Origin of the sequence: Halomarina ordinaria, from assembly GCF_030553305.1 — an archaeon.
GTDB lineage: Archaea > Halobacteriota > Halobacteria > Halobacteriales > Haloarculaceae > Halomarina > Halomarina ordinaria.
Window position 1 is genome coordinate 170,052 of record NZ_JARRAH010000002.1, and the last position, 57,671, is coordinate 227,722.

46 protein-coding genes and 2 pseudogenes (2 of these 48 cut by a window edge) are annotated in these 57,671 nt (G+C 64.7%); 30 read left to right on the forward strand and 18 right to left on the reverse strand.

Translation table 11 applies throughout. The features are described 5' to 3' along the window. The 3 genes from P1Y20_RS15705 to P1Y20_RS15715 form a co-directional block, all read left to right on the forward strand. A protein-coding gene (locus P1Y20_RS15705; RefSeq protein WP_304449650.1) for an aldehyde ferredoxin oxidoreductase family protein crosses the window boundary here: on the forward strand, positions 1-535 show its end. It extends 1,139 nt beyond the left edge of the window; the window shows 535 of its 1,674 coding nt (coding positions 1,140-1,674); the start codon falls outside the window, past its left edge; it ends in the stop codon at positions 533-535. 184 nt (positions 536-719) lie between these two features. After that, a complete protein-coding gene (locus P1Y20_RS15710) occupies positions 720-1,574 on the forward strand; it encodes a beta-keto acid cleavage family enzyme (protein WP_304449651.1) in 855 nt (284 codons plus the stop codon). An 86-nt stretch (positions 1,575-1,660) separates the two neighbouring features. Next, positions 1,661-2,059, forward strand: a complete 399-nt coding sequence (locus P1Y20_RS15715) for an IclR family transcriptional regulator domain-containing protein (RefSeq protein WP_465261622.1) — start codon at positions 1,661-1,663, stop codon at positions 2,057-2,059. 661 nt (positions 2,060-2,720) lie between these two features. Here P1Y20_RS15715 and P1Y20_RS15720 read toward each other — a convergent pair. Then, complete coding sequence (locus P1Y20_RS15720) at positions 2,721-3,512, reverse strand: IclR family transcriptional regulator (protein ID WP_304449653.1); 792 nt, start codon at positions 3,510-3,512, stop codon at positions 2,721-2,723. Between the two features lie 251 nt (positions 3,513-3,763). On the opposite strand from P1Y20_RS15720, the gene P1Y20_RS15725 reads away from it, so the two are divergent. After that, the gene (locus P1Y20_RS15725) at positions 3,764-4,987 is read left to right on the forward strand and encodes an MFS transporter (RefSeq protein ID WP_304449654.1); all 1,224 of its coding nucleotides are present in this window, start codon (positions 3,764-3,766) and stop codon (positions 4,985-4,987) included. Here P1Y20_RS15725 and P1Y20_RS15730 read toward each other — a convergent pair. Beyond that, positions 4,971-6,158 carry a CaiB/BaiF CoA transferase family protein gene (locus P1Y20_RS15730; RefSeq protein WP_304449655.1) on the reverse strand — a complete coding sequence of 396 codons (1,188 nt, stop codon included), beginning with the start codon at positions 6,156-6,158 and terminating at the stop codon, positions 4,971-4,973. The genes P1Y20_RS15725 and P1Y20_RS15730 overlap by 17 nt on opposite strands. A gap of 27 nt (positions 6,159-6,185) precedes the next feature. On the opposite strand from P1Y20_RS15730, the gene P1Y20_RS15735 reads away from it, so the two are divergent. Beyond that, positions 6,186-7,220 (forward strand): HpcH/HpaI aldolase family protein, encoded by a 1,035-nt coding sequence (locus P1Y20_RS15735; RefSeq protein ID WP_304449656.1) that lies wholly within the window; start codon positions 6,186-6,188, stop codon positions 7,218-7,220. A 70-nt stretch (positions 7,221-7,290) separates the two neighbouring features. On the opposite strand, the gene P1Y20_RS15740 is transcribed toward P1Y20_RS15735, so the two are convergent. The 4 genes from P1Y20_RS15740 to P1Y20_RS15755 all read right to left on the reverse strand — a co-directional run bounded on the left by P1Y20_RS15740 (position 7,291) and on the right by P1Y20_RS15755 (position 12,090). Continuing rightward, positions 7,291-8,934: a thiamine pyrophosphate-binding protein gene (locus P1Y20_RS15740; protein WP_304449657.1), complete on the reverse strand. Its 1,644-nt coding sequence runs from the start codon at positions 8,932-8,934 to the stop codon at positions 7,291-7,293. A 131-nt stretch (positions 8,935-9,065) separates the two neighbouring features. Further along, the gene (locus P1Y20_RS15745; protein ID WP_304449658.1) at positions 9,066-9,827 is read right to left on the reverse strand and encodes a CoA-transferase subunit beta; all 762 of its coding nucleotides are present in this window, start codon (positions 9,825-9,827) and stop codon (positions 9,066-9,068) included. Between the two features lie 70 nt (positions 9,828-9,897). Next, positions 9,898-10,794, reverse strand: coding sequence for a CoA transferase subunit A (locus tag P1Y20_RS15750; RefSeq protein ID WP_304449659.1), 897 nt, complete (start codon positions 10,792-10,794; stop codon positions 9,898-9,900). A 129-nt stretch (positions 10,795-10,923) separates the two neighbouring features. Next, positions 10,924-12,090, reverse strand: a complete 1,167-nt coding sequence (locus P1Y20_RS15755) for an enolase C-terminal domain-like protein (RefSeq protein WP_304449712.1) — start codon at positions 12,088-12,090, stop codon at positions 10,924-10,926. A gap of 326 nt (positions 12,091-12,416) precedes the next feature. On the opposite strand from P1Y20_RS15755, the gene P1Y20_RS15760 reads away from it, so the two are divergent. The 3 genes from P1Y20_RS15760 to P1Y20_RS15770 all read left to right on the forward strand — a co-directional run bounded on the left by P1Y20_RS15760 (position 12,417) and on the right by P1Y20_RS15770 (position 15,343). Beyond that, positions 12,417-13,613: a 3-hydroxyacyl-CoA dehydrogenase gene (locus tag P1Y20_RS15760; RefSeq protein WP_304449660.1), complete on the forward strand. Its 1,197-nt coding sequence runs from the start codon at positions 12,417-12,419 to the stop codon at positions 13,611-13,613. 147 nt (positions 13,614-13,760) lie between these two features. Beyond that, positions 13,761-14,936, forward strand: a complete 1,176-nt coding sequence (locus tag P1Y20_RS15765; RefSeq protein WP_304449661.1) for a thiolase domain-containing protein — start codon at positions 13,761-13,763, stop codon at positions 14,934-14,936. Further along, on the forward strand, positions 14,933-15,343 hold the full coding sequence (locus P1Y20_RS15770) for a Zn-ribbon domain-containing OB-fold protein (protein ID WP_304449662.1): 411 nt from the start codon (positions 14,933-14,935) through the stop codon (positions 15,341-15,343). Before P1Y20_RS15765 ends, P1Y20_RS15770 begins: the two co-directional genes overlap by 4 nt. 203 nt (positions 15,344-15,546) lie before the next feature. Here the strand turns inward: P1Y20_RS15770 and P1Y20_RS18800 are convergent. From P1Y20_RS18800 to P1Y20_RS15790, 4 genes and pseudogenes are all read right to left on the reverse strand, one after another. Further along, positions 15,547-15,684: pseudogene (locus P1Y20_RS18800) on the reverse strand (hypothetical protein); the annotation flags it as partial. A gap of 31 nt (positions 15,685-15,715) precedes the next feature. Further along, complete coding sequence (locus P1Y20_RS15780; RefSeq protein ID WP_304449664.1) at positions 15,716-17,041, reverse strand: aminotransferase family protein; 1,326 nt, start codon at positions 17,039-17,041, stop codon at positions 15,716-15,718. A gap of 631 nt (positions 17,042-17,672) precedes the next feature. Next, the gene (locus P1Y20_RS15785; RefSeq protein WP_304449665.1) at positions 17,673-18,905 is read right to left on the reverse strand and encodes a mandelate racemase/muconate lactonizing enzyme family protein; all 1,233 of its coding nucleotides are present in this window, start codon (positions 18,903-18,905) and stop codon (positions 17,673-17,675) included. A gap of 83 nt (positions 18,906-18,988) precedes the next feature. Then, a complete protein-coding gene (locus P1Y20_RS15790) occupies positions 18,989-20,371 on the reverse strand; it encodes an FAD-binding oxidoreductase (RefSeq protein ID WP_304449666.1) in 1,383 nt (460 codons plus the stop codon). A 161-nt stretch (positions 20,372-20,532) separates the two neighbouring features. Between P1Y20_RS15790 and P1Y20_RS15795 the strand changes: the two genes are divergently transcribed. Beyond that, on the forward strand, positions 20,533-20,970 hold the full coding sequence (locus P1Y20_RS15795; protein ID WP_304449667.1) for a universal stress protein: 438 nt from the start codon (positions 20,533-20,535) through the stop codon (positions 20,968-20,970). Positions 20,971-21,150: 180 nt separating this feature from the next. Here the strand turns inward: P1Y20_RS15795 and P1Y20_RS15800 are convergent, their stop codons facing one another. Further along, entirely contained in the window at positions 21,151-22,776 is a 1,626-nt protein-coding gene (locus P1Y20_RS15800; protein WP_304449668.1) for a gamma-glutamyltransferase family protein, read from the reverse strand. A gap of 591 nt (positions 22,777-23,367) precedes the next feature. On the opposite strand from P1Y20_RS15800, the gene P1Y20_RS15805 reads away from it, so the two are divergent. Continuing rightward, the gene (locus P1Y20_RS15805; RefSeq protein WP_304449669.1) at positions 23,368-24,303 is read left to right on the forward strand and encodes a TAXI family TRAP transporter solute-binding subunit; all 936 of its coding nucleotides are present in this window, start codon (positions 23,368-23,370) and stop codon (positions 24,301-24,303) included. A 32-nt stretch (positions 24,304-24,335) separates the two neighbouring features. Further along, on the forward strand, positions 24,336-26,342 hold the full coding sequence (locus tag P1Y20_RS15810) for a TRAP transporter permease (protein ID WP_304449670.1): 2,007 nt from the start codon (positions 24,336-24,338) through the stop codon (positions 26,340-26,342). A gap of 43 nt (positions 26,343-26,385) precedes the next feature. Here P1Y20_RS15810 and P1Y20_RS15815 read toward each other — a convergent pair whose 3' ends face one another. The 3 genes from P1Y20_RS15815 to P1Y20_RS15825 all read right to left on the reverse strand — a co-directional run bounded on the left by P1Y20_RS15815 (position 26,386) and on the right by P1Y20_RS15825 (position 30,640). Beyond that, complete coding sequence (locus tag P1Y20_RS15815) at positions 26,386-26,781, reverse strand: Zn-ribbon domain-containing OB-fold protein (RefSeq protein WP_304449671.1); 396 nt, start codon at positions 26,779-26,781, stop codon at positions 26,386-26,388. Between the two features lie 2 nt (positions 26,782-26,783). Continuing rightward, entirely contained in the window at positions 26,784-27,944 is a 1,161-nt protein-coding gene (locus P1Y20_RS15820) for a thiolase family protein (RefSeq protein ID WP_304449672.1), read from the reverse strand. 1,940 nt (positions 27,945-29,884) lie between these two features. Next, positions 29,885-30,640: an IclR family transcriptional regulator gene (locus tag P1Y20_RS15825; RefSeq protein ID WP_304449673.1), complete on the reverse strand. Its 756-nt coding sequence runs from the start codon at positions 30,638-30,640 to the stop codon at positions 29,885-29,887. A gap of 379 nt (positions 30,641-31,019) precedes the next feature. On the opposite strand from P1Y20_RS15825, the gene ilvA reads away from it, so the two are divergent. The 11 genes and pseudogenes from ilvA to P1Y20_RS15880 all read left to right on the forward strand — a co-directional run bounded on the left by ilvA (position 31,020) and on the right by P1Y20_RS15880 (position 43,868). Next, positions 31,020-32,240 (forward strand): threonine ammonia-lyase, encoded by a 1,221-nt coding sequence (ilvA, locus tag P1Y20_RS15830; RefSeq protein WP_304449674.1) that lies wholly within the window; start codon positions 31,020-31,022, stop codon positions 32,238-32,240. Between the two features lie 121 nt (positions 32,241-32,361). Then, positions 32,362-33,453 (forward strand): glycine cleavage system aminomethyltransferase GcvT, encoded by a 1,092-nt coding sequence (gene gcvT / locus P1Y20_RS15835; RefSeq protein WP_304449713.1) that lies wholly within the window; start codon positions 32,362-32,364, stop codon positions 33,451-33,453. A 27-nt stretch (positions 33,454-33,480) separates the two neighbouring features. Further along, positions 33,481-33,864 carry a glycine cleavage system protein GcvH gene (gene gcvH / locus P1Y20_RS15840; RefSeq protein ID WP_304449675.1) on the forward strand — a complete coding sequence of 128 codons (384 nt, stop codon included), beginning with the start codon at positions 33,481-33,483 and terminating at the stop codon, positions 33,862-33,864. An 18-nt stretch (positions 33,865-33,882) separates the two neighbouring features. Beyond that, entirely contained in the window at positions 33,883-35,244 is a 1,362-nt protein-coding gene (gcvPA, locus tag P1Y20_RS15845) for an aminomethyl-transferring glycine dehydrogenase subunit GcvPA (protein ID WP_304449676.1), read from the forward strand. Then, positions 35,244-36,668: an aminomethyl-transferring glycine dehydrogenase subunit GcvPB gene (gcvPB, locus tag P1Y20_RS15850; RefSeq protein WP_304449677.1), complete on the forward strand. Its 1,425-nt coding sequence runs from the start codon at positions 35,244-35,246 to the stop codon at positions 36,666-36,668. The genes gcvPA and gcvPB overlap by 1 nt, the downstream gene beginning before the upstream one ends. 145 nt (positions 36,669-36,813) lie before the next feature. After that, complete coding sequence (lpdA, locus tag P1Y20_RS15855; protein ID WP_304449678.1) at positions 36,814-38,232, forward strand: dihydrolipoyl dehydrogenase; 1,419 nt, start codon at positions 36,814-36,816, stop codon at positions 38,230-38,232. A gap of 253 nt (positions 38,233-38,485) precedes the next feature. After that, positions 38,486-39,735: pseudogene (glyA, locus tag P1Y20_RS15860) on the forward strand (serine hydroxymethyltransferase). A 24-nt stretch (positions 39,736-39,759) separates the two neighbouring features. Beyond that, a complete protein-coding gene (lipA, locus tag P1Y20_RS15865; RefSeq protein WP_304449679.1) occupies positions 39,760-40,686 on the forward strand; it encodes a lipoyl synthase in 927 nt (308 codons plus the stop codon). A gap of 383 nt (positions 40,687-41,069) precedes the next feature. Beyond that, on the forward strand, positions 41,070-41,780 hold the full coding sequence (locus tag P1Y20_RS15870; protein ID WP_304449680.1) for a DUF5058 family protein: 711 nt from the start codon (positions 41,070-41,072) through the stop codon (positions 41,778-41,780). Position 41,781: 1 nt separating this feature from the next. Then, positions 41,782-42,540: a hypothetical protein gene (locus P1Y20_RS15875; RefSeq protein ID WP_304449681.1), complete on the forward strand. Its 759-nt coding sequence runs from the start codon at positions 41,782-41,784 to the stop codon at positions 42,538-42,540. A gap of 44 nt (positions 42,541-42,584) precedes the next feature. After that, entirely contained in the window at positions 42,585-43,868 is a 1,284-nt protein-coding gene (locus P1Y20_RS15880; RefSeq protein ID WP_304449682.1) for an amidohydrolase, read from the forward strand. A 147-nt stretch (positions 43,869-44,015) separates the two neighbouring features. Here P1Y20_RS15880 and P1Y20_RS15885 read toward each other — a convergent pair whose 3' ends face one another. The 3 genes from P1Y20_RS15885 to P1Y20_RS15895 form a co-directional block, all read right to left on the reverse strand. After that, the gene (locus P1Y20_RS15885; RefSeq protein ID WP_368662185.1) at positions 44,016-44,468 is read right to left on the reverse strand and encodes a DUF7970 domain-containing protein; all 453 of its coding nucleotides are present in this window, start codon (positions 44,466-44,468) and stop codon (positions 44,016-44,018) included. Then, a complete protein-coding gene (locus P1Y20_RS15890) occupies positions 44,465-45,340 on the reverse strand; it encodes a ParA family protein (protein ID WP_304449683.1) in 876 nt (291 codons plus the stop codon). Before P1Y20_RS15890 ends, P1Y20_RS15885 begins: the two co-directional genes overlap by 4 nt. 309 nt (positions 45,341-45,649) lie before the next feature. Further along, complete coding sequence (locus P1Y20_RS15895; protein WP_304449684.1) at positions 45,650-46,990, reverse strand: tyrosine-type recombinase/integrase; 1,341 nt, start codon at positions 46,988-46,990, stop codon at positions 45,650-45,652. Between the two features lie 279 nt (positions 46,991-47,269). On the opposite strand from P1Y20_RS15895, the gene P1Y20_RS15900 reads away from it, so the two are divergent. After that, complete coding sequence (locus P1Y20_RS15900) at positions 47,270-47,401, forward strand: hypothetical protein (RefSeq protein WP_304449685.1); 132 nt, start codon at positions 47,270-47,272, stop codon at positions 47,399-47,401. A 204-nt stretch (positions 47,402-47,605) separates the two neighbouring features. On the opposite strand, the gene P1Y20_RS15905 is transcribed toward P1Y20_RS15900, so the two are convergent. After that, the gene (locus tag P1Y20_RS15905; RefSeq protein WP_304449686.1) at positions 47,606-51,496 is read right to left on the reverse strand and encodes a glycoside hydrolase family 97 N-terminal domain-containing protein; all 3,891 of its coding nucleotides are present in this window, start codon (positions 51,494-51,496) and stop codon (positions 47,606-47,608) included. Between the two features lie 129 nt (positions 51,497-51,625). Here P1Y20_RS15905 and P1Y20_RS15910 point away from each other — a divergent pair, with 129 nt between their 5' ends. The 7 genes from P1Y20_RS15910 to P1Y20_RS15940 form a co-directional block, all read left to right on the forward strand. Continuing rightward, positions 51,626-51,865 carry a hypothetical protein gene (locus tag P1Y20_RS15910; protein ID WP_304449687.1) on the forward strand — a complete coding sequence of 80 codons (240 nt, stop codon included), beginning with the start codon at positions 51,626-51,628 and terminating at the stop codon, positions 51,863-51,865. A 212-nt stretch (positions 51,866-52,077) separates the two neighbouring features. After that, complete coding sequence (locus P1Y20_RS15915; protein WP_304449688.1) at positions 52,078-53,088, forward strand: HEAT repeat domain-containing protein; 1,011 nt, start codon at positions 52,078-52,080, stop codon at positions 53,086-53,088. A gap of 60 nt (positions 53,089-53,148) precedes the next feature. Continuing rightward, complete coding sequence (locus P1Y20_RS15920; protein WP_304449689.1) at positions 53,149-54,384, forward strand: ABC transporter substrate-binding protein; 1,236 nt, start codon at positions 53,149-53,151, stop codon at positions 54,382-54,384. A 3-nt stretch (positions 54,385-54,387) separates the two neighbouring features. After that, a complete protein-coding gene (locus P1Y20_RS15925; RefSeq protein ID WP_304449690.1) occupies positions 54,388-55,557 on the forward strand; it encodes an ABC transporter substrate-binding protein in 1,170 nt (389 codons plus the stop codon). A gap of 2 nt (positions 55,558-55,559) precedes the next feature. Beyond that, entirely contained in the window at positions 55,560-56,492 is a 933-nt protein-coding gene (locus P1Y20_RS15930) for an NAD(P)/FAD-dependent oxidoreductase (RefSeq protein WP_304449691.1), read from the forward strand. 2 nt (positions 56,493-56,494) lie between these two features. Next, positions 56,495-57,625: a FecCD family ABC transporter permease gene (locus P1Y20_RS15935; protein ID WP_304449692.1), complete on the forward strand. Its 1,131-nt coding sequence runs from the start codon at positions 56,495-56,497 to the stop codon at positions 57,623-57,625. After that, positions 57,625-57,671, forward strand: the 5' end (the start) of a protein-coding gene (locus tag P1Y20_RS15940; RefSeq protein ID WP_304449693.1) for an ABC transporter ATP-binding protein. The gene runs 883 nt beyond the window's last position; 47 of the gene's 930 nt are visible here — the first part of the coding sequence; it begins with the start codon at positions 57,625-57,627; its stop codon lies beyond the right edge, outside the window. Before P1Y20_RS15935 ends, P1Y20_RS15940 begins: the two co-directional genes overlap by 1 nt.

A 57,671-nucleotide genomic window follows, 5' to 3' on the forward strand; every position in this document is an offset into this window, starting at 1 on the left:
CGACCGGTTCCACGAGGAACTCGGTGTCGAGAACTGGACGGTCAAGGGCCTCGACTTCGCGGCGCACGATGGCCGCACGTTGAACGGCCAGGGTCTCTCGTACGCGACGGCCAACCGCGGGGCCGACCACATGTTCACGACGATGTACGCGTGGGAGTACCCGCTCGTCCCGCAGGACGATGCGCTCGAACCGACAGGACTCGATGGCAAGGCACCGCACGTCGTACGACAGGAGAACGCGCGGGCGCTCGAGGACTGCGGCATCGTCTGTCGGTTCTCGCGGAGTTTCATGACGCCCGAACGCTTCGAGGGTCTGTTCGACGCCGACTACGACGACCTGCTCGCAGTCGGGTCACGGACCGTCGAACTCGAACGCCACTTCAACAACCAGCGGGGGTTCGACCGCGCCGACGATACGCTCCCGTACGACCTGCCGGACTTCGAAGCGGCACTCGACGACTACTACGAGCAGCGAGGGTGGAACGCCGACGGGACGGTGCCCGACGACAGCGTGGCAGCCTCGACCGGGGACTGACCGCGTCACTCGGCCTCGGTCCGCGTCGCGGAGCGGGCCGTTGCTCCCGAGCGCCTCGAAGATAGGCGCGTCGCGCGATCAGGTATCAACTGTCGGTTCACGATATCGACCTTCCGCGGTCGATGGACACACGCAGGACTGCTGACAAAAATTACTTACCTGTCTTGGTAGCACGTCTACTGGAATGGCATACAAGGGCTACGAGGACTATTTCGAGAAGAAACTCGTCATCAGCGTAGCGACGACCGGTGGCCACCACGGCAAAGAGGCGAACCCGAACCTGCCCGAGCAACCGGAGGAGATCGCACGGGACCTCGCGGCGTGTGAGGAAGCCGGCGCGTCCATCGCGCACATCCACGCCCGAGACGACGAGGGGGACGGGACGAAAGACGTTGCTCGCTTCCAGGCGATTCGTGACGCCATCGACGACCACTGCGACGACATCATCGTGAACTTCACCACGGGCGGTGGAGGGATCTGGTCACGCGAAGAGCGCATCGCACCGATCTTGGAGACCGACCCTCGACCTGAGATGGCGACCGTCGACCTCGGTCCGATCAATTTTGGTCAGACCCGAACCGCGGTGAACACCCGGGAGCAGAACGAAGAGTACGCAGAAGCGATGCGCGCTGCCAGCGTCAAGCCCGAACTCGAACTGTTCAATCCCGGACACATACCCGAGATGAACCACCTCATCGACGAGGACCTTTTGGAACCTCCCTACTGGTGTACGACCATCTTCGGGATGCAAAACGGGATGCCGGCGGCGCCGCGAAACGTCATAAACTTCGTCGACAACCTTCCCGGAGCGAGTGAGTGGCAAGTGCTCGCGCTCGGTCGCCACCAGTTACCACTCACGACGATGGCGATGACGATGGGGGGGCACGTCCGCGTCGGCATGGAAGACAACGTCTACTATCGGAAGGGGGAACTCGCGGAGAGTAACGCGCAGTTGGTTCGGCGGACGGCACGCATCGCCGCCGAGGTGAACAGACCGGTAGCGACGCCCACCGAGACACGTGAACTGCTCGGCCTCTGATTCTACAACACTCCGTTCCTGGCGAGACGACCCGTGCAGCGTCGCCGACCGGCACCGGATACTCCGATTCACCATCGTCCGATGTAATTGCCACCGTTCATCACACCCACTTCACGTTCGTCGGTCGGAACTCCACGCGACAGTTCCGCTACGGACACACGGAGAGGGCACGACCGACGGTCGACGAGAACGGCCGGGGCGTGTGTCTCCACACGTTCTCGGGCAAACACGCGGTGTGGTACTATTCGATGGTCGGCAAGCCGTTCTGCCTCCACCAGCCGGCGGTCGGGAAAGCGATACTATCGCGCTTCCCGGAGGCGACCGTCGAGCGGAACATCGACCAGTGGGAACTCCCGAGGGCGACGGAGAACACCAGTACCGGTCGGGAACAACCGTTCGACGAACGCCGAGCTATCACCGAGCGGGTTCCTCGTGCAACCACGAGAGACAGAGAGGCGGGGGTGAAACGGTCGGTGTCCCCGTAACCGACACGAACGGCCGTATCGTCGGTGCGTTCAGCGTAGCGAGCCCCGCCAACCGGATGAGCAACGAGTGGTTCGAAGCGCAACTCCCCGGGAGCGTACAGGGGGTCGCCAACGAGTTCGAACTCGAATGCTTCCTTCGCACAGGAAGCTAGCGTCTCCCGGCCAAGGTTCAGCACGCCATTGCTAATAACGAAGATAGATATGTTATTTAGTCGCCGTACCTGCCCGTCCCCACATTCCCTCAACTAGACCAGCACACAATGACCCTGTAGAACGTGAACCTGATGTACCTGTCGTGGTTCTAGTCCAGAGCCCACCAACGCTGATTCAGGACGCTGGGGTAACAGCTGTACACGGCTCGTTCGTTTTTCCTGACAAATACATGTTTGTCATCGCCGTCGACCTCTATGGTCGATCACCCGCTGGAGCCAAGCTCGGACTTCTTACGGTCCGATTCACCACCATCTGTGTCGGGAAGTACGACGCTCTCGTCAACGGTTACTGGTGTCGGGCGTCTGCGTATCCTCCTAGTAGTTCCTCGCGTCAAATGTCGTCGGCCGTCCCAGCTGGTGGTCGACGCCGTTCCAACGCCATCGCTCGACCGAGACGACTCCCTCGTCATCGGTCGTTCGTTGCGATAGTGTTTCTCTCTCACGAACGCCTACTCGTACGTGATGTTCAGTTCGAGTTCGTTGACCGCACCGAGCAGGACACTCGGGAGGTCCTCCTCTAGCAATTGCCCTCGAAGTCGATGGCTGGGCCCGGAGATGACACACGCTCCCAGTACCTCGTCGTCGGGTGCGAACATGGGGACGGCAACGGCGTTGAGGCCCCGCGTGCTCTCGCCCAGCGAGTACGAGACGCCCCGTTCACGGATCGTCGCGAGCTCCTCACCGAGTGCTGCGCGGTTGGTGATGGTAGCGTCCGTCGCGCGGGGAAGGCCATGACGTGCGACTATCTCGGTTACTCGCGCTTCTGGAAGGTTCGCGAGGATCGCCTTCCCGGCAGCGATCTGGTGGAGGTAGAGTCGTTTTCCGACGCGCGTCCTGCTATTGACGCCGTTCGTCCCGACCTCACGGTAGAGGACGATCGGACGGCCCCGTTCCTCGGTGATGAACTGCACGAGTTCCCCGGTCTGCTGACTGAGCGCACGCACCTTTTGCTTGATGCGGTCCGCACCGCGGAAGTTCGCCCGGACTTGCCCGCCGACGTCGAGGAATCGGAGGCCGAGACTGTAGACATCACCGTTCTTCACGACGAAATCCTCGGAACGGAGCGTCGCGAGGTGTTTGTGGACGGTGCTCTTCGAGTAGCCGAGGTCGTCTGCGAGTGTCGTGACGCCTGCTCCGTTGCGCTCCTGCAGCGCCTCGATGAGTGCGAGCGTCGTACCGACCGACTGGACGGCCGCCGTCCCGCTGCCCCTTTCGTCGTCCTCGCTTCGTGACGATGCCATATGTGGTACACATTCTCCAACACACTTAGTGTTTCCTCACGAGAAACCACTTGAGTAGGAGACGGAACCCCGCCCGTTCCGAGACGCTCGCGCTCTACTTTTCCGGGGGTATCAGTGTCGACGGCGAGACGACTATCCGGGGCTCTCCAGTAGAGATTCTTCGGGAGGAATCTCGCCCTGACCGGGGCCGTCGGTACTGTCTGAACGGAATAGTTATACATTCACGTCGGTACCGCTTCGGCAGGGCAACTGTGAACTCCGAGACCATCGCCGTGCTCAGAAACGGGGCGCTCGACCTCTGGAGCGATGGTCGCGGTACGGTACTCCTCGCGGTCGCCAGCGGTTGGTTCCTCTCGATCGGCGTGCGAATGATCTATCCGGTGTTGCTCCCCGCTCTCCGGTCGGCCTACGGGCTCGATCTGACGACCGCCGGTCTCCTTCTGACGGTGCTGTTTCTCGCGTACGCACTGGGACAGTTTCCGGGCGGCGTCCTCGCCGACCGTTTCGGGGAGCGGACCACGCTTACCGCCAGTGCGGTACTCTCCGCGATAACCCTGACGCTGGTCGTGACTGCTGGCTCCACGCTCGTTCTCTTCGTCGCAACGGGACTGTTCGGCTTCGGGACCGCGCTGTACGCGATCGGGCGGTACACCGTTCTCTCGCGGCTCTACACGGAGCGTCTCGGTGCTGCCAACGGTGTGACCGCGGCCTCGCAGGACGCCGGCCAGTCGGTCCTGCCACCGCTCGCCAGCGTGATCGCAGCGGCGTCTCTCTGGCAGTTCGGCTACGGTTTCGTCGTGCCGCTGTTCCTGCTGGCGGCCGGGTCCCTCTGGCTCGTCGTTCCGGCACGTCCTCCGAGCACGTCGGAGGGCGGGGGAGGGTTCACCCGCGACGACCTCGCGACGCTCCGATCGGCGGTACGTCAGCCGCCGGTCGTCTACGGGACGGTAGCTCTCGTCCTCGGGCTCGCCGTCTGGCAGGCGTTCACGAGCTTTTACCCGACGTATCTCGTCGAGCAGAAGGGGCTCTCGACGACTCTCGCCAGCGTCTTGTTCGGCGGCTTCTTCGCGCTCGGTATCTGTATCAAACCGCTTGCCGGCGCGGCCTACGACCGGTTCGGTACGCGCCGTTCGCTGCTCATCGTCGCGAGCGGACCGACGGTCTCCCTCGCGGCCCTTCCGCTGGTCGACGGGTTCCTTCCCCTCGCTGGAATCACGGCACTCACGGCCACGCTGCTCGGCTTCGCGACGGTTCTCGAACCGTCCCTGCTCCGGGCGCTCCCCGCTGACGTCCGGGGGACGGGGTTCGGCATCCTCAGAACGGTCGGCTTCACCGTCGGTGCGACGACACCGGTCCTGTTCGGCGCGGCGGCCGATCGGGGGTTCTTCGACGCCGGGTTCGTAGCCCTGTCCGCCCTCGCGGGCGGTATGTTCCTCCTGGCGTTTCGCATCCCGAGCCCTACCGACTCGAGCTGACCGCACCTGTCTCGTGTAACCGTTCGATCTCGCGCTCGGAGTACGAGAGGGCCGTGAGGATGTCGTCGGTATGTTCCCCTTTCTTCGGCGGAGGCGAGGAGTAGCCGCCGCCGTGTATCCCGGTGCTGAACCGAAACGGGAGTGCCGCGGTCACGACCTCCTCGTCGACCTCCGGGTTGTAGGTGTCGACGAGCATCGACCGGGCGTCGACGTGTTCGTTGTCTTCGACGAGATCTGCGACGGTTCGGACCGCCCCGGACGGGATCCCCGCGTCGAGGAGCTCGACTTCGAGTTCTGTGGACGCAAACGCCTCGAACTCCCGGATCAGCTCGTCGCGGAGCGGCTCGCGGTGCTCGATGCGGTCCTCGATCGTCTCGAACCGTTCGTCCTCGAGCAGATCCGGGCGGTCGAGGACGGAACAGAGCCGCTCGTACATCGCCTCCGAGAGTGTCGCGACGTAGATGTACCCATCGCCGGTCGGGAAGACGCCGTTTGGTGCGCTTCCGATTCCTTTACCGCCAGCACGCTCGGGTAACGCGCCGGTCTGGTCGTAGTTCGTGACCCAATACGACATCCACGAGACGGCCACATCGAACAGCGAGATGTCGATGTGGGTCCCGTCGCCGCCCCGGTCGCGACCGCGGACGGCAGCGAGGATCGCGAACGCGGCGTTCGCCCCCGTTCCGCAGTCGATGAGGCTCGCACGGATACGCGCGGGCGGACGGTCGGCGTAGCCAGTGATCGCCATCAGCCCGGAGATGGCCTGGATGCAGGGGTCGTATCCAGGATACGACTGGTACGGTCCGCTCCGGCCGAAACCGGACAGCGAACAGTAGATCACGTCCTCGTTCCGCTCCGCGACCGACTCGTAATCGAGGTCGAACTTCTCGAGGACGCCGGGGCGGAAGCTCTCGACGACCACGTCGGCTTCGGTCGCGAGTTGGCCGACGATCTCGTGGCCTGCGTCCGTTTTGATGTCGACGCAGAGGCTCTGCTTGCCGTGGTTGAACGGCGCGAAGATGTTCCCGTCCATGAGGTTCCGGAAGTTGTCCCCGGTCGGCGGTTCGACTTTGAGGACGGTCGCACCCATCTCGGCCAACAGTTGCGTACAGACCGGTCCGGCGACCGATTGCGTGAAGTCGACGACTGTGAGGTCGTCTAACGGCTTCATACCACCCACCATGCGACCGGCCGAGAAATGCTTTCGGGAAACAGCATGTGCAACGACGTGCCGTACCATCGCGTGCGGGTGATCTTGGAGCTGCTCTCTCCGAACACAGCGGTGTCACACACCGACCCACACCTTTTTCTTTCGTCTATCGGAAGTCGAGTCGATGCTACTGGTTTCACGACAGGGGGACCGGACCCCCGAACGGTGGTGGCGACCGCAACTGGGCTCGACACCGCTCGTTGGACGAGCCGATTCGAGGGCGGGCTGCCCGCGATGACGACGAACACGACGGGCGACCTCGCATCACGATTCGCCACGGGCACTGCCCTCGGTACGTGGATTTCGATCGGCCACCCGACGGTCGTCGAAGCGGCGGCGAGAGCGGGGTTCGACTTCGTCCTCGTCGACACCGAGCACACCGAGATGAGCCTCGAGACGGTCGCCGATCTCACTCGTGCGGCGGGGGCGGCTCCCGGACCCCTCGCCGTACTCGTCCGCCCCGCGTGGAACGACCCGGTCCGTATCAAACGGATCCTCGACATCGGTGTCGACGGCATCATGGTACCGATGATCGACACCCAGGAGGCCGCCACGGAACTGGTCCGAGCGACGAGGTACCCCCCGGACGGCGCGCGTGGTGTCGCCGCCGGCCGAGCGGCCGATTACGGCCGGAACTTCGTCGAGTACGTCACGGCGGACCACCAGTCGTTGTTTACAATCGCACAGGTCGAAACCCCGACCGGCGTCGACAACGCGGAGGCCATCGCAGCGACGGACGGGATCGACGCCCTGTTCGTCGGGCCGGCCGACCTCTCGGCGTCGCTCGGGGTCTTCGCCGAGTGGACCGCGCCCGAACTCGACGATGCGATGTCGAGCGTCATCGAGGCCGGAGCGACCACCGACACGCCGGTCGGGACCCTCACCGTTCGCGAAGCCGACGTCTCGGAGCGTGTCGAGCGCGGGTTCGACTACCTGATCGCCGGGAAAGACGTGACGACCCTGATCGAAGAGGGCGAACGCATCCGCGAAACCTACGAGGAAAGCGTCACCGACCGAGAGTGACCGATCCCGACCAGTCGACCGCGCCACCAGTCTGTGACCGCCGGTCGTTCGTGGGGTCGAACCACCACCGTTACCGGTTCATCCAGACGCCCGACTGTGGCTCGTAGGGGTCTGTCGGGATCTCCACGAGCGTCGGTCCGTCGCTGTCGATCGCGCGCGCGACCGTCGCGGTGACCTCGTCGGGGGTTGTCGCCCGGTCGACATCGAGACCGAGTCCGTCGGCGACGGTCGTATACGACACTGGGGTCTCCCCCCAGCCGTACTCGCCTTCGTCCATCCGATAGCTCCGACCGGCCTCTTCGCTGATGATCGCGTAGTCGCTGTTGTTGAGTACGACGACCGTCACGTCGATGCCCTCGTCCGCCAGCGTGTGGAGTTCGTGAACACACATCAACAACCCGCCGTCTCCGGTGAGGGCGACGACGTCCTGCTCGGGGTTGGCCAGTTTCGCGCCGATGGCCGATGGGACTCCCGTCCCCATCGTCGCCCACGAGCCCGGGTTCACGTAATCCCGCGGGTTGTACGTCGGGAACGTCAGGAGCGTCCACAGCCGGAACCCCCCCGCGTCGACGGCGACGATCGCGTCCCGTGGTGTCCCCCGACGGATCGCGTCCAGAGCTCCGACCGAAGTCAGCGGTGGGTCCGTCACCCCTCGCAACTCGTCGAGGCGGTCTTCGGTCGCTGTCCGCGTCGTCCGAGCGCGTTCCACGCCGGTTTCGCCGGTTATCGAGCGTTCTGCCAGCGCCTCGTCGAGGGTCGCGAGCGTCCGTGCAGCGTCGGCGACGATGGCGACCGCCGGATCGTAGCCGGTGCCGATGTCGTCCGCATCGAGCGTCACGTGGACCAGGTCGTCCGGAATCTCGATCGACCAGTTGTGGAGCGAGACGGCGTCGAAGTCCGTCCCGACGCCGAGTGCGGCGTCGGCGTCCGCGAGTAGCGCTTTCACGGCCGTACCCGTACCACCACAGAGCACCCCCGCGGAAAGCTCGTGGTCGTCCGGGAAGACCGCTTTGCCCTTGTACGTGAGCACGACCGGTGCCGCTATGCGCTCGGCGACGGCCCGCAGTTCGTCGCTCGCGTCGGCCGCTCGGACACCACCTCCGGCGACGATGATCGGCTTCGAGGCGTCCGCGAGCAGGTCGGCAGCGGCCTCGACCTTCGACGTGAGCCCCCCGTCGACCGATTGCAGGTCGACCGCCTCCCGCTCGGCGAGTTCGACGTCCATCTTCAGGAAGTTCTTCGGAATCCCGATTCGGACCGGCCCCTTCGGAGCGGTCCGTGCGACATCGATCGCTCGCTGCAGTTCGGCAGCCGTACTGTGAGGCGTCTCGACGGTGATGTTCTCCTTCACGACGTTGTCGTAGGTGTCCGGCGGGGTTTCGTGGATACCGTCGCCGCCCCGAATCTCCGGTTCGGTTTCGACCGCGATGTGGACGAGCGGCGTACAGTCGTTCAACGCGTTTTTCAGTCCGTTCATCGCGTTCATATCGCCCGGTCCGGGGATGACCACCGTGGCTGCCATGTCACCGCTGGTTTCTGCGTACCCCCACGCCTGATGGGAGACGGCGGTTTCGTGGCGAGCCATCACGAACCGGATGTCGTCACGGTTGTCGATCGACTCGTTCAGCGGAAGTGACTGTTTGCCGGGGATGCCGAACAGTGTGTCGACACCGTTCTCGACCAGACACCCGATAATTGCCTCGTTGACCTCCATGGCCGTAGTGAGGTGGATACCGGTGTAAAGGTTTAGGCTGGCTGGTCCGGACGGGTCCCGAACGGTTCGTCTCCGTCGTCCGTCCCCCGCCACGTTCGCGAGGGATGAGCACCCGGCCGTGACCTACGCGCTCACTCTCGGTCGGTGTACAACCCGTCCGGATCGAGTTCCTCTCGAATCAGTCGTACCTCCTCGTCGGTCGGTTCCGAGGTCCTCCCGTAGTCGTCGGCGAACGGAATCTCCCACCCGGTCGCGGCCCGGACTTCCTCGCGCGTCGTCGTCGGGTGGAGCGCGTCGACGTACATCTCGCCGCCGTCGTCGAACCGGCAGACGGCCAGGTCGGTGATGACCGCCTCGGGTCCGCCGGAGAGACCGAGTTCCTCCCGGCCCCGCCGACCGTCGACGTATCCGGGACTCGTGACGAAGTCGACCGCTTCGGGGAACCGCCGCGCGGAGTGAGGAGTGACGATCAACGTCCGATCGACGTGCCCCGCGATCTCGCAGGCACCGCCGCTTCCCGGAAGTCGGACTGTGGGGTCGTCGTAGTCGCCGATGACCGTCGAGTTGATGTTCCCGTACTTGTCGATCTGCGCACCCCCGAGAAAGCCCACGTCGAGGCGACCGGCCTGCAGGTGGTAGTTGAAGCTGTTTCGCATCGGTTCGATCGAGACCGACCCCGAGGCCAGCACCGGGTCACCGATCGAGAGCGGCGGAGACGACGGGTTCGAGCCGATCGTCCCCGACTCGTAGACCATCCGAAGATCCGGTGCGTGCGTGCGCTTGGCGACGTTGCACGCCAAGTTCGGTTTGCCGATGCCGACCAGCACCGAATCGTCGTTGTCGAGCTCCCTCGCCGCCGCGACCACCATCAGTTCGCTGTTCGTGTAGTTCATCGAACTCCCTCCGTGCCCCCGGCGAGACGGTGGGTTCCGCCGGCTCCCCGACGGACCGGGTGCGTGTCAATCATCGGTACGCCCCCATGTCCACCGGTGTGGCGTAGTCTCGGTCCGGTTCCAACTCGAGCAGCCGGTCGACGCCCAGCTTCTCGATATATTCCCGTCGGTTCTCGACACCGTAGACCCACTCGTCGAGCCACGCTTCGACCCGATCAGCGTCGCTGGCGACCTCGGCCCATTCGATGTACGCGTCGTTGTCCCGCCCGTAGTAGCCCTGCGCGTACGACGGATGGGAGCCGTAGGGGTCGTGTACGACGTAGTCGACGTCGTCGCTCGTGACGACCGTCCGGTTCGGATCGCTACGGATGGTCCGCTCCGTACAGATCTCTTCTACGGCGAGTACAACCGTTTCGGCGGCCAGTGCGGCGATCTTCACCTCGCCCTGGATGCCCCAGAGGTGCGCGTTGCCCGTCTCGTCGGCCCGCTGGGCGCGGACGACCGCCACGTCCGGCTCGATCGGTGCGACGGCGTAGACGTCGTCGTCGTCGAACGGGCTCTCGATCCGGGCGATGTTGTCGTTGTGGTCGGGCAGGTCCGAGCCGATGAACCCCCGGAGCGGGGCGAACGGGAGGTTCGACGCGCCCGCGTCGAGCGCGGCGATCAGACCGAAGTGCGTGTACTCCTCGAGTTCGAGTTCGGTCGGCACGCCGTCCTCGACTGCCCGTCGAAACGCGGGCAAGCTTCCGACCCCGGGGTTTCCAGCCCACGAGAAGGTCGCCTTCCGCGCGCAACCGGCCGCGATCAGTTGGTCGTACACCAGGTCGGGCGTCGCCCTGATCAGTTCGAGATCGCGCTTTTCCTGCCGGATGATCTCGTGACCCGCGGCGAACGGAATGAGGTGCGTAAACCCAGCGAGGCAGACACTATCGCCGTCGGAGACGCCGTGACCGATAGCGTCTCGCATCGTAGTGACAGTACTCATGAATGCGTTGTCTACGGTAGTCGATAGCAGAACCCACACATAACGATTGTCCTTGTGGAAGCACGCACGACTGCTGGTCGATCGGGGGTTCTCGGCGTCTTCCACCGTGACTCACGCGTAGGTCCGTCGTCCGATCTCCCGGGCCTCGATCTCGTCCCAGTCGTACTCGACGCCGAGCCCCGGGCCCTCGGGCACCCGCACGTGTCCGTCTTCGTCGACGGTATCGAGCATATCGGAGTAGTCGTCGGCGTACACCGGCGGCTGTGTGTTCGGGCAGATCGGATGGACGAGCGCCACCTCGTAGTAGTTGGTGTTGCGCGTCGCGGCGATGCAGTGACGCTGTGCCGGCCCCGGCGCGTGGTACTCGACGTCCAACCCGAACCCCTCTGCCATGTGAGCGATCTTCATCGCCCCGGTGATCCCACCATCGTACTCGGGGTCGGCCCGCACGAAGTCGGTCGCCTCCGTCGCGACGAAATCCGTGTGCGCTTCGAGCCCCCGGACGTGTTCCGTCTGGAGGATCGGGGTTTCGAGGGACTCGCGAAGCTTCCGGTGGGCATGCTGTGAGACGCCACCGTCTCGATACGGGTCCTCGTACCACAGAAAGTCGGCATCGTCGCAGGCTCTGCCGATCTTCAACGCGTCGGCGAACGTGGCCGGATTGCAGGCCGGATCGAGCATCAGATCCATCTCCTCGCCCACACGCCGGCCGACCGTTCGGACGACCGCTGCCGTCTCCTCGGGAGCCGTCCAGTCGCCGCCCCAGTCGTGTATCTTGAACCCCTGATACCCCATCTCGAGACACGCCTCAGCGAAGTCGGCGTACGCCTCGGGCGAGTCGAGCCCCCCGTTCCGGTCGCCCTGATACGTCGAGGCGTAGGCTGGGAAGGAATCGCGGTAACTGCCGAGCAGTTCGTGAATCGGCGCGTCGTAGTACTTCCCGGCGAAATCCCACAGCGCGATGTCGATCGGACCCATCCCCATCCAGTCGTACTTGCGGAGCGCACGCTTGAACGCGCTCCAGTGGCGCTCGCGCTCGAGGGGGTCCTTCCCGATCAGGTAGTCCGCGATCATGTTGAGTTGTGCAGCACCGGGGGAGTTTCCACCGACGTACTCGCCGGTGGTCCCGTCGTCCGTGTGGACCCGCAGTGCGAACAGTTTCCGTTCGCTCGTCGTACCTGGCTCGTAAACGATGCTGAAACCGTTCGGTGCGTATCCGACGTCCGGCAGGTCGTAGCCGAATTCGACGGATTCGATGCGCGTGATCGTCGGTGACATCGATACGCCGACACATAGCGAACGAAGCTCAAATGCGTTTGCATCGCGGTGAAATATCTCCGTAGAATGACTGGTCGAGGTGGCCTCACGAACGACGGCGCGCACGACACGTCATCTGCCGGCCCAGGGATGTCTTATCGCCCGAAGGTTCGGTCGGGTGACCCCTCGCGTCCACCGGGAGGGGCCGAGCGCTCTCCCAGACAGGGACGTTCAGCGCTGACGGAGGCGGGGACGGCGTGTCAGCTCCCCTCGCGGGCGTCGACGTGGTCCGTCTCGACCGACATACGGCGGATAGTTTATGAACGACGGCGAGGAACACAGCGTGAATGGGTGTCACTATCGACGAGGTCGAAACCGTAGCGGTCGTCGGCGCGGGACAGATGGGACGGGGCATCGCCGCCGTCGCGGCGCTGTCGGGGTACGAGACGGCACTGACCGACATCGACGAGTCGCAACTCGAGGACGCGAACGAGGCCATCGAGTGGTCCTACGGGAAGGCCGTCCAGCACGGCGACACGACCGAAGCGGGGGCCGATGCCGCGCTCGAGCGAGTGACCTTCACCACCGACTTCGAGGCGGCGGTCGGTGACGCGGAGTTCGTCACCGAAGCGGCGGTCGAACAGCAGGCGGTCAAGGAGGACATCTTCGCGGATCTCGACCGCGTCGCACCCGAGGACGCCATCCTCGCGACGAACACGTCCGGACTGAACGTCACTCGACTCGCCGAGACGACCGCGGCTCCGGAGCGCGTCGTCGGCACTCACTGGTTCAACCCCCCCATGCTGATGGAACTGGTAGAAATCGTCATGACGGAACACACACCCCGGGCAACGGCCGACACCGCGGCGGCGCTCGTCGAGTCGTTCGGCAAGACACCGATCCGCTGTCGGATGGACGTTCCGTCGTTCATCGTCAACCGGTTGATGCGACCGTACGGCGAGGGGCCGGCGTGGATGGTGTATCGCGGCGAACACGCCATCGAGGAGGTCGACTCCGCGATGAAGTACGGCGAGGGGTTCCCGATGGGGCCGTTCGAACTCGCCGACTTCACGGGCGGCATCCAGATCCGCGTCGAAGGGGAGGCGGACCATCTCGAGGACGACCGACCGATGGCCTACGATACCGGCGTCTGTCCACTCCTTCACCAGCTCTATGAGAAGGGCCGGTACGGTCGGAAGACCGACGCCGGCTACTACGAGTACGACGAGCGCGACGAGCCCCGGATTCCGGTCGACGCCGGACAGGGGTTCGACTCGCTGCTGGTGTGGGCACCGATCGTCAACGAGGCCGCCAAGATGGTTCAACACGGTGTCGCCAGCGCCGAGGACATCGACACCGGTGCACGACTCGGCGGTAACTGGCCGACGGGGCCGTTGGAGAAGGCCGACGAAGTCGGTGCAGACGTCGTCGTGCGGAGGCTGACCGAGGTCGCGAGCCGCCACGAGAGCACGAACAAACTCGCGGAAACCCTCCCCTGTGACCTACTCGTCGAGAAGGCGAAAACGGGCGGGACGTTCCACTGAACCAGCCGCCGAGGAGCCTCGAAACGGTCACAGCGCCTCCCCGTGCGCCGGGCACTATTTCGCTGCTCGGTCGAGAGAGACGGACACGTTAGTCGCGGCCGACCCCGACCACCAACGCTTACCACGGAACGTGAGAAATGGTAGCCGATGACAGCTACCGAGCCGGTCTCCATCGCCGGGGCGTTCGAACACCCCACCAGAGAGGCCCCCGACAAGTCGACGATGCAGTTACACGCGGAGGTCGCGAAGGGGGCGCTCGAGGATGCGGGTCTCGAGAAACGCGACGTCGACGGCTACTTCACGGCCGGCGTCCCGGAGTACGAGACGGGACTGTCGCCGCTCGTCATGGCTGATTACCTCGGCCTCGATCCGTCCTACACCGACACGACCGACTTCGGGGGGTCGTCGTACGTCGCACACGTCGGGCACGCCGCGAGCGCTATCCGCGACGGGCGGTGTGACGTCGCACTCGTGACGCTCGCCGGCCGTCCCCGGTCGCGTGGGCAGGCGACCGGCTCGGGGGCTCGCGAGCTCCGGACCTTTCAGGACAGCTTCGAGCGCGTCTACGGGGCGACGAACGTGACGATGTACGGTATGGCCGCACAGAGACACATGCACGAGTACGGAACGACGAGCGAGCAACTCGCGGAGATCCGAGTCGCGGCGTCGCACCACGCCCAGTACAACGAGCACGCGATGTACCGGGAGCCGGTGTCGGTCGACGACGTCGTCGACTCGCGGATGGTCGCCGACCCGCTGCACCTCCTCGACTGCTGTGTCGTCTCGGACGGCGGTGGCGCGCTGGTCGTCGTTTCCGAGGACGTCCGGTCGAAGCTAGACCGGGACTGCGTCGAACTCCTCGGCTTCGGTGAGGCGATCGGTCACCACGACGCCGGACGGATCGATGTCACGACGACCGCCGCGGACCGCTCAGGCTCACGTGCCTTCGCTGAAGCCGGCCTCGGCCCCGAGCACGTCGAGTACGCGTCGATCTACGACTCGTTTACCGTAACGGTCCTCGAGGCCATCGAGGATCTGGGCTTCTGCGAGAAAGGTGAGGGTGGCCCGTTCGTCGAGGGGGGAACGCTCCAGGCGCCCGACGGCGACCTCCCCTTCAACACCGACGGCGGCGGGTTGTGTTCGAACCACCCGGCCAACCGCGGTGGTATGACGAAGGTCATCGAGGCGGTCCGCCAACTCCGGCGCGAGGCGAACCCCGAAGTACAGGTCGACGCCGACGTCGCACTCGCCCACGGCACGGGTGGGAGTCTCGGGACGCGCCACGGTGCGGCGACCGTCGTACTCGGGAGGGAAGACCGATGACCTGGGAGCCCCGTCCGGTTCCGGACGTGACGCCGGAGACCGAACCCTACTGGACGGCCGCTGGGGACGGTGAGCTTCTCGTGCGCAAGTGTCATGACTGTGGCCTCGTCTACCACTACCCCCGGTCGCTGTGTCCCGACTGCTTCAGCGAGGCCGTCGAGTGGTGTGAAACGTCTGGCCACGGCGAGATATACTCCTACTCGGTGGCCCGCACGATGAGCGGCTGGCCGGACGAGGACCTTCCGCTCGTGCTGGCGTACGTCGAACTCGAGGCAGGACCGCGAATCATGTCCATCGTCGACGCCGACCCGTCCGCCGTCGAGATCGGCACGCACGTCGCGGTCCGGTTCGTCGACGCCGCCGACTCGACCATCGCGGTTCCGGTGTTCGTCCCCGTCACCGACTGAGCCATTCCCCCTCGTTCAGGTTGGAACGACGGTGGGCCCGCTTCCGGGAACCCTGCATACCGGTTCTCGTGAGCGACGTACACATCCGTGACGGCGACCATCGACATCCCGAGGGCGTGCGGGCCAACGTCCGCGGAGATGTCAGTGATGACACCGTCGTCTTTCAGTCGGGTCAGTCGATAGTGGACCGCCGACTTCCACAGACCGAACCCATCAGCGAGTCCCTCGAGGTTCTTGTCGTCGTTCCGCTCTACCTCGCGGAGGATGTCGATATCCTTTCGTCGAGGTCCGGGGGACGTCGGCGTCTCTCGTGGAGGTCCGTACTGGCCTCGGCGTAACAAGAGTCGACGGCCCGTGTGGTAGAGCGAGTATTCAGAACACGGCTTCGATCGACGACCCGAGCGTTTCTATCGCGGCTTCGATCTCGTCGGCGGTCGTGCACAGGGGCGGGGCGAGGATGATCTGGGTCGTCGGACGACCGCCCCCCACGAGGACACCGCGATTCATCGCTTCGCTGATCACGTCCGTGACTGGGTTGTCCCCCTCGTCGGTCCGCGGGTCGTGGAACGGTGCTCCCGTCTCCGGGTCGGCGAACTCGACGGCACGGAGGAACCCTCGTCCACGCACGTCGGCGACGGCGTCGTGCTCTCGCTCGAGGGCTGCGAGCCCGTCGGCGAAGTCGTCTTGTGTCGCCCGGACGTTCTCGAGCAGTCCGTCGGCGTACTCGTCGAGGGCGGCGACACCGGCGGCGCAACTGACTGGGTGGCCGCCGAACGTCTGTCCGAGGTCGAACCCGTCAGTACGTACGTGGTCCGCGATTTCCGGACGCATGATCACGCCCGCGAGCGGTGCGTAGGCGCTGGTCACGCCCTTCGCGAACGTCAGGAGATCCGGCTCGATATTCTCGGTCTGGACGCCGAACCAGTCCCCACAGCGGCCGAATCCGGTGATCACCTCGTCAACGATCATGAGGATGTCGTACTCGTCACAGAGCTCGCGGACCCGTTCGAAGTAGCCCGGCGGGGCCGTGTACGCGCCGCTCGTGCCGGCGATCGGTTCCGTCAGCACGGCCGCGATCGTATCCGGCCCTTCGTTCCGGATGACGAACTCCAGGTGGTCGGCTGCGGCTTCCGCGAGCGCTTCGGGCGTGTCCGCATTGAACGGCGAATTGTACGTCATCGGCGGCAGGAACTTCACAGCTCCCGTCGTCGACGCGTGGGCTTCGAGCGGCGCGCGAGTCGCCGGATCACCGGTCATGCTCCCCGCACCGTAGGTCGATCCGTGGTAGGACCGCCAGCGGGAGAGCACTTTCGGTGCGTCCGCAAAGTCACGGGCGATCGTCATCGCGAGTTCGTTCGCCTCGCTGCCCGACACCGAGAACTGGACGTTCGACAGCGAATCGGGGGCGACCGCGACGAGTGCGTCGCTCAGGTCGGTACGAGCCGGTGTTCCCTTCGCGGGAGAGACGTACTGGATCCGTTCGAGCTGTTCGGTCATTGCGTCCACGATGGCCTCGTTTCCGTGTCCGGCATTGACACAATACAGCTGTGAGACGAAGTCGAGATACTCGGCTCCGTCATCGTCGACGACACGCGTGCCGTCGCCGTCAGTGAACGTGATTCCCGTCTTCGATGGATCGTACCAGTGTGGGATGTTCGTGGACGCTTCGTCGGTCCGTTCGGCTGAGTCGTTGAGCATGGGTCGATTGTCGTGATAGGGAGGACGTTCAGGTCGAACTCGGTTCCGTCGAGTATCGGGAGTCACCGCTCCCGATCGTCAGCGACCGGTCACCGTGTCTGGGATCTCGAACGCCGGATCGGGGTCGCTCGTCGGACGATCGTGGAACGCGTGCCATCCGTTCACAGGTGTATGGAGTACCGATTAATCAATCTTTCTGCAGTAATGCAATTTCGAGTATGAGATACCACATATAGAAGGGGGATTCGGACCGAGTAATCCACTCCGAGACATTCTTGAACGTTTTTCCACGCCACCGCTGGCGATATTCTGCCTATCGCAGTCGCTGCTCTCGCGTGCAGGGGTGAGGCGATACGGTCGAAGGGGGACAGTGCGTAACTCCGCCGGTGGAACGTGACGGGACGGTACCGTCGAGCGGAGGTGAACGCCCGCGCTTCCACGTCGGGCACGCGGCTGGTCGCCCCGCTGAATGCTGCGACACGCGAGAGCCACGTCGGTCGCAGTGCACGCTTTTTGTTTCGGTCTTCGGCGACCGCAGTCCGTGTCGATTCGTGTTCAGCACGCAGGCCGTCTCATACTGGTGCGTTCGCCGTTCGAGGGGCGGCCGACGACGTCGGTCCGCCGCCCCCGGCTACCTCATCCGGTGTTCCTCGACGACGTCCCAGTCGAGTTCGATCCCGAGGCCGGGGTCGTCCGGTACCTCGATGTATCCGTCCTGAATGAGTGGTTCGTCACGGACGACGAGGTCGTCCCACCACGGCACGTCGCGGGCGTGAAACTCGAGCGCGAGGAAGTTCGGCACTGTCGCGCCGACGTGGACGCCGGCCATCGTCGCGACGGGGCTCCCGATGTTGTGAGGACACGTCGTCAGGTAGTAACTGTCGGCGAGTTCGGCGATCTTCTTCGTCTCCGCGATGCCACCGGTCTTGGGTACGTCGGGCGCGACGAAGGAGACGGCCTCCTTCTCGACGAGGTCACGAAAGCCGTGGCGGCCGTAGCGGTTCTCGCCCGTGAGCAACGGTTGGTCGACGCTCCGATTGAGGGTCGCCAGCGCGTCGACGTTCTCCGGCGGCAGGGGGTCTTCGATCCACGCGAGGTCATACGGCTCGAGGGCCGCACACAGTTTCTCGGTCGCCTCGACGCTGAAGTTCCAGTGAAGGTCGACCGCGACCTCGGCGTCGTCACCGACCTCGTCGGTCACCGCCTCGACTAGTCCACGCTTGTGTTCGATCTCTCGACGGTCGAAGTGGCGTGCGAGCGTGTCGATCTCCCGACCCGATGGGACGTCGAGGTCGAACTTGACGATCTCGTAGCCGTCGTCGACCGCTGCTCGCGCCGCTCGTGCATAGGCCGCTGCCTCGTAGGTCTCGTCGGGCTGACCCTCCAGTGCCGCCTCGACCATCCCATCGCCGGCGTGACAGTCGGCGTACATCCGGACTGCCTCACGGGTCTTGCCGCCCAGGAGCTGGTACACCGGTTGGTCGAGGATCTTGCCGGTGGCGTCCCAGAGCGCGAGTTCGATGCCGCTGATCGCGATGGTTCCGATTCCCTCCTGGGACCCTCTCCCGGAGAGGCTCTCGCGCATGAGGTGATAGAGCCGCTCGACGTCGAGGGGGTTCTCGCCGACGAGAACGGGTCGAAAGTAGTCGGTGATCACCTCGTGGACGCCCGGTGACGGGTACGATTCGCCGATTCCGGTCACTCCGACGTCCGTCTCGAGGCGAACGAGCGTCCACGGGAAGTTCCCGTCGACGACGACCGTCGATAGGTCGGTGATTTCGGGCGTCTCAGTCGAGCGTTCGGGCGTTTCACCGAACTCGGGCCAGATGCTCGAGGCTAACCGCGCCGCGAAGTCCGAGTACATGTTATCGTCTCTCTCTTTCCCGAGCCGTTACATCAAACTATGGACCGGGACCGGCCGCTCGAAACCGTCGGCTCGTGGGCTCGTCAGCCGTCGGGCAGTACCTTGTCGGGATTGAGGATGCCGTTCGGATCGAGTGTCTCCTTGACGGAACGCATGAGGTCGACTGCCGGGCCGTGTTCTTCACACATGAACTTCCGCTTCCCGATACCGACGCCGTGTTCCCCGGTCGCGCTGCCGCCCAGCGCGATGGCCTTCCTGACGACCCGCTCGTTGAGCTCGTGGGCGCGCTCGACCATCGCCTCGTCGTCGGGGTCGACCAGCGGCGTGAAGTGGAGGTTCCCATCGCCGGCGTGTCCGACACAGGAGGTCAGCAAGTCGAGGTCGTCGCTGGCCTGCGAGACCTCCTCGACGATCTCCGGGTACCGCGAGATCGGAACGACGACGTCGCCGACCAGCGCGACCTCCCAGTCTCCCCGGTACGCGTTCGTCGCGTGGTACTTGTCGCGTCGTGCCTGCCAGACGTCGTCCACGTTCTCCTCGGCGGCCGCCTCCCACGAACGCATTCCGTGATCCTCACAGATCGCTTTCGCGAACGCGAGGTCCTCTTCGATCCCGCTGTTGTTCGCGTGCAACTCGATGAGGAGCGTCGGTCGCTCCTCGAAGGAGACGTCGTCGTGGTAGGCGTTGATCATCTTCATCGCCGTCGCATCGATGAACTCGATTGCTCCGGGGACCAACGCAGAGCCGATGGCGTCCGCGACGGCCCGGGAGGCGTCGACCCGTGACGGGAACGTCACCAGCGCCGCCCGGCGGTACTCGGGGATGCCAACCAGCCCGAGCGTTACCTCTGTGACGACGCCGAGCGTCCCTTCACTGCCGACGAAGATATCCTTGAGACTGTAGCCGGCCGACGTCTTGACCACGTTCCTGCCGCAATCGACGATCCGCCCGTCGGCAGTGACCACCTCGAGTCGACGGACGTGATCTCGCGTCTCGCCGTAGCGGACCGCGTTGAAACCGCTCGCGTTGGTCGCGACCATTCCCCCGATAGTCGCCACGTCCCCGCTCGAAATCCCCGGGGCGAACCGCAATCCCTTCGCGGCCAGCCGCTCGTTCAGGTCGTCGTAGACCACCCCCGCACCGACAGTCGCCTGAAGGTCGGCGGGTGAGACGTCGACGTGGCCGATGTCGGCCGTGCTGAGGACGATTCCGCCTGCAGTGGGTATCGCGTTGCCCTCGAGTCCAGAGCCGCCGGACCGTGGTGTGACGGGGATGCCCCGACCGTTAGCCCCCTCGAGCACGGCCGCGACCTCCTCGGTCGTGGCCGGCCAGACGACGGCGTCGGGGATTCGACCCTCGTGGGGACTCTCGTCGGTCGCGTACTGCTCGCGAACGCTCTCCGCGTGCGCCACTCGGCCATCCACGATGACGTCGTCGAGAAACGCGCAGTCGTACTCCCGTAGCATGACACAGTGTGGTGTGCGTGTCAATATAAACCTCACCGGCCCGACCTCTCGACAGGGTGGCTCCTCGACGGCGGCTCCGAACCGATAGCGGACACAGTACGCGTGCGCCGGCTCTCTCGCCTGCGAGTACCATTATATATCTGGCGTCTCACGTTGGGTTCATGTATCGAATCGTTATCCCGGTTGACGACGACGAGACACGTGCAACGGCCGCAGCGAGGTTCGTGACCGCACTCGGTGACGAGTCGGGCTTGGACGCGGACCTCGGTGACGTCTCGGTGTCGATCGTCAACGTGTTCAAGGAGTTTCAAGCGATCGACGACGGTGGTAACGTTCGGTCGAAAGACCTCTACGACGAGACGGAGTTCCCGGAGTCGGCCGTCGTCGTCCGTGACCGTCTCGAGGAGGCCGGTGTCGCGGCCGAACTCGTACGCCGTCACGGTGACCCTGCGGACGAGATCGTCGACTACGCCGAGTCCATCGACGCCGACGTCGTCGTCGTCTCCGGCCGGGATCGGTCGCCGGTCGGAAAGGCCGTGTTCGGAAGCGTCACGCAGGACGTTATCCTCAAATCCCAACGACCGGTGACGATCGTCTGAGAGTGGCGGTGGCTCCGCCCCAGCGGTCGCGGCGAGGTCGGTCGCTCAGTGAACCACTCGCCGAGGGTCTGGTCGATATCGCTCCTGTTGTCGACGCGACCGGGGGAACGTAGCTGCGCCCCCCACCCCCGTAATCCGTTCATCGCTGTCGGTCTCCCGGTAAAAATTCGCCAGGGGACGTCAGAATCCGATCGCGGTGCCGTCCTTCCGTGGGTCGGTCCCCCCCGAGAGGATCCCATCGGTATTGCGAGCGATCTGCCCACCACCGAAGTGCGGCGGCGGCATGACGCGGACGTCGTGGCCCCGGCGTGCGAGTTTCGAGAGCAACGCGCCGTCGAAGCGCCCCTCGACCGCGAGTCGACCGTCTACCTGGTACCGCCAGCGCGGGTAGTCGAGCGCCGCCTGGATCGACATCCCATCGTCGATGACGTTCATCAACACCTGTAGATGGCCCTGAGGTTGCATGTATCCGCCCATAACGCCGAAGGCGGCCCAGTCGTCTTCGCCGAGACGGGCGATACCGGGTATGAGCGTGTGAAACGGTCGCTTTCCACGGCCGTACCGGTTTGGATGGTCGGGGTCGAGCGAGAACGAACTGCCGCGGTTCTGGAGCGCGATGCCGGTGTCGCCGGCGACGACGCCGCTACCGAAGTCCTTGAACCGGGAGTTGATGTACGAAACGACGTTCCCGTCCTCGTCGGCGACAGTCAACAGGACCGTATCGGCTCCTTCGGCACGGTCGTTCGGGAACCCGACGTCGACGTCGTCCGTCGCGTCCGGACCGACCTCGGACGCACGGTCGGCCGCGTACGATTTCGACGCGAGCGCCGGTGCGCCCGCGAACTCGGGGTCGGTGACGTGATAGATACCGTCGGTCAGCGCGCGCTTGGTCGCCTCGGCCGCTAGGTGGAGCCGTTCGGGCGAGTCTGCTCGATGTTCGCCCGCGCCGAGCGCCTCTGCGATGTTGAGCGCCTCGAGCGCGACGAGACCCTGGTTGTTCGGCGGGAGTTCGTAGATCGTGGCGCCGTTGTACGTCGTGCTGATCGGCTCGACGAACTCCGCGTCGAACGACGCGAGGTCCTCGTGGGAGAGGAAGCCACCCTGCGACTGGATCTCCTCGACGATGGCGTCCCCGACGTCGCCCTCGTAGACGACGTCCGCGCCCTCGTCGGCGATGCGCTGCATCGTCTCGCCGAGTTTAGACAGCCGAACGCGCTCGCCGACGGCCGGCGCGCGGCCGTCCGTGAGGTACGCTGCCCGCGCGTTCTCGCCCCGAAGGACGTCCGTGGCTTCGGCCCACTGGGCGGCGATGATCTCCGAGACGGGAAACCCCTCCGTCGCGTATCGGATCGCCGGTTCGAGCGCTCGTTCGAGGCTCAGTTCCCCCAGTTCCTCGATCGTTCGTTCCCACCCACGAGCGGTTCCGGGAACGGTTACCGTGAGGGGACCGTACTCTGGCATACGTGCGTCCTTGGGTTCGACGTCGCTCTGCTGGGCGACGCGGTGTCGGACGTCGTCGAGCGTCGCCGTCGTGGGTGCGCCGCCACAGCTCCGAAGTGCCCCGACGTCGCCGTCGGCCGTTCTGTAGAGAGCGAAGACATCGCCGCCCAGTCCGGTCGACGTGGGTTCGACGACGTTCAGTACCGCTGCGGTGGTGACCGCCGCGTCGAACGCGTTGCCGCCATCGCGAAGCACTTCCAGGCCCGCTTCCGCGGCCAGTGGCTGACTCGTCGCGACGACACCGCGAGTCGCGTACACCGTCGATCGGCGCGAGGTAAACTGGTCCAGATCCGGTTGCCCTTGCATACGTATCGATTATCGGAACGTCACTAAAGCGTTCGTACCCCGACCACGAACTGCCGACCGGACCGGTTTACTGTAGCACGTATGTACTGTCGAGAGACGCGGTCGGCTCCGGTGTCGTCATCGGTTCGTACCCGCCATACCTACGGGAGGCTGGTCTGTCGGTTCAGTTCGTCGCTCATGGCGGTCGGAGACGCGCCCGGCGGACGAAGCGCTACACGTCGATCGAGTACGGCGGACGTGACAGTACTACGACGAACGGAGTAAGAACAGGTAATGCAACGTTCGGTCGTCATACATATCGCTCGCGGAGGTGTCTGCGATATGTACGGGGTTTCGGGCCACATGTGAACACTATCGAACGTCCGACGGGTCCTGCAAAAATTATAAATACCGGTGTCCGTATCATGAATAACGATGTTTGATAGCGAAGGGCAAACACGGAGGGACGTACTGAAGGGTGCCGCTGGTGTCGGGATGTTCTCGCTCGCTGGATGTCTTGGTGGCGGCGGCAATGGAGGCGGTGGCAACGGGAGCGGCGGCAATGGGAGTGGCGGGGGCGGAGGCGGAGGCGGTGGCAGTGGTCCGGTCCAGATGACGGTCGGTTCCTCGTCCTCGGGGTCGTCGACGTACGGGAACTCACAGGCGATTCAGCGGGTCGTCAGTCAACAGTCCGATTACCTCAGTTTCATCACCCAGGACGCGGGTGGTGACCCACAGTCGATTCGATTGTATGCAGACGGGGAGATCAACTCGTACTCCGCGGGGAACTACATCATGAATCAGGCGCTCACCGACACGGGGCCGTTCGAGGACGATTCGGTGTCCGAGTTCCCCCAGCTCGGGTTCGGTCACCTCTCGCTGAACCTGTACTGGATGGCTCTGGAGGACAGCGACATCCAGACGACTGACGACCTCCCCGGACGTGACGTGTACTGTCTCCCCGCCAGTTGGGGGTTGCGCGCGATGACCGAGGAGATGTACCAGGGCGCCGGCCTCTGGGAGGGTCTCTCGGAGAACGTGGTCAACGTCGAAACCTCACAGGCCGCGAGTGCGCTCGCCGAGGGACGCGCCGAGGCGTTCATCGTGTACACCTCGAACTTCACGCAACTCCCCTCCTGGGCGACGGAGATCGATTCACGCGTCGACGTGAGGCCCATCGAGATGACCGACGAGTACGTGCAGGCGGCGGAGGACTTCGCCGGCGCGGGTTACGCGGAGATCGACGAGTACGGCGGCTGGGAGCAGGACGTCGAGAGCGACTTCACGAAACACACCTGGACCGAAACGTATCCCTACTACTTCAGTCCGGAGCTTTCGGCCGACGCCGTCTACGACCTGATGGAGGTCTGCCACAACAACTACGAATCGATGCAGGAGGCGAACCCGACGATTTTGGATTGGTCTGACCCGGAGAACTTCACGTTCGCACTCGTCCACACCGACGAGATCCCCATCCATCCGGGAGCGGCCGACTGGTACGAGGAGAACGACGTCTGGGACGACAGCTGGACACGCGGTGACGAGTAAGCGCGGTCAGATCAGCCACCAATCTCTGGACAATGGTATATTCCACAGCAAACAAAAGCAGACTAGATATCGCCAACGACATCGTCACTGGATTAGCTATCCTGACCTGGTTCTGGATCCTGTACTACGCGTTCACACAAGGAATCCAGCGGATTCTGTTCACCGTCACGTTTCTCGGGTCGATCATGCTCGTCTACCTCGGAAACGAGCTCATCGAGGCGTACGAAGACGGGGACAGACTGAACTTGGTCGGTCTGGCCCTCTCGACGATCGTCACCGCCGTAACGACGGGATACATGATCGTGTTCTACCGGCCGCTGTTGCGTGTTCGCGTTGGTACGGCGTTGCCTCGTGAGTACGTGATCGCCGCTGCGTTCCTGCTGGTGATCCTGTACCTGTCGTACCGTGCCTACGGAGCGACGTTCCTGGCAGTGATCGTCGGCGTGATGCTGTACGGGCTCTACGGCAACCTCGCGCCGGGAATCCTGCGCCACGCGGGGTTCAGCTTCAATCGGATGTTGAACATCATGGTCCTCGACTTCCAGGGCGTCTACGGCTCCATATCGAGGATTATCGCAACCTGGGTCGCACTGTTCCTGTTGTACGCAGGGTTGATGCGCGGCTTCGGCGCGTTCGATCTCATCATGCGGATCGGCCTCCGGTCGGCGAAATACCTCCGGTCGGGCGTCGCCCTCTCGGCTGTGACCTCGAGTATCATCATCGGTTCGATCACCGGGAGTCAGGCGGCCAACACGGCGATCACCGGTTCGTTCACGATTCCACTGATGAAAGAGACGGGGATGAAGGGGGAGACGGCGGGGGGCATCGAGTCCGTCGCCTCGACGGGCGGCCAGATCATGCCGCCGATCATGGGTGCGGCAGCGTTCGTCATGGCCTCGCTACTCGGTATTACGTACCTCGAAGTCATCGTCGCCGGCATCATCCCGGCGATGATCTTCTATGGCGCCGTCACGATAGCCGTTCATTACAAGGGTATCGGACAGATCCAGGGAGGTACGGACAAGATCGACGTCGAGAGCCAGTTCGACGAACGCATGTCGCAAAAGGAGTTCACGCTCCAGTGCCTCCGGTTCGGGATCCCGTTCGCAGTCCTCGTCTACATACTGGGCGTCCTCCAGTATACGGTCCTCACAGCCGCTCTGTACACGATCATCGTGATGTTCGTCACGGGGTTCGGCTTCCCCTTGATACGGACGGCGGTGGAACGTGGAGACCTCCAAGCCGAGTTCGTCGGGTTGCTCGGCGACGCCGCGAATGGATTCCGGGAGGGTGCGATGATCCTCGCACCGATCGCCATCATCATCGCCGCGATCAACGGTGTTGTCGACGTGTTCACCGCGTCCGGTATTCCGGGGATCCTCTCGCTCGCGTTGCTCGACCTCTCCGGCGGGGTCATGCTCACAGCCGTCGTCCTCGCGATGATCATCTCGATCGTCCTGGGGATGGGCATGCCCACCGTCGCGGCGTACGTCATCGTGGCGGCACTCATCGCGCCAGCGCTGGTCCAGCAGTTCCTGGTCCCCGACCTCGCCGCGCACTTCTTCGTGCTGTACGCCGCGATCCTCTCGGGGCTGACTCCCCCAATCGCGATCGCAGTCGTCGTCGCGACGGGAATCGCCGACAGCGGCTTCTGGCGAACGGCTTACGAGGCGCTGAAGATCTCCGCCCCGATCTACGTTCTGCCGTTCGCGTTCATCTACAACCCCGAACTCGTCGTCGGGGGCTTCGGACTCGAGACGTTCCTCTCCGGTGTTATCGCCCTGTTGGGGGCACTGGGGATCTCCCACGGGCTCAACTACTACGGGAGGTTCTTCCACGGGAGTCCCGTCGTCGAGTACCCCGTCAGGGGCGTCTTCTTCGTGCTCGGGCTGCTCGCCATGGTCTACCCCGGCGAGATGGTCCGTGTGGGCTGTATCGTGGCCATCCTCGGACTGATGGCGGTCCAGCTCCAGAGACCGATTCGCGAGCGACTCAGCCGTGAGTCCGCGACCGACTCGGTCAGAACCGCCAAAGACTAATCCCTGTGTGAACCGTTCGACGCCTGTCTGTCTCGGGCGGCTATCACTCCTCGAGCAGTCGTGCGACGAAAAACGGATACGGCTCGAGCCAGCCGCGGTCGTAGTCGGCGTCGTACTCGACGGCCTCGAGTCCGACTCGGGCCCCGATCTCCAGGCCCGCGTACGACTCGTCGAACGGCGCGAGAAGCTTCGGCCCGTCGTCGAGGTCGACGATGCCAAGGACGATCTCGTCGTCGAACGCCGGGGCCGTGGCGTGTGTTCGCGTAAACGAGAACACGGTACCGTGCCCCGTCGTCTCCAACCAGTCCACATCGGTCGAGTGACACAGCGGACAGATCGGACCCGGCGGGAAGAATCGCTCCTCACACTGGTCGCAGGCGTGCACCAGAAACCGATCGTTTCGGAGGGCCTCCCAGAACGGCCGCGTATACGGCTCCACGGTCAGACCCCTCTCTCGAAGACGGTCGCAGTGACGCCATTTAGGTGTCCGTGCTCTGCGGTCGCGAGAGCACGTTCCGCGTCGGGTACCTGGTTCGATGCCGTGCCGCGAAGTTGCTCGACTGCCCCGACGTAGTTGAGTAGCGGCGTCACCATCGGGGGATGTCCCCGTCCGAGACAACCCCCGGATGGACTTATCGGGATCTCACCGTCGGGTGCCGTCCGTCCCTCGAGGCAGGCCTCGACGCCTTCCCCGCGGTCGACGAGACCGAGTTCTTCCGTGACGATCGCTTCGATGTGCGGGAACGGAGCGTACGGTTCGAAGAGATCGATCTCGGCGAGTTCGATTTCGGCACGGGCGACCGCTCCGGCCGCCGCGTGCCTGACGGCGGGCAGTTCCGTGACGTCGGTGTCTCGACTCATGAGGAAGTGACTCGGTGCGTGGTGGTAGCCGGTACCCGTGACGGCTATCGACGACTCTTCGTCGGCGGCGGCTGCCGTAAGGAGTATCGCAACCGCACCGTCGCAAGGAGCCGGACAGTCGAACAGACGGATCGGGTCGGCGATCGGTCGTGCCTCGAGTACCTCCGTCCGACTCACGCCCTCGGCAAAGAGCGAGTTTGGGTTCGAAGCGCCGTTCGCGCGATTCTTCACGACGATTTCGGCGAGATCCTCGCGATCGACGTCGTACTCGTAGATGTACCGTTGCATGCTCTGGGCATAGGCGGCCGGCACGGTCATTCCGATCGGAGATTCGAACTCGGCATCGAACGACTTCAGGATGTACTCGAAGTACGGTCCCGTTGTCTCGACGATCGAGTTTCGCTCGACCGCCAACACGAGCGCCGTCTCGACGGTTCCGTCGCGAACGTCAGAAACGGCCGCGTGAAACGCGTTCCCACCGCTTGAGCCTCCTGTCGAGACCTCGAGGGATCGATTCACGTCGAGCCCGAGTAGGTGCAACAGATACGTCGAAAAGAATCCCTGAGGCGTCCACGGTCGCGGAGCGGGCATGTACAGCCCGTCGACGGCGTCGAGTTCCAGAGATGTGCCTTCGAGAGCGTCTCGAACCGTGGTCAGTGCGAGATCGCGCTCGGGTATCTCGTACGTTCCGTTCGGTACGGCTCCGAACCCCGCAACGACGGGGGTGATATCTGTAGACATGCTATATGGCATCATTCGGGAGACGACCGTATACGTTTGCATCGACTGGCCCCCGGCCGACCGACTGCTCCATCGTCGTACTGTCCAGCCGAACGAAGTCGAACGACGGTGGATACCGCGGCGAACGCAGGACGAGTTTCCAGACGTCAATTCCGAATACGGCCGACTCACGGTGGGGAGACGTCGCTACTCGCGAATCTAGCGACTCGATACTGGCTCGTCGCCGTTCTGGCGACCGAAATAGTGCAGTCGTACCCTCCGTTAGAAGCCCGATAGCCGTCGATGCAGGTCGAGTGCGGCGACCACGTCCGGTGGCTCGTCTCGGGCTGCAAAGACCATCGCATCCGCGATCGTTCCCGGGTCGGTCACCCCGTGGGAGTCGAACCGCTCCCCGGAGACTGTGTCCGGTACTCGTTCCCGAATTCCGTCCGGTCCTCGGACGGGTCGATCACGTGACGCCGTCCTTTTCAGACCCAACCGACCCCGCGAGACCGTGCGCGAAGCCTCGAGTCCACCGCTCCGTCGCCGCATCCACCGCGCGCTCGTCTAACTCCGTCGCGGACCTCGTCGGTAGCAGTTCGAGGGGTCAGACGTTCGAACCTCGCAGTCCGGCGTAACGTAACAGGAAGACAGGATGTGAGGACGTTTCGAGTAGTGTCACAATCCATAGAACACCGACAGGATGTCTATCGGTATTATTAGTCAAAAGGCCACTGAATCACCCAATATTCGTTAGGTAGTACAGGCCAGTCCATATAGACTGTCGATTCGAACCCCAAATCTGGAATTTGCTGGCCGAACGTCTGGTACCGTCGCGGACTATCGTAGTAGTGGACAACAAATACAAGTCACTGGCGGATACTCAGCCGACTGTCCCCCCTCGAGTCGTGAAACAGGCCGACTCGTATCTTCGGCGTCCGAAACCACGTCTCGATCGGACTTCGCCCGATGTCGTCGAGCCGGCCGGCCGAGCCTAATCGAGTACATGCAGTCCGATTGCCGAAGATATCTGCCAGAAGCACTGTGTTCGAACAGTCGTGTTTCTCGATTACTTCGTGGGGGAATACACCCTCTGAATCGATTCCATGTCACTCGAATCCGGCGACTCCAGAATCAACGTCGTGACGAGGCAAATTGTGTCTCGTACCCAAGATTGCCTCGGCGTCGATCTCGACAGTGGTCCCGTCGGCAGCGACTCGATGTACCATCGGTAAATTACGTGAAACGAGCGTTTCTCGCCGAGTGTCCGGAGAACCGCCGTTGTTTCTCGAAGCGAACGTCCCGCCGCGCGAGGGCGGACGGCGAACGCACCGACGGGTGTCGACCTCTACAGGTTCACCCACTATTCCTCAGGGTCCACGTCTGAGCCTCGCTGAGCAGGTCTGGGAGCGACACGGTGAGTTCACTCGACGACGTGCTCGTTCCTCGACCCGGCTCAACTAGCCCGTGCCACGTACCCGGTGGTGCTACACCACCTCAAATAACACATATAGTGTTGTTATCGGTTCCCCGTCAGTGACCCCGCTCCACCGCCGTATTCGGGCTTCGTCAAACCGAGTAGCGGGCGCTCGAATTCGCCTCTGGACACTACTGTCGTCAAGCGGTTGAGAAGCGAGCAGGTAGTGAGTGGCGTCGCTCGGGTCGCCGCGAAACGTACTCGGCCGTAGGTTCACAGCGATGTGTTCCACCGTGTCCGGAACCACCGACCAGCACGTCCCCGACCAGCGTGCGAAGCGTGTAGGTGCTCATCACGTCGACAGACGCGTACGCCGACGACACCGTCGTCAGGTACGCCGGTTCCTCGGCATCGAACCTGCGAAGCCAGTGCGGCGAAGTTGTGGTCAGTCTCGGCACCCTCGATCAGTTCCGGCACACGTGAACCGATCGTCGAATCGGAGCACGGTGCTACAGTTGTCGTCCACACACCGCCGTGTCGGGTTCTACTTCGTGGCTATCGACGTCTCGAGTTCGTCGACGGCGTCCTGGAGCAGGTCGGCGAGTTCCTCGTCGGGGGGGAGCCGATACGGTGGGCCGGAGACGTCCAGAGACCCGAATACGCCACCATCCGGGTCGTCGACCGGGACGGCCACCGAACGGAGTCCTTCCAGCGCCTCCTGGTCGTTGACAGCGTACCCACGCTCTCGCGTCCGCGCGAGCTCGGCACGGAGTTCGTCCCGGTCGACGATGGTGTTGTCCGTCTCCCGTGGCAGGCTCCATCGGTCGAGGACCGCTTCGCGCCGGTCCTCGGCGAACTCGGCGAGCATCGCCTTGCCGCTCGCCGAGTTGTGCATGTAGAAGTAGCGGCCGACCTGATACCCTTCGCTCGCGGGGTTGTTGGTCTCGTCGAAGAGGATGATGCTGCGTCCGTTCTCCTCGACGGCGAAGTTGACCTCCTCGTTCGTCACGTTCGCGAGTTCGAACGCCTTCTCTTTCGCTAACCGGTATCGGTCGTCGCGGTAGCGAGCGATCTCCCCAAGGTGGAAAAGCTTGAGGCCGAGGAGGTATTCGTCGCCGGCCTTCGTGACGTACCCGAACCTCTCCAGGGTGTTGAGGTGCGTGTAAAGCGTACTCGAGGAGAGGTCCATGTGGTCGGCGATCTCCGAGAGCGTCGCACTGCCGAGGTCCTCGATAGCGTCGACGATGCGTAGCGACATCGCCGTGGTCTTTCGCCACTCGCCACCGTTTACGCGTTCCATACCTACGTCTCCCCGGCGAACCCCTTAAGTCTGCGTCCACTCGACGAAATCCCCAGCATGGGGAGAACGATTGCGGAGGAATCGATACAAATACAGATGTATTGGCGAGGTATCCCCGAGAATGGTCGGAGAATGAAAATATCGTGTCGGGCGACCCCGTCTGTCACCTGATCGGAGAGCCCGGTCGGGTCACGCTGCCCGGCCGAGCGGCGAGTTCTTCCCCACATCTCGAATCGTGTCGCGTGTGGCGGACTCGAAAGCGCTGTCCCGGCCACCAGTATCTATAAATCGCAGCGAGCGGATAGCACGACCATCGGTACTTCCAGATCGGGACATCGACCGGCCCCGATCGGACGGTACCTGTTCCCTCAGGAGAACTATGTCCATCGAATTCGAGGCCATCCAGCGAGCGCAGGACCGCATCGACGACGAATCGGTTGCGAGAGAAACGCCGATAGAGACGAGCCGGACGCTGGACACCGACACCGACGCCCGGGTGTTCCTCAAGATGGAACACCTCCAGCGAACGGGCTCGTTCAAGACCAGGGGAGCCTACAACAAACTCGTCCGGGTCGAAGAAGACGGCCGACCGACGGTCGAGCGGGCGGTTGCCGCCAGCGCTGGCAACCACGCCCAGGGCGTCGCGCTCGCCGCCGCGAAAACCGGCCTCGACGCCACTATCGTCATGCCGACGAACGCGCCACAGTCGAAGGTCGACGCGACGCGCGGGTACGGCGCCGACGTCGAACTCCACGGCCAGCACTTCCAGGCGGCAATGGACCACGCCCGGTCACTGGTCGACGACGACGCCGTCTTCGTCCACGCGTACGACGACCCCGACATCGTCGCCGGCCAGGGAACGCTCGGCCTCGAGATTCTCGACCAGGTCCCGGACGTCGACACGGTCGTCGTACCGATCGGCGGCGGCGGACTCGTCGGCGGCGTCTCGAAAGCCCTCGCGGAACGAGCGCCGTCCGTGCGCGTCGTCGGCGTCCAGGCCGACGACGCGGCGACCGTCCCGCAGAGTCTCCAGAAGGGTGCCCCCCAGACGATCGACTCGGTCCAGACGATCGCCGACGGAATCGCGACGGGCGGCATCTCGGAACTCACGTACGACCTCATCGACCAGTACGTCGACGAGGTAGTGACGGTCTCGGACACGGAGATCGCACACAGCATCCGCTATCTCCTCGAACGAACCAAACAGATGGTCGAAGGCGCGGGCGCCGCGACCGTCGCAGCGCTGTTGAGCGACAAGGTCGACGTCACCGACGAGACGGTGGTCCCGGTGCTCAGCGGGGGGAACCTCAGCGCGACGATGCTCCAGCGGACGCTCACACACGAACTCACCTACCGGCAGCAACTCGTGCAGCTCCGAGTCCGAATCGTCGACGAACCGGGGAGGATGGGGGACATTTCGAGCATCATCGCCGACGAGAACGCCAACATCCGAACCGTCAATCACGAGCGTGCCGTCGAAGAACTGAAAGTCGGCGAAGCGTACCTCGACATCCGAATGGAGACCAGCGGCGACCGACACACCCACCGCATCGTCGGAGCGATCGAAAGTGCGGGCTACGACGTCACCCGCCTCAACTGACGTGCGACGCGTCGCTCGCGGACGGACCAGAGAGTTCGCGTCGCTACCCAGTGTGAACGCGACTCGGCCGGGATTGCCCCCCACGAAAAGCTATATACCGTTCCAGAGGAGTATCCAAAGCGTGTCGACCAGAAAGCCACCTCTCTACGAGAAGCATTTGCAGTCCGGTGCCGACTTCACCGACTTCGGCGGCTGGGACATGCCGGTCTCGTTCGACTCGATCCGGACCGAGCACGCGGCGGTCCGCGACTCGGTCGGGATTTTCGACGTCAGCCACATGGGCGAAGTCACGGTCGGCGGACCGGACGCCGCAGAACTGATGAACCGACTCACGACCAACGACGTGACCGAACTGGACCCGGGTGACGCCCAGTACGCCTGTATCCTCTCCGAGGACGGGACGCTCATCGACGATACCGTCGTCTACTTCCAGCCCGACGGCGAAGAGTACCTCTTCGTTCCCAACGCCGGGAACGACGAGGCGATGGCCGACCGCTGGACCGACCACGCGGGGGCGCACGACCTCGAGGCGACCGTCACGAACCGAACCGGAGAACTCGGGATGGCAGCCGTCCAGGGTCCGGACGCGGTCGAAACCGTCCAGACGGCCGCGACCGGCTCCCTCGAGGACGTGTCCCGGTTCAGCGCGCGCGACACGACGATCAACGGCGCCGACTGCCTCGCCGCCCGAACCGGTTACACCGGTGAGGACGGCTTCGAGTTGCTCTTCGACGCCGACGACTCCGAAGCGGTCTGGGAAGCGTTCGCCGACGTCCAGCCCTGCGGGCTCGGTGCGCGTGACACGCTCAGACTGGACGCTGGACTGCTGTTGTCCGGGCAGGACTTCCACCCCGAGGACGAACCGCGGACGCCCTACGAGGCGCGGCTGGGTTTCGTGGTCGACGATTCGAAGCCGTTCTTTGTCGGTCAGGCGGCGCTTCAGGATGCCGCCGACCCGGAGGAGCTACTCGTCGGTCTGGAACTGGACGAGCGCGCCGTTCCCCGTCACGGATATCCGATTCTGCACGACGGCGAACAGCTCGGCCACGTGACCAGCGGGACGATGAGCCCGACGCTCGAGGTTCCGATCGCCCTCGGCTACGTGGACGCCGCGTACGCCGACGAGGGGACCTCACTGGCCGTCGAAATACGCGACCGGGCGGCGGCAGCGACGGTCGTCAGCCACCGGTTCCTCCAGGAGTACCGCGATTGAACGACCAGCGACCCACGATACCCACCGATGACATTTGACGCACCCGACGGACTGTACTACACCGAATCGCACGAGTGGATCGACCCGGACGGCAACACGGCGAGAATCGGCATCACCGACTTCGCACAGGACGAACTCGGCGACATCGTCTTCGTAGAACTGCCAGCGACCGACACCGAACTCGACGCAGGCGACGAACTCGCGGTCATCGAGAGTATCAAGGCCGTATCCGACGTCTACACGCCGGTTGCCGGGGTCGTCGTCGCCGGCAACGAGGCGGTCGGAGCCGAGCCCGAACTCGTCAACGACGACCCGTACGGCGACGGCTGGCTGATCGAAGTGGAGGTCGACGAGGATCTCGACACGGACTCGCTCCTGTCGGCCGCCGAGTACCGCGACCAGATCGAGTAACCGCCCGAGAGACCAACAATGTCACAGCAAATCCAGAACACGGGAAGCGAGCGTCGGTCCGAAGGCAGCCCGTACGCACCACACACGGCCGCGGACGTCGAAGCGATGCTCGACGCCATCGGCGCCGAATCCGTCGACGACCTGTTCGACGTTCCGCCATCCGTTCGGTTCGACGGCTCGTTCGGGATCGAGGCGTCGTCGGAGCAGGCGGTCGTCCGTGACGTCTCGGACACGCTCGCACAGAACGAACAGCTCACCGAGTTTCTCGGACGGGGCCGGTACAATCACTACGTGCCCTCCGCCGTCGACGACCTCTCGTCGCGTTCGGAGTTCCTCACCTCCTACACGCAGTACCAGCCCGAGGTCGCGCAGGGCTTCCTGCAGGCGCTGTTCGAGTACCAGTCGATGCTCGTCGAACTCACCGGCCTCGAGGTCGCGAACTGCTCGATGTACGACGCGGCGACGGCGCTGGGAGAGGCGGCACTGCTCGCCGCTCGTGTCCGCTCGACGAGCGGTTCGCAGGTGCTGGTCTCGGACCTCGTTCGCGAGGAGCGGCTGTCGGTCCTCGAGAACTACCTCATCGGGAACGACATGACGGTTGCGACGTACCCGGCGGAGGACGGAATCACCGAGCAGGCGACCCTCGCCGACCACGTCACCGACGAGACGGTGATGGTGTACGCCGAGAACCCCACGGCTATCGGTACCATCCAGGAGGACCTCGCGGCGGTCGGCGACATCGCCGACGAGCACGACGCGCTGTTCTGTCTGGGGACAGACCCGGTCGCGCTCGCGCTGCTCGAAGAGCCGGCCGCCGTCGGCGCGGACGTCGTCGTCGGGGACGCGAGCGTCCTGGGACTGTCGCCGGCCTACGGACTGGGGCTCGGACTGTTCGCGACTCGGGAGGACTACCTGCGACAGGTTCCGGGTCGGCTGGTCGGCGCCAGCGAGGACACGGACGACAGGCGCGCGTACACGTTGACGCTGCAGACCCGAGAACAACACATCCGAAGGGAGCGCGCGACGTCGAACATCTGCACGAACCAGGCGTGGGTCGCGTTGCGGACCGCGATGCACGTCGCCTGGCTCGGCGCGACCGGGCTGGTCGGTCTGGCCGAGGAGTGCGTCCAACTCCCGCGCGAACTGGCCGCCGAGGTCGACGACATCGAAGGTGTCACTGCACCGGTCTACGACCGTCACCACTTCCGCGAGTTCCTGATGGAGACGCACCGGGACGCCGAGCAGGTCGCCGACGACCTCGAGGCCGAGGGGTTCGCGGTGCACGCCGTCGACGAACACCGCATACAGGTCTGTGTCACCGACGCGAACCGTCACGAGCGCAGCGAGTTCGTGGACGCCGTCGAGGAGGTGGTCGCCTGATGCAGCGCTACGAACAGGCCGTCTGGAGCGAGACGGACGGTCCCCGGTACGAGCCCTTGCTCGCGGAGAAGAACGAACGGACAGTCGGCGTCCAGGAGCGGTCGTCGCTGCCCGACGACGTGACGCGAGACTCCGTGACGCTTCCGGAACTCTCGGAGCCCGAGCTCGCGCGCCACTACACGCGGCTCTCCCAGATGAACTACGGCGTCGAGAACGGACCGTTCCCGCTGGGGTCGTGTACGATGAAGTACAACCCGAAGTTCACCGAGGACCTCGCCGCACTTCCCGACGCGGCTGTGCATCCGGACCGGTCGGCCGGGAGCACGCAGGGCACGCTCGCGGTGTACGCGAAGCTGCAGGACTACCTGGGCCGGATCGGCGGGATGGACGCGGTCACGCTCCAGCCCCCGGCGGGCGCCGCCGGCGAGTTCACGGGCATCCTCGTCGCCAGGGCGTACCACGAGCACAACGGCGAGGGGGACCGCAGCGAAGTGATCGTGCCCGCGAGCGCCCACGGGACGAACTTCGCGAGCGCGGTGATGGCGGGGTACGAGGTGGTCGAACTCTCGCCGGGCGACGACGGACGGGTCGACCTCGACGCGCTGGAGGCCGCCGTCGGTGAGGACACGGCGGCGCTGATGCTCACGAACCCGAACACGCTCGGGCTGTTCGAGCGCGACATCGAGCAGATCGCCGAGCTCGTTCACGACGCCGGCGGCCTGCTCTACTACGACGGCGCGAACCTCAACGCCCTGCTGGGGCAGGCCCGGCCTGGCGACATGGGCTTCGACGTCATGCACTTCAACCTCCACAAGACGTTCGCGACACCCCACGGCGGTGGCGGGCCAGGTGCCGGACCGATCGGCGTCACCGAGGAGTTAGCCGACTTCCTCCCCGCACCGCAGGTCCGGGACGACGGCGGCGAGTACGAGCTGTACGAGCCGGCACACTCCGTCGGGAAGGTTCACGGCGCGATGGGGAACTGGCTCGTCCTGCTGAAAGCCTACGCGTACATCGAACGGCTCGGCGACCACGGGCTGGCGGACACGAGCTCGAAAGCGGTGCTGAACGCGAACTACCTCGAGTCACAGGTCGACCTGGACGTTCCGTTCGGTCCGTTTCACCACGAGTTCGTCGCCAGCGCCGGCGACCAGGACGCCGCCGACTTCGCGAAGCGGATGCTTGACTACGGCGTCCATCCGCCCACGACGAAGTGGCCGGAGATCGTCTCCGAGGCGCTCATGACTGAACCGACAGAACTGGAGAGCAAGGATACCCTCGACCAGCTCGCTGAAGCGTTCAACGCGGTGGCCGACGAGGACGAGCAGTCGCTGTCGACAGCGCCGGAATCGACGGCAGCCAGTCGTATCGACCAGACGAATGCTGCCCGGAATCCGCGGCTGTCCTGGCACGACCTCGAGTGACGCGGCAGGCCGGGCGACCGGTCGTGACCGGGGCAGTGCCCGACGCAGCCCGCCGGTAGTACCGCGGCTATTCTGACTAGCGAGGCCGCGACGGGGAAGAATTAACACGCGGCGGCCGAGAGTGTTTCGGGAGGACAGCACACCCATGCTAGAGACAGATGTACTCGTCATCGGTGGCGGTCCCGCGGGCTACGTGGCGGCCATCCGCGCGGGACAGCTCGGCAGAACGGTCACGCTCGTCGATCGGAGCGGCGTCGGCGGGACGTGTCTGAATCACGGCTGCATCCCCTCGAAGGCGCTCATCGACGCGGCCGACGACGTTCACTCGATTCGGAACGGAAGGGACCGCGGCATCGAGGCGGACGTCGAAGTGGACTTCGAGGGGCTCGTGGACTGGAAGGATCGCGTCGTGCGCCGGCTCACGAAGGGGGTCGAGAAGCTCTGTCAGGCCAACGGCGTGACGCTGCGCGAGGGGACGGCGCGGTTCGTCGGCGACCACCGCGCGGAAATCCGGACGGACGGAAGCGGCGACTCGGAGACGGTCGCGTTCGACCGCGCGATCGTCGCCACGGGGAGTAGGCCGATCGAACTTCCGGGGTTCTCGTTCGACGACGAGCCGATTCTGGACGCGAAGGCGGCCCTGAATCTCGATGAGGTCCCCGACGAACTGGTAGTCGTCGGCGCAGGCTACATCGGGATGGAGCTGTCGACGATGTTCGCCAAGCTCGGAACGGACGTGGTCGTCGTCGAGCTGCTGGACGAACCGCTGCCGCGGTACGCGGACGACGTGACTCAGCCGGTGGCGAAGCGCGCGGCGGCGCTCGGGCTGTCGTTCCGGTTCGGTCGCGTCGCGTCGAACTGGGAGCGAGTCGACGACGGACAGATACGGATCACGACCGAGCCAGCCGAGGACGGAACGGACGAGGACACGGTCGAATCGATCACAGCCGACGAGGTACTGGTGGCAGTCGGCCGCGATCCGGTCTCCGATACGGCCGGCCTCGAGAAGCTCGGCGTCGAGTGCGACGAGAACGGATTCGTCGAGACGGACGAATTCGGTCGGACGAACGTCGACCACGTCTTCGCCGTCGGTGACGTGGCGGGCGAACCGATGCTCGCCCACGAAGGCAGCGCCGCGGGTGTCGTCGCGGCCGAGGCGATCGCGGACGCGGACCCCGACCCGGTCGGCGCAGTCCCGAGTGTCGTGTTCACCGACCCCGAGATCGGGGCCGTCGGGCTGACCGAAGCCGAGGCGCGCGACCGGGGGTACGAACCGACGACCGGTGAGTTCCCGTTCCGCGCGAGCGGCCGCGCGCTGGCGGCCGACGAACGGACCGGGTCTGTGAAGCTCGTCGCGGATGCCGAGTCGGGGGCGATTCTCGGCGGGCGGATCGTCGGTCCGGAGGCGTCCGAGTTGACCGCCGAAATCGGCCTGGCGGTCGAACAGGAACTGACGCTCTCGGACGTCGCGTCGACCGTCCACGCGCATCCCACACTCTCCGAAGCGATCGTGGAAGCGGCCGACTGCGCGCTCGGCCACCCGATTCACACCTTCGCCCGATAACCGCCGCCACCGAGCCACGCCAGCGACGACGAAATGGAGTGTACCAGGGCCGCAATGCAGCAAAACGGCTGTCCGGCGGGCGACTGTTCCACCAACCGTCGCACCCACGTGGTCTCGTTCCGTGGAGGTAGACGTGAGCCCGGAATTCCGTCGCGAGCAGTCCCGTTACCGGCTGGGATCCGACACCGCCGAATCACGCGGCTGCGATTAGTTGACAAAGGATTTTTACGCGAACGGGTGGAAGCGATCACGTATGTTACCGGAGGGTAGACTATCGGCAACGGACCCAGACGTGCACGCTGCGATCCACGGAGAAGAGCGACGGCAGGAGCAGAACCTGGAGATGATCGCGTCGGAGAACCACGTCTCGGAGGCCGTCCTCGAGGCGCAGGGGTCGGTGCTGACCAACAAGTACGCCGAGGGGTATCCGGGAGCGCGATACTACGGTGGCTGCGAACACGTCGATACCGTCGAGCGGTAGCGGTCGACCGGGCGAAAGAGCTCTTCGGTGCCGAGCACGCGAACGTCCAGCCGCACAGCGGGACACAGGCCAACATGGCGGTCTACTTCGCGACGCTGGACCCCGGCGACAGGATCCTCTCGCTCGACCTCACGCACGGCGGGCACCTCTCCCACGGCCATCACGTCAACTTCTCCGGGCAATACTACGAAGTCGAACAGTACGGCGTCGACCCGGAAACCGGATACATCGATTACGATGAACTCGCCGCGCACGCCGAGGAATTCGACCCCGACCTCGTCGTCAGCGGGTCGTCGGCGTACCCCCGGGAGTTCGACTACGAGCGCATCGGCGACGTCGCCGACGCCGTCGACGCGTACCACGTGGCGGACATCGCTCACGTCACGGGACTCATCGCTGGGGGTGTCCACACCAACCCGGTCGGGGACGCCGACTTCGTGACGGCGAGCACACACAAGACGATCCGTGCCGGACGCGGGGGGGTGATCCTCACGACGGACGAGCACGCCGATGCGATCGACAAAGCGATCTTCCCCGGTGCGCAGGGCGGTCCGTTGATGCACAACGTCGCCGGCAAGGCCGCCGGGTTCGGGGAAGCACTCACCGACGAGTTCGACGAGTACGCCGAACAGGTCGTCGCGAACGCGAAAGCCCTCGGCGACGTGTTCACCGACCGGGGCGTGTCACTCGTCAGCGGTGGCACCGACAAACACCTCCTCCTCGTCGACCTGCGCGAGTCCTATCCGGACACGACCGGGAAAGACGCCGAGGAGCGACTCGAGAGCGTCGGGATCACGGTCAACAAGAACACCGTTCCGGGCGAGTCGCGGTCGCCGTTCGTCACCAGCGGCATCCGCGTCGGGACGCCTGCGCTGACCACGCGCGGGTTCACCGAGTCGGAGATGGAGACGGTCGGCGAGTACATCGTCGACCTCCTCGACAATCCGGACGACGACGAGCTGGCCGCGGAGGTCTCGGCTGCCGTGGACAGGCTCTGTGCCGAGCACCCGATCTATGAGTAGTCGTCAGTGGGCCGCCGAACGCCAATGAGCCGAGCACGTAAGCCCGACTGGCTGAAGATGCGGCCGCCGTCCGGCGAACGCTTTACCGACATCAAGCAGTCGCTGCGCGAGCGAGACCTCCACACGGTCTGTGAGGAGGCGAACTGTCCGAACATGGGCGAGTGCTGGTCGGGCCGTAGCGGGCCGGGGACGGCGACGTTCATGCTGATGGGCGACCGGTGTTCGCGGGGCTGCAACTTCTGTGACGTGGAGACCGGCGGCATGGAACCGCTGGATCCCGATGAGCCGACGAACGTCGCAGACGCCGTCGCCGACATCGGCCTCGAGTACGTCGTCCTCACCTCCGTCGACCGCGACGACCTCGACGGCCAGGGCGCCGACCACTTCGCTCGAACCGTTCGCGCGATCAAAGACCGGGACTCCTCGATCCGCGTCGAGTGCTTGATTCCCGACTTTCAGGGGGATTCAACCCTGGTGCGGGGGATTATCGACGCGGGGCCGGACGTGATCGCGCACAACGTCGAGACCGTCGCGCGCCGCCAGTTCCCGGTGCGGGACCGCCGTGCGGGCTACGACCTGTCGCTGTCCGTACTCGACCAGGTGGACCGTGAGTCCGACATCTACACGAAAACCAGCCTCATGCTGGGCGTCGGGGAGTACGACCACGAGGTCTACCAGGCACTATCGGACCTCCGTGAGGTCGGAGTCGATATCGTGACGCTCGGCCAGTATCTCCAACCGTCGCGCAGCCACCTGGCCGTCACCGAGTACGTCCACCCCCAGAAGTTCGAGACGTGGCGCCGCGTCGCCGAGGACGAGTTCGACTTCCGGTACTGCGCGTCCGGCCCGATGGTGCGGTCGTCATACAAAGCCGGCGAACTGTTCGTCGACGCTGTACTCGACGGTGAATCCGTCGAACAGGCACGCGAACGAGCGCGAGCCGAGTCGTGACCGGACCGATGAACCGAACGCGAGAGCGGACACCGGGCCACACGGACCGAAACACCAGAGGTCGGGACCGTCGAGAGTTCCGTGTTTCGAGACGCGTCCATCGCCCTGTTACCGGAACTGGTAGCACGATACTCCACGTAGACGCCACCCCCGAATCGACCGGCCGATACTCGACGCCGAACGCAGCCTCGTGGCCGCTTCGTTGCTGCCGAGGGGGGCCTTCGACGGGTGTTGAACGGCGTGGCGGACGGTATTCGACGAACAACGACGGGTCGGACTGCGGTCGCGGCCGACTATCGTAACCGGTAGTTATATACGTTTATTTTATATAATAGACGAATGCTATGGTATGGAACGGCCTGGTGTCAGTAGCACCAGCGTACATGGACATCGCCAACAGTCGGTGGTTGTGGCTGTCGACGGTGCCGGTCGTGATGGTCGTCCTGTTGCAGGCCGCCATCTTCCTCCGTCGCGCGTGGAAAGACGGGAAAGAGATGGGATTGTCGGACGAGAAACTGAAAACAGGGTTCAAGACGGGCGTAATCTCGGCGATCGGGCCGTCGATCGCGGTGTTAGCTGGAATGCTGGCGTTGATCGCGACGATCGGTGGTCCGGTTGCCTGGATGCGGCTCACGGTGATCGGGTCGATAGCGTTCGAACTCCCGGCCGCCGAGTTAGGTCTCAGCCAGTTCGGATACAGCCTGGGGGACGAGGGAATCTCTGAAACAGCGTACGCGACGGCAGTCTGGGCGATGACGCTCGGCGGGACTGGCTGGCTGCTCGTCTCGGCGTTCGGAACGCGGCACATGGAGATCGTCAGAACGAAGATCAGCAACGGCAACGAGAAACTCATCCCGGTTATCAGCGCTGCAGCGATGCTCGGAGCGTTTGCGTACTTCCTGAGCGGGGAAGTCACGGCCGGGACACCGGAGACTGGCGCCGTCGCCGTCGGTGGGCTCGCGATGCTCGCACTGTTGCACGTCGCCGACGAGCGAGACGTTCAGTGGGTCAGAGAGTGGGCGCTCGGTGTGGCGATGCTCGTTGGACTGCTGGCTGCTGTGGCGATCGAAGTAACCGTGGGGAGCTGGTGGTAGAATGGCGAGAAGTCAGGGCAAACAAGTCACCGAGTCTCGGGCAGCAGACAGCCGTGACGTGTATCAGGACAGCTTCGTTCCGTACGTCAACAAGTGGGGACGGAGAACGAACCTGCTCGCAGTTGCACTCTCACTGGGGCCGGCAGTGGCGCTGCTGGTCGTCTTCGATATCTTGCCGCCGACTGCGGCGATCGTCGGAGCGTTCGCCTCGGTCGCGGTCACGTTCGGCTGGGCCTGGTTCATCGAGCCGCTGTCGTATTACCCCGTGCTGGGTATCCCCGGGACGTACATGGCGTTCCTGTCCGGGAACATCTCGAACCTGCGCTTACCCTGTGCCGCAGCGGCACAGGAGGCGTCGGACGTCGAGACGGGGACACCGCAAGCGAGTATCATCTCGACAGTGGCCATCGCTGCTTCGATCTTCGTCAACACGGCGATGCTGGGTATCGGGGCCGTCACGCTCGTGTCCGCGTTCCAGGCACTTCCCGAACTGTGGCAGAACGCGCTCGAATCGTACCTGGTTCCGGCGGTCTTCGGTGCCATCTTCGCTCAGTTCGGGCGGGACTACCCGTCGGTTGCGGCGATCGGGTTCACGATCGCCCTGCTCATGACCGTGCTACTGGAGTTCGGATTCCTGGCCTTCCTCCCGAGCTATCCGCTGTACGCGGTGATCGTCGTCTCCGTCTTCGGTACGACGCTCATCGCTCGCTGGATGTGGCATCACGACATGCTATCACCCCCCGACGAGGACAGCGAATAACGTACCTACTAGAACTACGAACGAGAACACACGACAACTCACAGATGCCAACACGAACCCACCTCCCGACGAAGCGGGAACTCGTCGACCTCCGCCGTGAATTCCACGCTTTCCCAGAACCCGGATGGCGCGAGTTCTGGACCACGACCAGAATCGTCGAAGAACTCGAACGCCTGGGTGTCGACCGGATTCACGTCGGCGCGGAGGCACTCGACCCAGACGAGCGACTGGGCGTTCCGGACGAACAGGAACTATCCGCGTGGTACGAGCGAGCGGTCGCTCGCACGGACCGAACCGATATCCTCGAACAGCTCGCAGGCGGACACACTGGAGCTGTCGCAGTCGTCGAACGCGGTGACGGCCCAACTGTCGGGCTTCGCGTCGACATCGACGCGCTCCCGATCGCCGAGTCGTCCGACGAGGACCACAGGCCGGCTGCCGAGGGGTTCCGCTCGGAGAACGAGGGATACATGCACGCGTGCGGCCACGACGCACACGTTACGTTCGGACTGGGGACGCTCCAGGCGGTCGTCGAGAGCGACTTCACCGGAACGTTCAAGGTCTTCTTCCAGCCGTCCGAAGAACTCCTCGGTGGCGGCAAGGCGATGGCCAGCGGTTCGCACATCGACGACGTGGACTACCTGATCGGTGCTCACGTCGGGCTCGACAATCCGACTGGAACCGTGGTCGGGGGCATCGACGAAGCGCTCGCGTTCGCACGCTTCGACGTCACCTTCACCGGCGAGTCCGCGCACGCCGGATTGGCCCCCAACCAGGGCCGCAACGCAGTCCAGGCCCTCGTGGATGCGACGAGCAACATCTACGGCATCCCCCGTCACCAGGAGGGTGCCACGCGGGTGAACGTCGGCGAACTCAGGTCCGACAACGCCGCCAACGTCGTTGCCAGTGAAGCGACCGCGACAGTCGAAGTGCGCGGGGAGTCCGACGAACTGATGGAGTACATGCGGGACGCCGTCCACCGCCACGTCGACGCAGCGGCGGCCGCCCACGACTGCGAGGCCGGACTCTCGCTCATCGGGGAAGCGATCCGCGAGGACAGCGACGAAGAACTGGTTGGCCTCGTCGGCGAAATAGCGGACGAGGTCGACGGAGTGTCGTCAGTGCGCCGGCGTGATCGGTTAGGGGCCAGCGAGGACGCGACCTTCCTGATGCGCGCTGTCAAGGAGAACGGCGGGAAAGCGACGTACGTCGGCGTCGGCGGCGGTAATCCCAGCGGACATCACACGCCAACGTTCGATATCGACGAGGATTCCCTGCAGATCGGTGTGTCCCTCCTCTCAGACACCGCCCTCGCGATTCTATCATAGATATATCGAGCACTGGCTGTTCGGCTATACGTCACCGGAGCATCACAGGTTCGGCGGTAGACGCGACAACGGACGTAGATTCGACAGCTAAAAATCGTAGTGGTTGAACGTTCGTCACGGGGCTCCGACGTCGTCCACGTCCCCGGCTCAGTCAAACGTCAGCCCGTACCCCCAGGTCCGCAACTGCGCTTCGACCTCGTCGAGATGGTCGAGCCCGGCGAGGACGAGTGCCTCGCGAAGGTCGGTCAGCGAGACGTTGCCGTCGAACTGGTCTTCGAGGTCGTGGAGCGCGTCGCGCTCGGCGCGTTTCGTCTCGGACTGGAGAAACAGCGGGTAGCGGTCGCGGCCGTCCTGAACGCTATCGCGGCGGAGGGTATATGGAACCTGCATCGTCGTCTCGGCCGACGACGACCGGGTCGCATCGTCGGTCTGTGCCGTTTCCTGCCCGCTCTCGGGGCTGTCGACCTCGGCGTCGGTAGGGGTCGCATCGGACGAGGACTCCGATGCCCGGTCCGTGGTCGGTCCGGCCTCGGCGTCGTCCGAGACGTCCGCGTCCTCGGCGAACGGGTCCTCCCCTGCACCCTGTTTCATGCCCGTCACGCCGTCATCACCTCCTGGTCGACGTCGCCCGGTTCCGGCGGGTGGGGAGCCTCGATGCCGACCTGCTGTTCGAGGTAGCGCGCGAGGCGGTCGAACTGTGCGAGCGTGTCGACTTCGTAGTCCCGACGCTTCGAGCGATGGGACCGGACGTACTCGAACGCCGAACACTGCTGCATCCAGCAGCCCTCCATGAGCGAGGCTCGCTCGCCGATGACCTCGGGGACCGGGTAGTCGATCTCGTCGAGGATGGTCCGCTGGTCGCGTGTGTTCTTGAACCCGATCGGGACGGCGGCGAGCACGCCGACGTCGACGTCGAGTTGGGCTTCGAGCCCGGCGACCAGCGCCTCGAGCCCCTCGACCGCTGCACGACCCTTCGCCGAGGGTTCGAGGGGGATGACGAGCGACCGTGTCGCGTTGATCGCGTTGTAGAGGTGTGGCCCTTCCGTCGCGGGTGGGTCACAGATGAGGACGTCGTAGCGGTCGGGGACGCCGGCGTCTCGAAGGACGCGCAGGAGCTGGGCGTGCATGCCGAACGCCTCGCCCATCGCCTCCGCCTGGTCGCGTTCGCGCTGCAGGAAGTCGGCGAGGTCCGAGAGCATGTTGTGCTCCGGAACGATGTCGACGCCCTCGACGGTCCTGACGAGGTCGTCGAAGTCGCCGTTGGGCCGGCGAATCATGTGCCGGACGAGGGTGTCGACCGAGTCGGTACGGCGCTCGTCGACACCGAACAGCCGGGAGAGGTCGCCGTCCTGCGGGTCGAGCGGGACGACCAGCGGCTTCAATCCGGCGCGAGCGTGCGCGACGGCGAGGTTCGCGGCGGTCGTCGTCTTGCCGACCCCACCGGCCTCGGAGTACGTCGAGTATGCGAGCATACATGGATGTCTGAGTGAGTTGACTTCAATGTACGTCAGACAACCACCCCACGATGTAACATCATGGGCCCACTCAATGAACAATAGTAATGAACACACACAGTGAACACCATCAGTGAACAATATCTATGAACACTGATAATGAACAACAGTGGCGAACATAAGTAATAAACATCAGTAATGGGCATAGTTAACGTACGACGCTATTGGAGGTGTTTGCTGATTGAACCCCACTAATAGAGGTCATGGAGTCGGTGTACGGTGCGTTACAGGGGCGACCAGCAGCATCCGACAGCAGCGTCGACAGCGTCAGTTCGTGGAACTCACCGAAGGACCCGCGGCCGGGGTTTCGAACGCGGCGGCGAGCCGGGTCCGCATGAACTCACGACGGGTGCGTCGTGCGCGTTCGTCGGAGAGGTAGTTCTCGTGGACGACCGAGGCGTCCGAGGAGCCCTGCTCTGCTGCGATCTCCCCGATGCCATCGAGGACCTGGCCGAGCGCCGCCGTGTAGGCGTCGTACCAGAACCGACGACAGAGCTGGGGAGAGGGGCGTTCGCCGTCGATACGCTCGGGCAGGCCGGCGTCGTCTGCGAGCGCCCGAAACCACGCCCAGACGCGCTCTCGCCCGACGTGTCCGTTCGCCGCCGTCGACGACGGGAACAGGTAGCCGTTCCATCCCGCGTCCGCGGCCGGGGTCGTGGCCCCGTCGCCGGCGAGCAGGTCGTCGAGGCGCTCGTCGAAGACGTCGAGCCCGTACAGCAGGTTCACCTCTCCCGGTCCGTTCTTTCGCTCCTCGAATCGGAGGTACGGGCCGTCCTCGCCGTCGCGACGGACCTGAGAGACGTGTAGCGCCGCCACCTCGCTCGCCCGAAGTCCCCACCCGGCCAGCGCGACGACCAGGAGACGCTCCCGCGAGGAATCGGCGACCGACACGAGGGCCCGGACGTGGTCAGCGGTGAGTGCCGGCGGGTCGCTCGGTTCGACCTGCCACTTGAACTCCGAGTAGAGTCCCGTCGCGGGGTTCACTGCGGCCACCCGTCGCCCGACGAGGTGCTGATACCAGTCGTCGACCACGCCGCGGACTCGTCGTTTCGTCCGGGGGGCGTACCCCTCGTCGTTCAACTGGTCGAAGGCGGCGTAACAGGCGTCGACGGCGTCGTACACGGGTCGTTCCGAATCCCGGTGAACCGGCCGGAGCAGGTCATCGATCCCGTTCGCGCTCACGTAGGCCCGCACGTAGAGGTTCAATCGCTTCCGCATCGCGGCTATCGACGACTCGGCGAGGTCGTGTCGGTCGCGACGCCGGTCGAGGAAGCGTTCGAGCGCGATGACCGTCGCCTCGTCGCCGGTGGCCCAGTGGTACCCCTCGTCGACGTCGCCGGCGAGGTCCTCGGCCCAGAACGCACCGAACGAGCGGTCGTGGTGGCGTCGCAACGCCGCGAGGAACGCGCGGAGCCCTTCGTCGCGGAACCACCGATGCGTCGGCTTCTCCGTCTCCGGATCGTGCCCCGCAGCGGCGAACCGAGGGGCGATAGTGTCCCAGTACAGGTCGGCGAACGCTTCCCGGTCGAGCGTCGACCAGCGAACGTCCTCGAACGGATCGTCGGGAAGAAGCCCGTTCGTTGTCTGGGAGGAATCTGAGTCGGCCATATACTCGCTGTTCGACGGTCGTCCTCGTCACCTAATAACTCTGTGGGGGAAACGGACCCGAAGAGTCCGTTCGACCCACGGTCGTGCGCGGCGATACCGGTGTATTACGATGTATCGTATACCGCTATACAAATTCTGGTGAGTTCGGTCGTTCACAGTCTCGGAGGATGAGCTAGCTTTTGGGCGAATCTTCGTCGGTCCGTGGCCCTTTGTCGTATCGAACACCGACTTCGGGTGCTAACAGCGTTTTTGGCCAGCGCTCCCCTACGGGTACCTGCGATGTGCCACCACTTCGAACCCGTGGACGACCTGACCGACAAGGAGCGTGAGGAGCTCCTCGAGGAGCACGACCTGGAGGACCTCCGGACCGAACACTCCGAGGAGGAACTCGAAACGCTCGGCATCGCCTGAGGGTCCCGACGCTGAACAACATCCTCCCGGCCGTCTCGCCTCCGTCTACGAACAGTTCCTGTCGATAACCGTCGAGGTGATTGACTGCCTGGGGTTCGAGCCCCGCGGCGGTTCACGTCTGTTCGGAACCCCCGACGTGCGGTTCCGTGCCCGAGAAACGTTATTGAACCGAGCGCAGTCGACGGCCCCCATTATTTCGCCCTCTCAGAGTGATACGAACGGCAGTGTGGCGAGCGAGTCAGGCCCGTACGAGAGTGCCTCGCCCTGTCCCGTCCCCTCCGGCGTCACGAGGTCGATGACGTGCGGGGCGTTCACGACGGCGTCCTCGCGGGCGCCGCCGAAGACGAAACCTCCGGCGTCGACGTCCACGGCCCGGAACGCGCCAAAGTCGGCGGAGCCGACGAGCGGTAGCACCCGCCAGTCGGCGATATCGGAGTCGACGACGGACTTCGGAATCGAGAGCACCGCGGTGTTCGCCTCGGCGTCAACGAACGTCTCCGGTGCCCCGAGACCGTTGCCCTCGGCGTCGACGATGGTTCCGCCGCCGAAGCCGTCCGCACTGATACGGTGCTGCCACGGCTCCGCGAATCGCGCGGTGACGTCCAGGTCGCCGAGCTCGGACGTCCGTCCCGCGTCGCTCTTCGGATTCCGGAGGTAGACGACGAAGAAATGCGGCGAGAACTCCCCACCGAAGCCGGCATAGAGGTTCTCGACCTCGAAGGCGAATCGGTACTGTTCGTCGGACTCCAGCACGCGGAACGTGCGGAGGTCGAAGGCACCCTCCTCGAACGCCTCGTCGGTGGGATAGACGTACTCCCCCGGGCCGTCGTCGTCACCCTGTGGATCGGTGAACTCCGCGAGTACGTCCCCCGGTGCGATCGCGACAGTGTTCGCGGCGAGTTCCTCATCGGTCTCGGGGTCGCGCACGACGACATCGAACGTGCCGATGGTCGAGATCCGATATCCCAAGTCGACCATCTCGTCCGTCGCGTTCGGCGGCAGTCGGACGTTCGCGCGCGCCTCGCGCTCGCCATCGACGATGACCTCCACGTTCGTTCCGCCGATGAACGCGGCGTCGTTCGACCCGGTGGCCGTGACGAACGGCTCGCCGAGGTCGGCTTCGTCTGCGATCTCGACCGAGAGCTCCTGTTCCGGCCGCTCGTACCTGGTGAGCCTACCGATCTCACTGCCACGGGCCGGGCGTAGTCGCACCGCAGTCCCTCCGCTCGGAGCCATCGACGCGAGCAGCGTCGTGGTCGGAGCGACGACTGCCTCGTCGATCCGTACGCCCGTCGGGTCGGCGTCGACGCCCGCTCCGATCGCATCGGAGTATATTTCAGCGAGATACTTGGGACCGCTCCGGCCGTTTCCGTTCCCCTGCCCGCTTCCGCTGTTCCCCGACGCGTCGCCGGCGTTTCCGGGTACGAGGAACTCGAGGTCGACGTCGACGGCGCGGGCGTCGCCGTTCGTCATGACGCCGACGTACCACTCCTCGTTGGCACGGCGCGCGATTGCGAGGTACTCGCCGATCGCGGACCCGACGACGCGGGTCTCGTCCCAGCCGGCCGCAGGAACGTCCTCGATGAACTCGAACTCAGGCTTCGCATCGAAATTCTCGCGTTTGGGGACGTACCCCTCGTACTCGGCGGGGATCGGTGAGGGCTCGCCGGGTGGGGTCACCGCGACAGCGTTGAGGTTGAACCCGCCTACGTCGCCGGTGAACCCGTCGTCGCCGTCCTCGAAGTCGAGTTCGATCGCGATCTCGTTGTCACCGGCGTCGAGTTCGATCTCGGTCGTAAACACCTGCCAATCGTCCCAGTAGGCGGTGAACCCGGGGGCGATCGTCTCGGTCTCGTCGTTGACGCGCAGGGTGGCCCGCGGGCCGCCGGTGTCGATCACACGCCCCGCGTTTTCTTCGGGCGCGCTCGCATACCGGAGGTGGAGGTCGTACCTGCCCGCCGCGTCGACGTTGCGTACGACGAAAGTGACCGACGAGCCGCTCGACGCACGGTTGGGGTCGATGGCGACGTGGTTCGTGCCGAACGCGTCCCGCCACGTGTCGTCGGTGACGAACCCGTCGCGGTCACCGGCGGCGGCCTGAAGACCTTCGCCGACCTCGAAGGTCTCATCGACGTATGCCTCGATCCGGTCGGCGGCCATCTGGAGCCCGCTGAGATAGGTCGCGTACATCGCGAGCTGTTTGGCCACCGTCGTCTGTACCTGCCCGCCGCGGTCGTCGCCGAACGTGATGTCGAAAATCCCCGGCTGGTAGCTCACCGGGCCGGCGAGGTTGCGCGTGAACGGGAGGGTGACGTGGTGGCCCCGGCCGACGTTCGAGGCGAGCTGGCCGAACCCGTCGTACTCCTGTGCTTTGACGACCTCGCGGTTCGCGACGTTCGGGTATGTCCGGATCTCACCGGTCGGCTTGATCCCTTCGTGGATCTCCAGTAGCTGGCGCTTCGCGGCCGCTTCGCGGATCACCAGCCGATGGTGATTCACCGCGAGTTGGTTGTGCTGGTTATGGGTTGGCTCCGCACCGTCGCCATCGATCCCGAGACCGGGATCCGAAACGTAGCCGTTCTTAATCGAGTTGATCCCGGCGTCGTCGTATCCAGCGAACACGTCTGTCTCCAGAATCGCCGACTCATAGTTCGGAACGTTACCAGCGGTCTCGTTGTGGATCGTCATCTCCACCGGGGGAGACAGGGCGGCACCGTAGTCCGTCACCTCACGGACGTCGAAGTCAGGGTACGAGTCGTCGACGCCAAATTCGAAGCCGGTACCGTCGCCGGGGTAGGTGGCCCACCCCTGGTTCCACCCCTCGGCGAGTACGCTGTCGATCCCGTTCTCGCTCGCGAACCGCATGTATCGTTTCATTCGCTCGGTCCGTGCCCCGTGGATGTACGACGCGGGGTTCCCGGCCTCGTTCGCGATCTCGTCGTCCGACTTGTACTCCCAGTTGGCCGTTCCCGCGATCATCGTCCACCAGATGCCGACGTACTTTCGTGGCTCGATCCAGCTCGTGTCCGCCCCACCGCCCGCGGTCGGCAGCGCCGACTCGTCGAGTGGGTCAGCGAGCAGGGGGACGAGCTGCGACTCGATCAGTTCGCCGGGACGGTCGACGACCTGGATCGTCCGCCACGGCGTCACGGCGGGGAGTTCGAGGGAGGCCTTCGTGCCGTCGGGCAACGGTGTGAGCGCGGTGTCGAACGCGGTCCCCCCGTCCGAGTCGCGCGGTGCGAGCGTCGCAGCCGCGTAGTCGTCGAGGTTCGACTCGTGGACGCTCACGTAGGCGTCGCCCGCGTCGACCGTGAGCGGGGTGTGTACACCGGTTCGGAACGACGTAGAGGTGGGGCGTGTCTCTCGGGTCCCCCCCGGTATGTCCGAAAGTACGGTCCCTTCGTACTCTTGTTCGAACCGCGGGTTCGTCACCTCGTTTCTGATCCACCAGGCATCGTAGTCGTCGGCAAAGTCGACGCCGGTGTTCTCGGAGACGATGACCGCCCGGTCCGAGTTACTCGTGAACCCCTCGCCGAGGATGACCCGAAGTCCGATGCCATCGTCGAACACGCGGATCTGCAGGGTCGCGTTTCGGCGACCCTCTCCGCCGTCTGTGGCTCTGTCGTCGCTCTGCCCCGACCCATCCTCCGTCGCATCCGCGAGGCCGACACTGAGTGCATTGTAGTCCGCCGATACTTCGTCGAACGCTCCCCAGACGGGCGCCCACCTTTCGGTCAGCGTCTCGCGTTCGGCTCCCGTCACTGTCACCGAACCGTCAGAGTCCGTGGCACTCGCACCGAACGCAGGCTGATTCTGGAAGTCGAAGCCGAGTGCCGACGGGCCGACGTAGGTCGTTCCGTTCCGCACGATCTCGTAGGTCGGGACGCCGTCGCCGACGTCGACCGTGACCGTGATCGACCCGTCGGGTGATTCTACTGATTGGACCGGACCGTCTGCATCGTTGGCCACCGGCGCCGCGTCATCGGCCGATACGTCTCGCGAGTAGGCGGCCACAGCCACGACCGCCGCTACGCCCCCGAGGAAGGTTCGCCGCGTCGCTCCGTCGAAAGGTTGCTGTGATTGTTTCTCACGCATTTCCTCCTGTAGTTTATTTCTACAATATATGATGCTATTGTAACAAATTAAGGTAATTGGATTTCGAAACTACCGAATCCGTGGTTCCGACCGCGTCGAGACCGGTGTGCTAGACCGTTGAGTTCACAGATGACGCAAGACACCGGAACGCTCGAGGACGTCTTCGCGTACTGTGAGGCACGCGTCGACTGGCAGACACGCAACGCGGAGACCGATGAACTCGCCGAGACGGGCGAAGCGGCCGTCGATACCGGTGACAACGAGAACAGTGAGACGAACGTCACGACGAAGGTTCCTTGTGGAGAGGAGTGCGGCGGCTGTCCACATCCACCTCACAACGGTTTACTGCGTTCGGTTCCGCTCTCGTAAGCATGATTCATCCGACAGGTGCGAGCCGAAAGCGGGCCCGACGTCTCCGACATCGGTTCGCGCTTGTGTCGATGGGATGGAAGTGGCCGCGGTCTCGGCTACACTAGCATCGTTCCTCGATAGGGACGCTCATAGCGGCCTCGTGGGCCAGCGCAGAACCACCGGATTGAAGCGACTGGTCGTGAAACCCGGACACATACCCGACCACGTCGATGAGTGACCCAGACCAGCCGCCGACGCCGGACCACCTGACCGGTCTCCTTCAGCAAGGAGACCACGGGGAGACGGTCGCGTGTCTCGACCGACTCGGCGCGGCCGACACTGAGACTCGCAAGCGTGCGTTGCGGGCTATCCGGGCTATCGCCGAAGAGCCACCGCGCTCCTTCGAGGACCTCGCTGGCCCACTTTCGGCGTTCCTCACGGACGAGGACCGGGCGGTCAGGCTGACGACCGCGAAACTGTTCGTCACGCTTGCTCAGTCGGAGCCGGAAGCAGTCCGACCTGCTGTCGGCACGCTCGCCGAGCGGTTGGCCGACGACGAGGAGTTCTACTACGTCCGGGCGCGCTCTGCCGAAGCACTCGGCTACGTCGCGGGCGATTCGCCCGAGGACGTCACCGACCCGGAGACGCTGGCCGACCTTCGCGTTGGCCTCTCGTTCGACGAACCGGAGGTCAAAGAGAAACTCGCGAAAGCGCTGGCGTACGTCGCACTCGGCGATCCAGACCGACTCCGCCATCAGGTCGGCTCACTCGCCGAGCACCTCGACGACGAGGACGAACTCGTCCGGTATCACCTCTGCACGGCGCTGGTGGTCGTCGGCTGTGCGCACCCCGAGAAGTTAGCTGCCGCCGAGGAGCCGCTCCGTGCGCGACTGACCGACGAGAACCCGTACGTTCGGGGGCGGGGGGCGGAGGCATTCGGACTGCTCGCGGGCTCGGACACGGCAGTCGAGTCGAGTCCGGCGCTCGACGAGGGCGACGCCGAGGGCGAGGAGACGCCGTCGTTCCTGACCGAGCGCGTGCGGTTCTGTCGGCAGCGTCTGGTCGACGAGCCGTCTGGGTCCGCTCCTTCGGGGGTCGGCACGGTGGAGTCTGTTCGAACGGCAACCGACGACGTGGTTGAGGCGATGACCGCGCCCGACGGAGGCGAGTGTCCCCACTGTGGACTCGCGCGTCCGGATGGGTCCCCGCCGATGTGTCCTCGCTGTGGAGCGCCACGCTGAGGAAGTTTGGCTGCCCTAAATTTCGATACTGTTTTGTATATTTAGGCTCGCCTAAATCATATGGGAGGCGATTCCAGCGGTCACGAGGAACCGACGCGGCGTGACTACGTGAAGTACGGCGGGGCGCTCGTCGGCGGGGGACTGCTCGCGGGGTGTACCGGCGGCTCCGGTTCCGAACCCTCGTCGGAGTCGGGTGACAACGAGACCGGGGGCGGCACCTCCGACGACGGGAGCTACACGGTCGAGTTGTTCCCAGTGGGCGAGGTCGAGTTCGAGGAGGTCCCCGAGACGTGGACGGCGCTGACGACTGACGGCTGGTCGGACATGGCCGTCGCACTGGGCCAGGCCGAGGGGTGTCGGACACCGAACGTGCGCCTCGCGCTGTATCACGACGCCCTGGACGTCGAGGTGAACACCGACTGGCCGGCGTTCTGGGAGGAGAGCGGGGGTTCCTGGGCGATTCCGAAAGAGACGTTCTACGAGATCGATGCCGACCTTCACCTGATCGATCCGAACCGGCTGAAAAACTCGGACGACCACTGGAACGACGCCGACATCGAGGAGGTCGAGTCGAGAGTTGGTCCGTTCTTCTGCTGTTACAACCGGCGGACGACGACCGACTGGCAGAGAGACCTCGACTACCCGGAGAAGGCCCCGTCGATGCTGGAGGCCTTCGAGAGACTCGGGGACGTGTTCCAAGAGCAGGAACGCGCCGAGGCGTTGCTCGACGTGCACGACGAGATGCAGGCGGCACTCGACGACCGGATGGACGGCGTCGAACCGGCTTCCATCGGGCTGGTCAACGGGGGTTCCGAACCCGAGAAGGGGGCGTTCTACCCGCTCGACCTCTCCGACCCGGGCTACGAGATGAAGACCTACCGGGACCTGGGGGTGGAGGACGCCTTCGCCGACCTCCACGACGGGGAGTACGGCGGCGAGATCGACTACGAGGGGCTACTGGAGTACGATCCGACGGTGCTCGTCGTCCACTGGGGAATCATCAACACCGAGGACGGTCGCTTCGACCCCGATGCCTTCCACGAGCAGTACGTCGCGCCGATGGAGGAGCACGAGGTGGGGAGCGAACTGACCGCCGTCCAGGAAGGGAGCGTCTACCCGGGAGCCTACGGCGAACAGGGACCGATCGCCAACCTCTTCCAGACCGAACTCACGGGCCAGCAGCTCTATCCCGAACGGTTCGGTGAATTCGACCCGCAGGCGTACCCCGAGGTACCCGAGGAGTACCGGCTGTTCGACCGCGAAGAAGTCGCAGCCATCGTCAACGGGGACCGCTGAACAATGAGCGACGATACTACCACCGGGACGGCGGCACCGACACGCAGAGAGTACGTGAAGTACGGCGGGGCGGTCGTCGGCGGGGGCCTGTTCACCGGCTGCACCGGGGACGGTGGGTCGGAGCCAAATTCGACCGCGAACGACACCGAACCGGATTCGGAGACGACGACCGAGACGGACTCGTCGTACTCGGTGACGATGGAACCGGTCGGGACCGTGGCGTTCGAGGAGGTCCCCGAGACGTGGTTCCCGTACACGGCCGACTACGCCGACATGGGCGTCGCGCTGGGTCAGGCCGACGGCCTCCAGGCGACCGGAGTCACTGCCCGATTCGGGACACACCTGTACGAGGAACTGCCGGACGTTTCCGTCGAGACGGACGAGCTCACCGAGCTCTACGAGGACGGTACGGGAAAGGAGATCTTCTACGAGCTCGACGCCGACGTCCACGTCATCGACCCGAACTTCATGGTGAACCGGCTGGAGTGGAGCCAGGACGACGTCGACGAGGTCGACGACACCGCCGCGCCGTTCTTCGGAAACACGGGCTTCACGCAGGTCTACGACTGGCACGATTACCAGTACTACTCGCTGTACGAGGCCTTCGAGAAGCTCGCCGACGTGTTCCAAGAGCGCGAACGCTACGAGGCGTTCCGGCAGTACCACGACGAGGTCCTCGAAGACGTCCGGTCGCGTCTCCCCGAGGAGACGCCGGACATCGCGTTGCTCTACCCCTCCGACGTCCCGCCGGAGTCGTTCTACCCGTACCTCGTCGGTGACGGCTACGCGTCGAAACAGTGGAGAGACCTCCAGGTCGGCGATGCCCTCGCCCAGGAAGGCGTCGAGGACGCGCAGGTGAGCGGGGGCACCGTCGACTTCGAGACGCTGCTGGAGATCGACCCGGACGCACTCGCTATCCGACTGCAGGGCGAGATCACTCGGGAGTACTTCGAGGACGAAATCGTCTCACACTTGCAGGACCACGACGTAGCGAACGAACTCACCGCGGTGCAGAACGACCGCGTCATCTACGGCGGTCTGACGTACCAGGGCCCGATCATCCACCTCTTTCAGCTCGAACGGGCCGCTCAGGGGCTCTACCCAGGGGCGTTCGGCGACGAACAGTTGTTCGACCGAGAGCGGGTCGCGGACATCGTCAGCGGTGATCTCTAACTATGAGCACGACGGAAGTCTCCGGAGACAGCACCGAATACGACTACGATGTCGCGGTCGTCGGCGGCGGGCCAGCAGGCTGCTCGGCAGGCGTCTTTACCGCCCGGTACGGTCTCGACACGGTGATCTTCGACCGTGGCCGCTCCTCGATACAGCGGTGTGCGTACCTCGAGAACTACCTCGGCTTCCCGGCTGGCATCGACATCGAGACGCTATACGAGCTGATGCACGACCACGCCGAGGAGGCGGGCTGTGAGATTGTCCCCGACCTCGTCGAGTCGGTCGACCGGGCCGACGATGGCGACGGATTCGTCGTCGAGCCACAGGAGGGCGACGCCGTCACCGCGCGCCGAGTCGTCGCCGCGACGCGCTACGACGGCGAGTACATGCGCGGACTCGACGACGAGTCGGCGATGTTCGAAGCGTACGAGTACGACGGCGAGACACACGAGACCTTCGACGGCGAGTACGCCGACCACGACGGTACGACCCCGGTCGACGGACTGTACGTCGCCTCGCCATCGACGGAGGCCGACAGACAGGCGATCATGGCCGCCGGACGCGGGGCCCGCGTCGGGCTCCGCGTCGTCGAGGACGCCCGCGAGGAACACGGGTATCCCGAAACTGTCGTCGACCACTACGACTGGATGCGAGAGAAGTCCACGCTCGACGGGGAGTGGAGCGACCGTGACCGATGGCGCGAGTGGTTCGACGAGCAGGTCCCCGACGGTCACGACGTGGAGGGGGACCGTCGCGTCGAGTTACGCGAACGGGACATCGACCGGTCGTTCGAGACGTACCTCTCGGACGACGAAATCAAGCAGCGTGAAGTGCGAGGGCAGCAGCGCTTGCTCGACCACGTCGACGAGGACCGTATCCTCGACGCGGCGCGAGAGATCGAGGCCGAACGCAACCCGAAGGGGGTGAGTGACTGACGATGGCTGGAGAACCCGTCACCGACACCTCGACCACCTCGCGTCGTGAGCGCTGGTTCTCGTGGTTCGACGGCTCGCTGTTCACGCTCATCGTCGGCAGTCTCGCCGTCGTCGTAGGCGGCGGGCTCGTTCAGGTGAGCTTCGGCTCGTTTTCGATGAGTATCGTCGAGGCCTGGCAGGCCGTCTTCAACCCGCAGGTCATCTTCAACGCAGACGCGTGGGAGGCGTGGCTCCTCGGCGGGGAAGTCCCCGAGATGAACCAACGCAGTCTGATCGTCTGGAACATCCGCCTGCCGCGCGTGTTCGTCGGTGCGCTGGTCGGGATGAACCTCGCCGTTTCCGGAGCGATCTTCCAGGCGGTGACACGCAACGAGCTCGCCAGCCCGTTCATCCTCGGCGTCTCCTCCGGCGCCGGGCTCATGATCCTGCTGACGCTCGTCGTCTTCTCGGGACTCGCGGCGTTCCTGCCGATCATCGCCTCGGTCGGCGGCGCGGTCGCGTTCCTCATCGTCTACGCCATCGCCTGGAAGAACGGGACCTCGCCCGTCCGGCTGGTGCTGGCGGGCGTCATCGTCGGGACCGTCTTCGGAAGCCTCCAGACGGCGTTCTTCTTCTTCGCGGACGACATCGGCGTCGTCCAGTCCGCCATCGCGTGGACGACCGGCTCGCTCACCGGGACGGACTGGGAGCAGGTCCGGATGGCACTGCCGTGGACTGTCGTCGCGATGCTACTCGCGCTGATCAGCTCCCGGCAGTTGAACGTCCTGCTGCTCGGCGAACAAACCGCGAATTCGCTCGGGATGAGCGTCGAGAAGGTCCGGTTCGCGCTCTCGGGTGTGGCCGTGCTGGCGGCGGCCGCGAGCATCGCCGTCGCGGGAATCGTCGGCTTCGTCGGCCTGATCGTCCCGCACATGGTCCGCAACATCGTCGGGAGCGACTACAAGAAGCTCATCGTCGGCTGTCTGTTCGCCGGTCCTGCACTGATGGTCGCCGCCGACGTGGGCGCACGGCTCGGCATGGCCGTGGTCGCCGGCTCGGACGCACAGATCCCCGTCGGCATCGTCACGGGGCTGGTCGGCGGGCCGTACTTCCTCTATCTCATGCGCAAGCAGGAACAGATGGGTGAGATCTGATGAGCGAGCAACCGACCGATCCACGGACGAACGGCAGCAGTCCACC

Excerpts from the sequence above, each read along its gene's own strand:
- P1Y20_RS15710 (WP_304449651.1), top strand. The coding sequence starts at position 720 with ATGGCATACAAGGGCTACGAGGACTATTTCGAGAAGAAACTCGTCATC.
- P1Y20_RS15720 (WP_304449653.1), bottom strand. The coding sequence starts at position 3,512 with ATGGCATCGTCACGAAGCGAGGACGACGAAAGGGGCAGCGGGACGGCG.
- P1Y20_RS15730 (WP_304449655.1), bottom strand. The coding sequence starts at position 6,158 with ATGAAGCCGTTAGACGACCTCACAGTCGTCGACTTCACGCAATCGGTC.
- P1Y20_RS15735 (WP_304449656.1), top strand. The coding sequence starts at position 6,186 with ATGCTTTCGGGAAACAGCATGTGCAACGACGTGCCGTACCATCGCGTG.
- P1Y20_RS15740 (WP_304449657.1), bottom strand. The coding sequence starts at position 8,934 with ATGGAGGTCAACGAGGCAATTATCGGGTGTCTGGTCGAGAACGGTGTC.
- P1Y20_RS15745 (WP_304449658.1), bottom strand. The coding sequence starts at position 9,827 with ATGAACTACACGAACAGCGAACTGATGGTGGTCGCGGCGGCGAGGGAG.
- P1Y20_RS15750 (WP_304449659.1), bottom strand. The coding sequence starts at position 10,794 with ATGCGAGACGCTATCGGTCACGGCGTCTCCGACGGCGATAGTGTCTGC.
- P1Y20_RS15755 (WP_304449712.1), bottom strand. The coding sequence starts at position 12,090 with ATGTCACCGACGATCACGCGCATCGAATCCGTCGAATTCGGCTACGAC.
- P1Y20_RS15760 (WP_304449660.1), top strand. The coding sequence starts at position 12,417 with ATGGGTGTCACTATCGACGAGGTCGAAACCGTAGCGGTCGTCGGCGCG.
- P1Y20_RS15765 (WP_304449661.1), top strand. The coding sequence starts at position 13,761 with ATGACAGCTACCGAGCCGGTCTCCATCGCCGGGGCGTTCGAACACCCC.
- P1Y20_RS15770 (WP_304449662.1), top strand. The coding sequence starts at position 14,933 with ATGACCTGGGAGCCCCGTCCGGTTCCGGACGTGACGCCGGAGACCGAA.
- P1Y20_RS15780 (WP_304449664.1), bottom strand. The coding sequence starts at position 17,041 with ATGCTCAACGACTCAGCCGAACGGACCGACGAAGCGTCCACGAACATC.
- P1Y20_RS15785 (WP_304449665.1), bottom strand. The coding sequence starts at position 18,905 with ATGTACTCGGACTTCGCGGCGCGGTTAGCCTCGAGCATCTGGCCCGAG.
- P1Y20_RS15790 (WP_304449666.1), bottom strand. The coding sequence starts at position 20,371 with ATGCTACGGGAGTACGACTGCGCGTTTCTCGACGACGTCATCGTGGAT.
- P1Y20_RS15795 (WP_304449667.1), top strand. The coding sequence starts at position 20,533 with ATGTATCGAATCGTTATCCCGGTTGACGACGACGAGACACGTGCAACG.
- P1Y20_RS15800 (WP_304449668.1), bottom strand. The coding sequence starts at position 22,776 with ATGCAAGGGCAACCGGATCTGGACCAGTTTACCTCGCGCCGATCGACG.
- P1Y20_RS15805 (WP_304449669.1), top strand. The coding sequence starts at position 23,368 with ATGACGGTCGGTTCCTCGTCCTCGGGGTCGTCGACGTACGGGAACTCA.
- P1Y20_RS15810 (WP_304449670.1), top strand. The coding sequence starts at position 24,336 with ATGGTATATTCCACAGCAAACAAAAGCAGACTAGATATCGCCAACGAC.
- P1Y20_RS15820 (WP_304449672.1), bottom strand. The coding sequence starts at position 27,944 with ATGTCTACAGATATCACCCCCGTCGTTGCGGGGTTCGGAGCCGTACCG.
- P1Y20_RS15825 (WP_304449673.1), bottom strand. The coding sequence starts at position 30,640 with ATGGAACGCGTAAACGGTGGCGAGTGGCGAAAGACCACGGCGATGTCG.
- ilvA (WP_304449674.1), top strand. The coding sequence starts at position 31,020 with ATGTCCATCGAATTCGAGGCCATCCAGCGAGCGCAGGACCGCATCGAC.
- gcvH (WP_304449675.1), top strand. The coding sequence starts at position 33,481 with ATGACATTTGACGCACCCGACGGACTGTACTACACCGAATCGCACGAG.
- gcvPA (WP_304449676.1), top strand. The coding sequence starts at position 33,883 with ATGTCACAGCAAATCCAGAACACGGGAAGCGAGCGTCGGTCCGAAGGC.
- gcvPB (WP_304449677.1), top strand. The coding sequence starts at position 35,244 with ATGCAGCGCTACGAACAGGCCGTCTGGAGCGAGACGGACGGTCCCCGG.
- lpdA (WP_304449678.1), top strand. The coding sequence starts at position 36,814 with ATGCTAGAGACAGATGTACTCGTCATCGGTGGCGGTCCCGCGGGCTAC.
- lipA (WP_304449679.1), top strand. The coding sequence starts at position 39,760 with ATGAGCCGAGCACGTAAGCCCGACTGGCTGAAGATGCGGCCGCCGTCC.
- P1Y20_RS15870 (WP_304449680.1), top strand. The coding sequence starts at position 41,070 with ATGGACATCGCCAACAGTCGGTGGTTGTGGCTGTCGACGGTGCCGGTC.
- P1Y20_RS15875 (WP_304449681.1), top strand. The coding sequence starts at position 41,782 with ATGGCGAGAAGTCAGGGCAAACAAGTCACCGAGTCTCGGGCAGCAGAC.
- P1Y20_RS15880 (WP_304449682.1), top strand. The coding sequence starts at position 42,585 with ATGCCAACACGAACCCACCTCCCGACGAAGCGGGAACTCGTCGACCTC.
- P1Y20_RS15890 (WP_304449683.1), bottom strand. The coding sequence starts at position 45,340 with ATGCTCGCATACTCGACGTACTCCGAGGCCGGTGGGGTCGGCAAGACG.
- P1Y20_RS15895 (WP_304449684.1), bottom strand. The coding sequence starts at position 46,990 with ATGGCCGACTCAGATTCCTCCCAGACAACGAACGGGCTTCTTCCCGAC.
- P1Y20_RS15900 (WP_304449685.1), top strand. The coding sequence starts at position 47,270 with ATGTGCCACCACTTCGAACCCGTGGACGACCTGACCGACAAGGAGCGT.
- P1Y20_RS15905 (WP_304449686.1), bottom strand. The coding sequence starts at position 51,496 with ATGCGTGAGAAACAATCACAGCAACCTTTCGACGGAGCGACGCGGCGA.
- P1Y20_RS15910 (WP_304449687.1), top strand. The coding sequence starts at position 51,626 with ATGACGCAAGACACCGGAACGCTCGAGGACGTCTTCGCGTACTGTGAG.
- P1Y20_RS15915 (WP_304449688.1), top strand. The coding sequence starts at position 52,078 with ATGAGTGACCCAGACCAGCCGCCGACGCCGGACCACCTGACCGGTCTC.
- P1Y20_RS15920 (WP_304449689.1), top strand. The coding sequence starts at position 53,149 with ATGGGAGGCGATTCCAGCGGTCACGAGGAACCGACGCGGCGTGACTAC.
- P1Y20_RS15925 (WP_304449690.1), top strand. The coding sequence starts at position 54,388 with ATGAGCGACGATACTACCACCGGGACGGCGGCACCGACACGCAGAGAG.
- P1Y20_RS15930 (WP_304449691.1), top strand. The coding sequence starts at position 55,560 with ATGAGCACGACGGAAGTCTCCGGAGACAGCACCGAATACGACTACGAT.
- P1Y20_RS15935 (WP_304449692.1), top strand. The coding sequence starts at position 56,495 with ATGGCTGGAGAACCCGTCACCGACACCTCGACCACCTCGCGTCGTGAG.